The following is a 57,156-nucleotide window of genomic DNA, read 5'->3' on the forward strand; positions in this document are numbered from 1 at the left end:
CCCACTACACCTGAACAGCGGAAACGCACCCGTCACTCTCGGAAAGACAACAGCTTCTGAGAACAAGCGCAACGTCGGGCGCACTGAGCTTCCTCGTCTCCTTGCAACAGGTAGAGCCCACGAATGGGTGTGCCAGAAGGATCACCGTATGCTGGCGATCTCTGGTCGGATTCTGCGTTGTGCGGATTGACTGGCACGGCACACACAGGGCACGGAGCGGTCAGCACCCGGCTCTGCGCGGCACTGAGCCCTAACCGGTTCGGGCACGCAGGAATCGGCTGCGGGCTCGGTGGCGGCCTCTGCGGGGTCGCCCGTATTCGTCCTTTGCAGTGTGAGTCGAGTACGGGCCGGTGCGGTGCGGTGCGTCGCTGAGGTGGACAGATCGCCATACCCGCTCGTGGAGTTCGGCGATGCAGGGGCTGCACGCGAACATTGGGGCCTGCATGCCCGCGACGCTCGCCGGTCCTATCCATAAGACGCGTGTCCAGCGTTGGCCGCAGTACAGCCAGCAGATGCCGTCTACCCACGGGTTCCGGTCATCGGTCTGGGCGGGCGCGGGTAGGCCCCCACGCGCGAACTCAGCGATCCCAGGAATCACCATTCGATCAAGCACCGAGAGTTTCTCCAGTTCGATTCCGACCGGTCGAAGGTGGTCAGGTCGTCGAGGTAGGCCAGCACCTATGTGCACCGCGCTTTGGCCCCGGACGGCGCTCTGCGCTGGATGCGGCCTCGTGGTCGCTAATTACCGGCGGACGTATGTGAGACCGGGGGCCCGGTCGAGGTCGAGGGTGAAGCGGTCCGCTATGCCCGTGGCGCTGGTCAGAGTGAGCGTGTAGCCGCTGCCCGTGTACGCAGTCGGGCCTACTTGGGTGAGCTGGTCCCTGGTACCTCGGCGCCACAGGTGGAGGGTGCCGGCGCTGCGGGTGAGCCGCAGGCTTCCGGGCGCTTGCTCGCAGGTGTAGGTGCCGAGCTCGATGTGCGGGCTCTGGGCGCTGGATGCGTCCTGGGTACGGACGACAGCCTTGGGCTCTCGTCGTATGGCCGCTACACGAGGGACGAGGTCCCTCGGCTCCAAGTCGGGGTCTTCCTGCAGTTCCCGCAGGAGTGCGGCGGTGATCTGGTCGGCAGCGATGTCGGCGTTGTTGGATAGGCAGATCACTCGCAGTCCCGTGGCGTCCAGGTGGGTCGCTGCGGAGAAGCCCTGTTCGTGGCCGAAGTGGAAGACGGCAGTTCGTCCCGGGCGGCTGTCGGCGTAAAGGCCGGGCCCGTAGAGGTAGGGCGGGTGGTCGCTGGGCTGGTAGGCGAGGGTTTTTTGTCCGGGGAGTTGATGTTCGTGCTGCCACTCTTTGTGGAGGTGCAGGAGCCAGCGGTCAAGGTCGTCGGCGGTGGTCCACAGGGTTCCGGGCCCGGGCAGGGTGACCGGCGTTTCGGTGTGCTGCCAGTCGTGAGGGGTGGCTTGGTAGGCGGCTGCGGCGCCGGGGATGACGTGGCGGGGGTCGGCCTTGAAGTGGGTGTTGTTCATGCCGAGCGGGTCGAACAGGTGGCGCCGGGCGAGGTCGGCCAGTGTGGTGGGGTGGACCGTTTCAAGGATCTCCGCGAGGAGGAGGTAGTTGGTGTTGCTGTAGAGGAAGTCGCCCTTGGGAACGGCGCGCTGGTGTTGGCGGTAGGCGAGGGTTCGCAGGTCGTCGGCGGTGTAGTGGTCGAGGTCGCGGAAGCCGGTGAGCGAGAGCAGGGACTCGGCGTCGCGGATGCCCGATTGATGGGTGACGAGGTCCGCGACGGTGACGTCGCTGATCTTCAACCTGGGCAGCAGGTCCGCGGCCTTCTGGCTGAGTTGCAAGAGGTTGGCTCGGGTGGCGAGCAGGACCAGGTGGGCAGTGATCTGTTTGGCGACGGATCCGGTGTTGAAGGCCGTGTCCGGTCCGATGGCTAGGCCGTGTTCGAGGTTAGCCAGGCCGGTGTGCCGGAGGGCGGGGTCTTCTCCGGGCCGGTGCACCAGCAGGGTCCAGCCCGGCGTGTGGTGGCGGTCGGCGTTCACAGGGCGAGCGCCTGCTGGTGCACCGCGGCCAGGCGGAGGCGGAGGCCCTGGTCGCTGATCAGCTCAAGGGCATGGGTGTGGGCGTCGGCGGTTTGGGCGAGGTGGCTCCGCTGCTGGTCGAGGTAGGCGGCGAGGAATCGGTGCAGGTCACCGGTGGCGCCTTTCAGCGCTTGGGCGGCGTACAGCATGGTGAGGGGGAAGGCCCAGCAGGCGTGGAGGAAGCCGAAGGCGGGCCTCATCGTCTTCTTCCACGGGGAGTGGAAGTGCGCCTGGTCGTCGATCTTGCAGCCGGTGGCGGCGAGGGCGTCGTTGAGCCAGTTGTGGCCGGCCTCGTGGATGAGGTCACGGGCCAGGACAACCGGGTCCCCGACGTGGTCCATGAAGACGGTGCCGGGCAGGCGCGTGATGGTCCAGCTGTCGAGGGTGTCGGCGAGGCTCTTGGTGCGCAGCAGACACAGGACAACGGCGTGCGCGGCGAGCAGATCGCCGAAGCCCGCGTCCGTGGCGGCGGTATACGCGACGGCCGCGAGGTCGCGCAGGGCTGGCGGGGCGGGCTCGGTGCTAGGACCGAGCACGTAATAGGGGGTCTCGGAGATCGGAGATCGGGGCAAGGCGGTGAGGTCGGGGCTGATGACGACCCGAGCTCCGACGGCGGTAGGCGTGAAGTTGGTGGCGGCGTCCGCGTCGGGGTGGTCGGTGTACCAGTCGAAGGCGGTGTTGTTGTTGGCGCGGGCGGCGGCTTCGGCTCCTTCGAGGGCGTGATGGGCCAGGCAATAGTGAGCGGCCGGGTTCATGCCGGTGTGAGGCGGCCGTGTGTCGGGGCGGATGACCGCGAGGAGGCGACGAGTGCGGTCGTGGTGGAGGCGGGTGATCGGCGGGAAGTCGAAGAGGGCGCCGAGGGTGTCCATGAAAGGGCTCCTGTTCGCGTTGAGCCTGGGGCCGGGTCGCGGGTGCTCGCGGCCCGGCCCCAGGTGTGTTCACCGGCGGCGATCAGAGCGCCGGGCGGCTGTGGGTGTTCAGGCGACGGTGGTGGTCTCCGCCTCGGCGGCCGGCCAGCCCTCGGCCGAGACGCTGGAGGTGTGGGCGGTGGTACGGACGGACTCGTCCTCGCCGCGCAGGTCCTCGACGTCGGCGAGGAAGTCAGCGATGCGGTCGCTGGTCATAAGTGGTTCCGCCTTTCGGACTCGATGGCTTCGGCTGTTGCTCTGCGCTCTGGTGCTTGGTTCTGAGGTTGGGGCGGTGATCTCGCCCTGGCCATGTATGAACCTCTCTCGGGTCAGTGGGCGCTAACCAGCGCTGGCGGCGGTACGGAGGGCGTCGCGTAGGTCGTCCATACGGGGGCGGTCGGCAGCCTGGCCGGAGAGCGCGCTGGCGACGAGTGTCCGCAACGGATCGGGAATCACAGTGAGGTTCTTGTGACCGCCGAGGCGCGGGATGTCCGCGCACAGATAGCGGTAGATCAGGACGCCGAGGCTGAAGACGTCGGCGGCCGGAGTGGCTTCGTTGTAGCCGGTCAGGTACTCGGGCGGCCAGTGGACCTCAGGCTCACGGTGGTCGGGCCCGCGTGGGGTGGTGAGTCGACGGGCGGCCCCCAGGTCGGTGATCAGGCCCCGGCCCTGGTCGATGAGGATGTTCTCCTGGTAGACGTCGCGGTGGACGATGCCGCGCTGGTGGAGGCTTCCCAAGCCGTCTGCGACGTCGGCGAGGATGTTCAGGCCCTTGCTGGTGTCCTTCGAAGAGGCCATGAAGGAGCGAAAGTTTCCGCCGTCGCAGTGCGGCATGGTGTACCAGTCGAACCGCTCTGAGCTGCCTTGTTCCAGTAAGGGGACGACGTGGTCGGATCCGCCGGCGGCGGCGGTGAGGTCCGCTTCGTGGCGGAAGTCTTCGCGGGTGAGGGCCCGTTCCGCCTCGGTCATCTGCGCGTACCAGTAGAAGCCGTACGCGGCGGACCGCTCGGTGGGATCCAGTTCGCTCAGGACGTGATTGCTGCCGAAGCCGGCCTTCAGGACGACGTCGTCTTGGCCTGGGCGGCTGGCCTTGATGAGGGTGCTGGCGCGGGTGAAGGCGAGGAGGGCACTGACGTGCCAGCCATCCGTGCGGAGCTGGTCGAGGACCCATGCTGCTGGATGCATCGGGTGCAGGCTCATCGGCTCACTTCTGTGGTCGGGTACGCGGGGCCACTGGCCGGGCGGAGGTGGTCCATGCAGGCAGTGGCCAAGGTGTCGAGGTCCTTGCGGGTTGTGCAGGGGTGGTGCAGCACCGGCAGGCCGGTGGTCTTGGTCCAGGCGTCGGCGGCCTGGCGGTAGAGATCGGCCAGTCGGGTGGCGGCCTTGGGGTGCTCGGTGAAGCGTCGGGCGGTCGCCCGTCTGGTGATGCGGGCGTGACAGATGTCGGGCTCGGTGGTCAGCAGGACGGTCAGCTGCGGGCGGGCCCGCTCGTCTTCGGCAAGGCGTTTGACGTACTCGTCGACGGGCTGCTGGTGGAGCAGAGCGAGCAGGCACGCGGTGGAGAGAGTGAGCCGGTCGGCGAGGACGGGTCCTTGAGAGAGGGCGGGCGCGAGGTTGAAGCGGGAGTGGAGGGCCAGGTCCTGGCAGGCGGCCTCTATGGCCTCGTCGGGGTCGCCCGCATGTCCGGCCCGCAGGCGGACCAGGGTGCGGGTGGCGGGGTGGGAGAGCCAGGAGAACTGGCCGATGTGGCTGAGGGGGATGCCTTCGGCCTGGGCATCTGCCAGAAGCCGGTCTCGGAGGGTGCTCTTTCCAGCGCCGGCTATACCTTCCAGAGCCAGCAGCATGGGGGTCACGCCTCTACGGTGGGTTCGGCGACCAACCAGCTGATGAACTTGGCAACCCTCCCGGTCGTGACTGGAAGGGTGCCGTGGGCGAGCTGGGAGCCGTACAGCAGGGCGGTCCCGGGAGCCGGGGCGACGCTCCAGCGGGTGCGGGGCATCTGCTGGAACCAGGGCGCTGAGTTGTCGGCTCCGTCGTGGGCCAGCCACATGCCCTCCGCGTAGCCGTTCACGGCGGGGTTTGGTGTCTGGCCGTTCCACAGGCGGTCGCTGGAGGAGGTCTCGACATAGAAGTCGCCTCCGGTGTTGGCCTGGGTGATGACGACGCTGATGCCGGCGATCTGGCGGGGCCAGGCGAGTGGGTCGGGGGCGATGCCGTCGAGGTGGCTGGTGATGTGCTGGCCCACCCCGTATTCCACGTAGGTCCAGGGGCGGCACAGGGTGATGGAGGGCATGACGCGGGACAGGGCCGGGCGGGCGCGCTCGAAGGCGTCGCCCAGGAGCTTTTCGGCGGCCTCAGGGATGGCGGGAATCTCGATGCGTCCGGCGGGCTCGTAGATGGCCATGGCCTGCTCGCAGGAGTGGCCGGGGACCTCGTGGATGGAGGTGCGGCGATCACCGCCGAAACGGGCGGTGTCCTCGGTAACGAGGAACTCGTTCATGAGGGATGCGAGTTGCGACCGCTCATCGGTGCTGAGGAAATTTTCTATGCTGCCGACGCCGACGGTCTCGGCTATGTGGATCACTTCGTGGTCCCCCTTTGCTGGAGCACGCGGTGGATGTCGTTCAGGTCCGTGCAGTGGTTGAGCCAGCTGACGACCGGCCTGCTGGTCGCGGCCAGCGGGTTCTGCCACAGCGCGAGGAGTTCTCCTGTTAGCGGCAGTTCGTCGCTGGCGGGCAGCGGGCCGGTGTCAGCTGCCTCGGTTTTGGACAGGGCGGGGCAGTAGGTGTCGTACTGCCGGGCGAAGACGCGGGCGAGGCGTGTGGCGGCCGTGGTGCGGCTTGCATGCCTGAGCCGGTCGGTGGGCGGGGGCCGGTGGTAGGCGCGGTGCTCGGTGATCGTCCACGCATGGGAGATGGCTGCGCCCGAGTCGGCGACCCGACAGGTCGCGCAGCAGTGGCGGTCGGACTTGGGGCAGGGCAGCAGGTGTCCGCCGAGCGTGCGGGCGATTTCATCGAGGACTGTCCACGCGGTGCCGTGCAGCATCGTGCCGACGTTCGGCTGCCCGGGCCCTGTGGTGTTCTCGTGGTTGCAGCATGGCTTGCCCGTGCCGGGCGGTTCGGTCGCGGCGAGGGCGGGTTCGATGAATAGCGCATGGAAATAGGCGATGCGTCCCAGTAACTGGTGGACGGTGACCTCGTCGCCGGGCTTCACAGCAGTACCGTTTCTGCCACTGTGGCCGGTGTCGGAAGCGGGCAGGCGCACGTGGTGCCCGTGTCTGGGTGCTCGGCGGTAAGGGCTGCGGTCAGGGTGGCCGTGGCCGTGGCCAGGTTGGTGAAGTAGGTGTCCCATCCCTGGCCCGGGGCAGGATCCAGGGTCAGGTCGAGTACCGGGAACCTGGCGCCGGAGCGCTCGCAGGTGAGTTCCGAGCGGCCGACCCTGACCTCGATACCAACGGGCAGGAAGGGGCTCGCGGCAGTGGCAGCCCGGCACAGAGCTGCGGCCGTGCGGGCGTACTCCTCGCGGTCGCGGGCGAGGAGGCCGACACGCAGGCCAGCAGGGGGCAAGTCCAAGCCGGTGTACTGGTGGCCCTGGCAGCTGTCGTAGGTGATCAGCCCCCAGGCGCGGGTGAGGGTGTCGACCAGCGGCCAGACGCCCGGCTCGATAGCTGACCGCCACATGGGGTGGGCGGGGTCGAGGTCGTCGGCCTCGTGGACGCCGGCGAGGCCGACGGTGTTGATGTTGCCGTGCTCGCTGGTGTGCAGCCGCACCTCCCTGCGCCCGGCGGCCGGGCTGTCCCAGCGGGTGACGAAGGCGTTCAGGTCACGCATGCTGTTGGGGGTCCGCGGGCGCCAGCGCAGACTTTGACACCAGGCACCGGCGGGGTGCGCGGGCTGGGCGAGGAGAGCCGCGATGCCGTCGATCATCCGCATCCGGTAGTCGCAGTAGGCGTCGTGATCGTCGGCTGGGTCCATGCGCCAGCGGGTGGCAATGCAGCCACCGTTGCACGTGTCGCGATAGCCGCAGGTCGTGCACTTGTCCATCAGCGCCTTGCCCTGGTTCAGCAGGAGGGAGCCCTGCTGGGCGGCGATCACCTCGCGCTGGTCGTTGGCTGTTTCGAGCTGGGTCAGGCGGGCCTGGGGCCAGGGCAGTTCGTCGCAACTGCCGAGGCGGCCATCGGGGTAAAGGGTGAAGACGTGGTCGCACTTGAGATCGGAGAAGTGGCAGAAGCTCGTCTGCAGTCCCTGTAACCGCCGGATCGTGGAGACGGCTGGTTCGAGCTTGATGCGGGCGAAGTGTCCGGCGGTGATCCAGTGGGCGGTGGCGGCGAGGACGAACTGTGCGTACTCGTCGGGGTGGACCGCCCAGGCGGGGCCGTCGGTGCCGTTCACGGCGGTCTGCTGGAGTAAGCGGCTGGCTGTCTTGCGTCGTCCTGGCAGGGCGGTGGAGCGGCGGATCGTGGAGTCGAAGCAGGGAACGAAGCTGATCGCGTTGACGGAACCGAAGCCGGCGAGATGGTCCAGGACTTCCTCGGCGCGGCCCAGCACCGCCGGGGTCACCGCGGCGATTACGCCAACGCTGCGGCCCCGTTCGGCCAGGAGACTCAGGGACGCGGCGACGCGCGGGTAGACGGGTTTTCCGTCGTAGCCGACCCGCCAGGCGTTGCCCTGGGCGTCTCCGTCAAGGGAGATGCCAATGTGGAGGTCCGGGCAGAGGTCGTCGAACATGTCGAGCCAGTTCGCGTCGAGCAGGACACCATTGGTCTGCAGGGTGACGCGGATGACCTTGGGCAGGTCGGCCAGCTCCGTGAGGATCTCGGCGATGTGGTCGCGGCCTGCGGTCAGCGGCTCGCCACCATGGAGTTCGACGGCGAGCGGCCGGCCCCTGAAGAGGTTGGCCAGGCGCCTGATCTGGTCGGCGCCCACCCGTGCCCCTCCGGGAGCCTCTTTGCGCTTCTCGTAGCAGTAGAGGCAGTCGATGTCGCACGTCTCGCCGCGTGTCTTGACGATGACCGACACCGCGGTGCCGGTGTCGTCGACGTCCAGGCCCCGGTAGAGCCCCTCAATCGGATGGCGCTGTTCTGTGCTGAGGTACATCGGCTGCCTCTCCTATGCTGCCGTGACCGGACAGGTGGCTAGTCGGACAGGCGCCCCAGCAGGGCGCCCTGTCCAGACTGGAGAATGTGCGCGGCCTCCAGCGGGATCCAGAAGCACTCGAAATGAGTGGGCTCCTGCTCGCCGTCGTGGTCCTCCTGGCTCATCCACCGCTCGGGAGTCGGCTCGGTCAGCTCGAGATGGAAGACGTGCCGGTGCTGGATCTCGAACCGGTACGGGCTGATGTCGTACTCGGTCTCGCCGAGCTTGCGCACGATCTTGAAGTCCGACAGGCCCGTTTCCTCGCGGGCCTCGCGCAGAGCGGCTGCCTCCGGCGTCTCGGCGGGGCGAATGCTGCCCGCCGGCACCTGGATGCCGACCTCCTCGTAGGTGTAGTCGGTATGGCGGAACACCAGCAGCCGCCCGTCGCGTACGACGTAGACGAGCACCTTTTCCTTCGTGACCTTTTCAGGCACAACAACCTCCACTTGGTTGGGAATGGGCAGAGCCGTGGCCCTCGCCCTGTGCGGGCATGTCCGAGGCCGATCGTGCTGGGTGTGGGGCCTCGGGGAAGCGCACGAGTCTAGGCCCCCAACTGCGTGTCAAATCGGCACTATTCAGTCGATGAGTTGGCTTGTTGGCGTTCCTTGTGCCGCCCGGCCCGCCACTCGGTTACTGCCCGATACCCCTCCGTTGCCTGCGTGCGCGGGGAGGGCTGCCGCACCGACGGTGAACGAGACCTCCGTGCCGCCTTGGTCTCCGGTCTCCTCGGCGAGCAGGAGATCAGGTGCAGTCCTCTGCGGCTGTCCCGGTCCGCCCTCTGCTCCACGGCACCGCTCGGCACGTCGAACTCGGCCCAGCAGCGTTTGCCAGTCCGGGTGAGATCGGTTCCATGGCGGTCGGCGAGTGCCGAAACGAGCTGCAGCCCCCGCCCGGACTCGGCATTCACATCCACAGGGCCGGCCTCCGGCTGAGCCTTCGCGGTGTCGTGCACTTCGACGACCAGCGCAGCACCCTTTCGGTGGACGCCGACCGTGATCGGGCCCGACGTGGCATGCAGCACGGCATTGGCGACCAGTTCAGCGGCGACCAGCTCGATTCCGTCCAGTTCGTCCTCGCCGAGCTGTATGTCCCAGGCACGAACGGCGGCCACGACGCGGTGTCGTGCCTCCTGGGCGGCGGCTGCCGTTTGGGCGACGGGGAATGCGAGCTGGTGGTGCGCTGCCATGAGCGGGCCTCCTGAGCTGCCTGGCTTTGCGTGCCCACGGCTGGGGACGTGATCTCGAAGGGTCTGCGTGTTGCCGTGGCGAAGACCCGCAGTGTGCTCCAGCGTTCGCGCCTGAACGAGGCCCTAAGCAATGACTAACGTGGTCCCTTCGTGCCTAACCGATGTCTATTCGCCGTGCGTCCGCGATTTCTTCCCAACGGATCTGCACGGGAGCGCAGTTGCTGTCTAGCGTGGTAGTCAGAGGAAGGCGCCGGCGCGAGGGAGCGGCTGTGGAGCAATCGGGACCGACCCTCTTCCAGACCCTGATCAATCAGCGGGGCTGGCAGGACTACCAAATCTTCAAGACGCGCTACGAACAAGCGGCCAAGCAGTTAGCGGAGTTGGAAGGCCCTCGCTCGATCTCGACCGCGACGATCGAGAAGCGGCAGTTCTTCCGATACGCGCATGGGGAGGTGCGCACCCCGCAGACGGTCGCTCGTCGCGTCCTGGAGTTCATGTTCCCGGGCATCCCGGCCGTCCGTCTCCTCGGGCCTGCGTCGACCGGACCAGGGCCTTCGCCGCTTCATCCAGCGGCTGACGGGGGCCAAGCAGGGGATCCGTCCGAGTACGGCCTTGAAGACGTGGTCATGGCGGCGGCCAACGAGTCGGCGCAGTTCGCGGCCAAGGCAGAGAGCAGCAATGTGGGACCGCACACGCTGGAGCAGCTGGAAGCTGACATCCGCCGCATCGTCGTTTCGTACCCCAACCGGCCCGTCGGGCCCCTCTTCCGCGAAGTACGCACCCTGCGTGACCACGCTTTTGAACTCCTCGAAGGGCGGCAGCCACCGCAGTACACCTGTGACCTCTACGTAGGCGCCGGCGTCCTGTGCGGCGTACTGGCGAACGCCAGCTTCGACCTGGGCCGCTACGGGGCAGCCGAGACGCAGGCCCGCACGGCTTTCCTGTTCGGCGAACTGGCCGGGCATAACGGCCTGCGTTCGTGGGTGCGCGGGCTTCAGGCCCTGATCTCGTACTGGGACGGTCGTCCGGCCGACGCTGTCCGCCTGGCCGAAGCCGGAAGCGTTTTTACACCGGAGTCCGGCACGGCTCAGGTCCGGCTGGAGAGCATCAAGGCACGCGCGTACGGCCAGCTGAACCGGGGCAGCGACGCCCTGGCCGCCCTCAGCGCCGCTGACCGTCTGCGTGAACGTCTTGCCGAAGGTGACGAACTACCCGGCGGGATGATGGCCTTCCCCGTCGAGAAGCAGCTCTTCTACGCCAGCAGTACCCACCTCTGGCTCGCTGGTAGCCAGCATCTCAGCGACGCCGAGTCCCGTGCCGACGAAGCGGTGGAGATGTTCCAGGCGGCACCGCCGGGACAGCAACGGCTGGGGGAGATGTCCCTGGCCCGCATGGACCTGGCCATGGCCCGGCTGGGCCGAGGCGACATTGACGGCGCCGCGGCGCAGATCCACGCCGTCCTCGGCGTCAACGCTCGACGCCGTACCGAAAGCGTGGACCGCCGGATCGGTCACTTCAGTCGTCAGCTCGCGCTGCACCCAGGAGCGGGGTCGCCTTCCGCGATCGGACTCCGTGAGTCGATCATTGCTCATCAGGAACGCATACCCGCCCAGCTCCCTCCCGGAGGCAGCCAGTGACCACCGTTACCCTCTTGCACCCCGGCTCCATGGGAGCCGCCGTCGCGGCCCAGGCGGTCGAGGCAGGCCACGAGGTGCTTTGCGTGTCGGATGGCCGCAGCGAGGCGACGCGGCGCCGGGCGATGGAAGCCGGCGCTACCGCATGCGACTCTCTCGGCGAGGCGCTGGAGAGAAGTGACGTCGTCCTGTCGGTCTGCCCGCCGCAGGCCGCGGAGGACGTGGCGGAGAGCGTCGCCGAGCGTGCCTTCAGCGGGGTGTACGTCGATGCCAACGCGATCAACCCGCAGCGGATGCAGCACATCGCCGAGCAGATTCGGCCCGGGGGCACCATCCTCGACGGAGCGATCTTCGGGCCGCCACCCGGCGGTCAGCGGAGTGCGCGTCTCTACCTCGCCGGCGACAGCCACTCCGCCGACTTGGTGGGCAGCCTGTTCAAGGACACTTGCCTGCACGTCCGCCGTGCGAGCGGCAACATTGGATCCGCCTCCGCCTTGAAAATGGCCTTCGCCAGCTACCAAAAGGCTGCCCGAACGCTCGCCGGAGTCGCTCACGCACTCGCTGACGCGCATGGCGTCGGCGACCAGCTCACCGCGGAGGCCGAGATCATGGCGTCCAACATCCTGTCCGACCCCGCCTACCTGCCCAGCGTGGCGGCACGGGCCTGGCGCTGGGCCCCCGAGATGCAGGACATCGCCGAGACGTTGCGTGCGGCCGGGCTCCCGGCGGACATGGCCGACGCTGCGGTCGCGGTCATGTCCCGCTGGGAGGGGGACAAGGACCAGTCCGACCTGGAGGTCGCTGACGTCCTGGCCCATCTGCGGAGGCAGGGCGCCTGAGCGGCGGGCAGTATCGGTTCTTCTCACCGTTGCTACGGGCAGCCGCTGAAGGATCTGCCTGGTATACGGCTGTGGGTGACCGGTCGGCTCAGGGCCGCCGAGGAGCGCAGAATGCGCTTATGAAACCGGGCATGACTGCGACCGACGGTGTGAGACGGGCGAGTGCTGTCCCAGTTTCGCCGTTGGCAATCGGCCAGGGCTTCGGCGTAGTCAACGGGCGTCCGGTTTATGATCACTTGAGCCCGAGCAGGGCGAGCGGGCGGTCCGCGTTGCGGGCGTTGTGTCGCAGAGCGGCGGCGATGTTGGTCGCGCCGGCCAGCCGCAGGGCGCCGATGGCGAGGTTGCGCCAGGTGGCCATCGCCCGGGGTGCGTTGCCGGTTCGCAGCTGCGAGACGTCTTCGGCGAACGTTGTGTCTCTGACGTGGTGCAGGGCGGTCTTCCAGGCAGGTCACGGGGCGTCGAGAACTCCATGATCTTGGAAGCCGTGCCTGTTCCGCTCTCCCTGGCCGATCAACCTGGCAGACCGTCATGAATCGGATGCCCGGCGACTACGCCGAAGCCCTGTCCCGAGATGCACTTCGTTAACTTCCGACGCACTCTGGTATGGAGCCCTGCCAGGGCGGACGATGTACCTATTTTACCTCCAGTAGGAGTTTGTGCGTCTCGCATCATCCGACGCTCCCCGGTCCCCCTATCTCGTGAACCCTGCGCTAGGGACCAAGAGGTGATCAACCGTGTGCGAACACGAGGATGACGTGCTGTTCGTCCACAAGTGCCCGACCCGCGAGGAGGGGAACCGTGCAGGAATCCATGCCCTGGTGATCGGCGTAAGCAGCTACCCCCCACTTCGGCGCAGCAGATTGCACATTCCGTATCCCGCCAAGTTCAAGAACATCGAAGGGGCCGCTGCAGGCGCCTCTCATTTCGCACAGCTCCTCGACGGTGGATTTCATGAACCCACTGGAATCCCAATACGGACTGTCCGCCTGTTCCTGTCGCCGACACAAGCAGAGTTGGATCGTATCGAGGTACCCAGAGCGCTTTGGCAGGAGGCCACCTACGACAATATCAAAAATGCACTCGATAGCTGGTACTTCGATTGCGACAACAACACCGATAATGTCGCACTAATGTACGTTGCCGGTCACGGTATTGTTACAACTGGTCACGTACCATTCGCATTCCTCGGTGGCGTAAATGAGGAATTTGACCCATGCCGCCAAACGATAAATTTGACGGTGATCTCTGAGGCGATGCTATACAACAAGGCGCACGCTAACATCTACATCTTTGACTGCTGCGCAGGAGATGAGTTCCCTGCAGAGTGCTCGCGAGGTCACGGCTTGACGTTGCCGCTACCTAACGCAGGGGGTGAGGAATTTCGTAAATACACTCTCGAAATCATGGCGGCCAAGGTTGGAACATCTGCCTTCGCGATTGACGCAGTGGATGGAACGCTGCTCTCTTGGGCCCTTCTACCTTTGTTGCGGACGGCAGGAGATCTACTCGACGGATTCTTCACAATCACTCGCGATCGCTTGGATGATCGACTCCTGCCTGCGATGCAATCCCATCCGTTCGCCCCTCCGATGGGTGGACAAGAGCCACGCATACGGGGGGAAAAACCTTCCGGTATCAACCGCCCCAAGCCGCCACCCACATTTCCTGCACTGTTCAAGCTGAAGGAACCCTGCGCAGTAGAGTTCACCATATACGAGGAAAAGACTGGTGTGGCGATACTGGAAGATAGCATGAACACTCAGGGCGAGAAAGAAATTAACCTACCGGCCGGCAGTTACAAGGTGGACGCAAGAATTCACAGCGGCACCACTATAGAGCGATTTAGATTCCCTCTCAGTCTGGACCGCCCGAGCTCGGTCGACGTGTTGGCGGGGGAAGTCCAATGACTACGCTGAGTTTCCAATGGCTCGGGCCAAAAGACCTCCTTGCGCGATTCTCCTGCGCTCCAGTATGGATCATGTCGGACGAGGCCGAGCTACTGCTTGCCCCAGGAGAAAGAATTGAGATAGCCAAGGGCGCCAAGATCGTTGCGGAAGTTCCAGGCTATGAAAGATCCGAGCAGGAAGTGCAAATCCTCGACGAGCGGCCCATGACGGTATCTCTGAATATCGCAGACCTCGCCCCTCGGCCCCAGCGCGCCCAAACTCCAGGAAAGGAAAACGAAGGGGATAGCAGCGTGGCAATCGACGTCCGGCCGTGGAATCCGCTAGCAGCTACGATCCCTCAAGGATCTGCGGATATTCGTTTGGCAAAGGCTGTAGGCTGCGTCTTCACAATTTGCCGCACAGCTGGGGAGATAATACCTCTCAGCCTCAGTGTCGCCAGTAAATCTACCCCTCGCCGTCAGCTCGCAGTTCCTCCGGCCGTCAATTCGGCCAGCTACAGGATCAACTGGTATCAGTCACACGCTTCTGTCGCGCGGCCCCGTCTGGAACCAGAAGACCCAGAAGGCTGGCTACTCATGGAATACCTCCTCTCTGGAAAGTACGCAGCAGCAGCTGCTGCGGCTCGTGCTGTGGAGCTCTCCAGAGGCGCACGCTCGTGTCTTAGTTGGTCTGCAGAGTCCTACACGCAACTACTAATTGGCCACGCCTACGCGCTGGGAGGGGACAGTCGCCGACTAATGGCATGGTGTCGCCGCACTGCGGCTGCTCGGCTTCTGGGTACCGATGGACTCATTTTGGCGGCAGAGGCGGCTTGGAAGATGTCTGATAGGCGGGCATCTTTGAAGTATCTAACGAGGGCCGCAAATCTTCCGCCTGCAACCATCACGTTCAGTGTCGAACTGGGACTTCGGCTGGCATCCATCCAACTTAGTGAAGTACTCGCTGGAGAGGAATGTCGTGATGCTGCAGTACCTGCGCATGACACCCTCATCCGACTTCGAAACGACTGCCTGACCATACTCACTCATGCTGACGCCGATTCCGCGACGATCTCACTACCTCAAACTTCCATCACCAGTCCCGACCTGTCCGGAGTTTCTGTATTCCGCCGAGGGCTCTGGCGCCTCACCTACGGCATTTCACGCTGGAGCTATGACTATGTCCTGAGATCTACACGTACAGGAGCCGACCACCATTTCCAACTGGGAGGAACTATGGCTGCGTCAACGACGACACCGGAACAGGGAGGAAGCGAGAGCGTGTCTACGAGCTCGCTCCAAGGTCCAGCGCTATGGGTAGCCATATCCGCCGTTGTTGCATGGCTCGCTCTGTCCATCTATCTGCTGACACGAGCCGGGTCGGCGGAGCTTGAATGGACTCGCACCGTATGGGTGTTCGCCTCCGTAGAGGCGATCGCGTTCGCGGCTGCAGGCGCTCTATTTGGCACTGCTGTGCAGCGTAGCCATGTAGCGCAGGCAGAGAAGCGAGCGCAATCGGCGGAACAGGTGGCAGACCAGAACCGTGACGAGGCAAATAAGGGGAGGGCCCTAGCGGCAGCCATGCAGGCAGATGCCACTGAGGATCAAACAGTCGGGAGGCTGACGCCTATGGGGCCCCAGGACGAATCATCCGCGGAACATGGCACACGCCGACGTCATGCACAGATGGCTCGCAGCCTCTTTGGTGACCTGGTGCCACCAATCTCATGACGTCGTAAGAAGCGACCGCAGTCCTGGTCGTACCCCGCAGGGCCGGCTGGCCGCCACTGTTCGCATGTGAGAGGCGCGTGTTCCCTCTCCGCCTCCCACTCAATGCGCCGGTTTCTACTGTTCAGAAGCCATCCCCTGGGGGCAAACGCGATGCCCTCCGGAGGCACGTGAGTCTGGCCCACAGGGCCGTGCACGGTTTCACCCTCACCATGGCCAGCTATGAGGGCGAGGAGCCCAGGGCTTCGGCGTAGTCGCCGGGCATCCGATTCATGACGGTCTGCCAGGTTGATCGGCCAGGGAGAGCGGAACAGGCACGGCTTCCAAGATCATGGAGTTCTCGACGCCCCGTGACCTGCCTGGAAGACCGTGCCTGCCGAAGCATCATCGCTGGTCCCGTCTGCCCTTGACCAACTCCGCGAGCATCCAGAGGTCGCGCCGGAAGAAGTGCCCGGGCTGCTGGACCGCCTCGCCCAGGTGCCTGATCCTCGTGATCCCCGTGGAGTGCGCCACGCTCTGGTCGGCGTCCTTGCCCTGGCCGCCTGCGCGGTGCTGGCGGGGCAACGTCGCTGCTGGCGGTCGGCGAATGGATCGCCGACGCTCCGCCCCACGTGCTGGAACACGTCGGCGTGCGGCTCGACCCCCAGTTCCCCAAACGGCCCCTACCTGAGGAAACGACGGTTCGACGACTGCTGGCCCGGATCGACGGCGACGCACTTGGCGGTCGGCCGCTGGCTCGCCGACCGCCGCAACCGAGCCGAGGGCCGACTGCGTGGCTTGGCGGTCGACGGCAAGAGCCTTCGAGGAGCGGCCAGGGCAAACGGCCGCAAGATCCACCTGCTCGCAGCCCTGGACCACACCACCGGCCTGGTCCAGGCCCAGCTGGACGTGCAGGGAAAGACGAACGAAATCACCTGCTTCCAGCCGTTGCTGGAGACCATGGCCGACCTGGCCGGGGTGGTCGTCACCAGCGACGCCATGCACACCCAACGCGAGTACGCCGACTACCTCCTCGGCCGCGAAGCCCACTACATCGTGATCGTGAAAGGCAACCAGAAGAAACTCCGGAAGCAGCTCAAATCCCTTCCGTGGACAGAGATCCCGCTGCAGGGCCGCGTGAGGGGCACCGGCCACGGACGCGCGGAGATCCGACGGATCAAGGTGGCCACGGTCAACAGTCTGCTCTTCCCCGGAGCCCGGCAGGCCGTCCAGATCAAGCGCCGCCGCACCGACCGTAAGACCGGCAAGACCACTATCAAGACCGTCCACGCCGTCACCAGCCTCACCGCTGAGCAAGCCGACCCCACTCAGCTGGCGACCCTGGTCCGTGATCACTGGCAGATCGAGGCCCTGCACCACGTCAGAGACACAACGTTCGCCGAAGACGTCTCGCAGCTGCGAACCGGCAACGCACCCCGGGCGATGGCCACCTGGCGCAACCTCGCCATCGGCGCCCTGCGGCTGGCCGGCGCGACCAACATCGCCGCCGCTCTGCGACACAACGCCCGCAACGCGGACCGCCCGCTCGCCCTGCTCGGTCTCAAGTGATCATAAACCGGACGCCCGTTGACTACGCCGAAGCCCTGGGCAATCGGCCCGGTTTTTGCGACACCTGTCCGTGCCGGGCGGGCTGAGCCGGAATTTCACTGGTGGCTTTTCAGGTGGTTGTTGAGGTCCTGGAGGCGTTGCCAGGCGGTGGGGTCGGTGCCGTTGCCGAGGGTGTAGTGCAGGGCGGAGCGCGTCGCGGGGCCGAGGCGCGTCGGGCGCGGGTGGTGGAAGGTTTCGGCGTGGGTGCGGCCGACGGTGTGTACGGCGTCGGCGCCGAGGGTGAAGGAGAGCGGGACCGGGGGCGGCTCGTGGTGGGGCGGGGTGGTCAGGTCGGCGCGGGCGGGGCGCAGGTGCGTGAGCATTGAGGTGAGGTTGTGCCGGGTGGCGAGGGTCTCGGCCAGCACGGGAAGGGTGTCGAGGGGCGGGGGCCGGTTGGGGGTGTGTCCGACGGCGAGGGTGATGTGTTCCTCAACTCCGGCCGGGGTGTGGATGATGCGGCAGGTGGCGATCGCCGGGTTGTCGGGGGTTCCGACGGCGACCAGCCAGGTGGGGGCGGCCTTCTTGGCACGGGTGCGGGCCAGTTCGGTGAGCTGTCTCGGTGACCAGGGCTGGTTGACGGGCTCGGCGGTCGACCATCCGGCGGGTGGGGTGCCGGTGAGGGTCTGCCAGGCGGCTTCCAGAGCGCCGCCGAGGAGGAGGTGTTCGACGGCGGGGTGGGTGGTGCGGATGGAGAGGTGAAGCTGCTGTTCGTCTTGGCCGCCGGCGCCGGAGTGGAACGTGTCCGCGATCGGAGTGCGGCCGTCCGACGTGAGGGCTGGGGTGAAGCGGCCTTCGTGCCAGTGGAGTACGGCACCGGTGAGACCGTCGTAGTAGCCGCAGTCGGGGCCCCGGACGATCCAGCGGGCCGGGACCTTGGTCAGCAGGGTGCGGACGGGCAGGGTCAGCCGTGTGCCGGGCGGGGTGACGATCTGCACTTCGCGTCCAGACGGGATGCAGGTTTGTATCAAATCGGTGAGCCAGGTGGTTGCGGCGACAACAGGACGGTCCTGGAGGATCACGGCAGCCTGGGGCGTGAGCACGTCGACGGCAAGCGGGCTGTCGACGGGGCTGCCACCGTCCGCGGAGGGCACGGCAATGATGTTGGTGTGCGCGGCGTCGGCGGGCCAGGTGGACCCGCCCAGCAACGCGGTCAGCCGCCCGGCTACCGATCCGGCCAGCCGCTCGGCTTCCGCGACCGCCGTGGTCGCCCTCACCTCGGTCCACCACACCGGCGCCTCGGCTCCCGCCCCCGCACCGAGCAACCGGCATATCTCACCCGGCACTTGCACGAACAACGGAACCTCGACCGTCACGACGGAACGCCCGTCCTGCGTACGCAGATGGACGACAGCCCCCTCGGCGCTGCTGCTCACCCGAAGATCGGGACCACCGGCGTACAGTCCGGCAAGCACGCTGCGGGCATCCGGCATCTCCGGGGTGAGAGCAATGACGTCCTGAGTCACGAAAATCCTTCAGCGGTGGTCGACTGCCGTCAGCGTCAGAGGGAGTCGGCTTTGGTCGAATCAGAGCCTGCTTGTGAGATCGGGCCCCAAGCCGTCGTCGTACGCATCCGGCGTTGCCAGCCCTTCAGGCGTGGCGGTGCCGAAGTAGGTGGCTCGCCCGGTTCGGGGGTACGCCGAGCATCGCGCTCACTGCTTTGGCCATCCGGCGGGTGGTCACTCGCGTCCCGAGAGTTCCTGCAGATCCTCCAGTGAGGAGGCTTCTCGCAGTGAGGCGGACACGATGGTCCCGGCGTGTGAGTCGCCGGGCCACGCTGACAGGTCACGCAACGCCTGGGACGGAGAAAGTCCGCGCTTCTTTGCCTCGCTCAGGCGTGCCAGCCATGAGGGTCCGGTGTCGAGCGCCTCATCGCCAGCAGGGGTACGCGGCTCGTATCCTGCGGCGTCGTCGCTGTCAGCTGCCCACAGGTAACCGACAACGCGACCGCTGACAGCCACTTCAAGAAACTCGACGGGCGAGTCGGTCTCCATTCCGAATGACGCCGCGCTCCGTGGAAGCTTCGCCTGCATCTGCTCAGTTCGGCGAGGGACCTCAAACATGTACCAGGAATCCAGCAGGTCCGGGTCTTCGTCTGGAAGGTCTTCGAAACCGTCCTCGGTTGGGATTCCGTACGACGTGGGGTCCGAGGGAATGGTCTCAGCCTCGGTCAGCTGCTCGATCGCAGCGAGAGCGGACTTAAGGCGTGGGGCATTTTCCTCCTGCACCTCGGGTTGCTTGTGGCCGCGTAGGTCGTGGGACATCCAGGCATCGGAAAACGTGTGAAGTGTCAGAGTTCTCGCACCGCTCGCCCACGCGTCAACAGAGATCGTGAAGAGCTTTTCGACGTGACGCGGCTGGCCCGCTCGGAGGCAGGCGCCAGGCGTTGAGAGGTCGATCGTCACCACGCCAACACGATCCCAGTCGAGAGTCGGCAGGTTGCTGAAGAACTGATCCCCGGAGAGAGCGCTCTGTAGGTCTACGTGCACTCTCTTCAGGCTGAGCAGGACGGTGTCATCATCCTTGGCTCGGACGGTGAGGTCGGCGCGCGCGTTGCCTTCGGCGAGGCCGCGCGCGCGCAGGACCATCCAGACATTGAGAACTCCTTGTGTGCACCGTTTCGCAAGGTCATCGTCGGAGATCTGCGTCTTGGTCTCCCAGGACCAGCTTCCGACAGGGGTCGTCGTAATCACAGAACACCTCCTGGGTCGACCTTGGAGCCCGGCGGGATAATGATCGTACCGTCGTCGAGCCGGAGTACGAACAGGATGCCACGCCCCTTCTCACTCTTGAACGGGTGCTCTCCTCTATGTACTTGCAGGAGTTCTTCCGGAATCCCTCGGGCTTCCCACTCGGCGACTGATCCCTGGCCGTCGATGAGCATGACTTTATGGTCGGCAACGGACTTTGACAATTGCCCGAGGTTGTCCGGCTTGGCGATCGAGTCGAATGGGTTCTTGGGATTGTTGAGCCGCTTCATCTGGTAGCCGAAGCTGCTTCCTGCATCATCTGTCACCCGCACATCGATGTCCGCCTTGATCGCAGGATTCTTGACTTCGAACTCGATGTGGCGCAGGCCGCTTCTATAGAACTGGTCGCCGAGCCGGAGCTGGTCCACGGCCCGAGGAAATTGATCTGGGCGACCGGAACCCAACATGGAGACGGTGTCCCTAAATCCGGGGGACTGGGACAGATGGCCGGAACTAATAATGTCAGCGATTTCACGCCCCGAAGTGGACTCCCCCAGCCTTTCAACGATCTTCTCGATCACTTTGGGCTTCATAGTGTTTTTGGGAATGCTACGGATTCCCTCACGTAGCTGGTGCTCGGCATCGCCCCCTCGCTCCATGGGGCCTGAGGGCGTAGGGCCAGGCTTCTCACCGCCGCCGTGGCCGTCATCGGCATGCCCGGTGCCATCGCCGCCATCCGCAGAGGGTGTGGCGTCTGCATGCGCCGAAGAGCCGGAACTCGGGGTATCGGCCCCGTGCCCGCCACCGGAAGGTGACCCTGCCCCGGTTTCGCGGCGCCCGTGCTGGTCACCTACGCCCGCGTGACCGCTGTGGGTCGAGGGGCTGTCGTGAGAACCAGCCCCGCTGGACACATCATGGCTAGCGTTGGGTGGCAGGTTGTCGCCCGTATGCCCGGTGGCTTCGGGTGCACGCGCGCCCGCGCCGACCAGTTCGTGCCGACGGGGAGCCTCACTCGAAGGCGTGCGGGCAGCGGCGGCCGGTTCGCGGGGAGCCGGCGTGGTGTCGGGCACACCCTTCCTGCCGGGCGTGAACTGGCCGTCTTCGACGCGGAGCTGCGAGCCGTCAGGGAACTCGATGAAACTGTGCGTCCTGCCCGCGGTTGCGGTGGCGGCGCGGACCCCTGCGGTGAGGTCGGCGACCCTGGGCAGGGTGCGAGCGGCGACGCCGACCGTCTTGGCTGCCGCGCCGATCGGGTCCAGGACCTCGCCCACCTTGGCCAAAGTGCCGGCCACGCGGGAAGCCGCGCCCGCCTTGCCGGCCGCCGAGCCGACCTTCGAGGCCGCCCCCAATGGTCCGGCGCCCAGGGTGAGACCGTTGAAGATGATCGTGCCCACTGCCTTGCCGGAGTTGGTGCCCCAGTCGTCCCAGGCGACGAACGACTTGCCGAACTCCTTGGCGTGCGGCTTGCTGTCGTCCATGAGCTTTTTCATGAACGGCGAGAGGTCCTTGCGATCGCCGTGCGGGTCGAGGAGGTAGCCCTCAGCGCCGACGATCACCCGGAACAGTCCCTCGCGGGCGGCGCCTCCCTCCTCGCCGGTACTGAAGAGATCGATCAGTCCCTCGACCGAGCCGGCAGCGTTGTCCCACACGCTGATCCCCACCTGCTCCAGGTGGTAGTCGATCCCGAACGGCAGCATCTCGTGGTGCTCCGGACTGCCCCACGGAAGGGAATCTGCCTGGGCCAGCTGCTCGGCGCTGAAGCCGTAAGGGTTGTTCTGCTTGGGGCTGCCGTCGTTGATGTGCCACTGGGTGCCGTCCACCAACGCGGTGATCTTGTCGGCGCAGGTTACCTCTGCCTGCTGGAACGCTGCGGTTGCCGCGTTCACCCCGTCCCAGATCGCCTGGTGCTCGGCAACCTTGTCCTCGTCCTTCCGCCAGCTCTCGAACGGGCCCTCGTCGTCCTTGACCGACTCCACGAACGCCGCCGCCCGCCAGCGCAGCGTCTCCAGCTGCTTGATGAGCCCGGCGACTTCGACCGCGTACGTCTCCAGCGCCCCGGCCACCGTCTCCAGCCGGCCGGCGAAGGTGCCGGACGTCTCCTGCACCGCCTGCGTGGTGGCAAGCAGCTGTCCCGCCTCAGGAGCCTTGTACGAGGCGTTCAGGTGCTGGAAGCGAGTGTGGACATCGCTGCCGCCCTCGCTGATCGCATTCGCAGCCCGCCGCAGAGCGGTGACCTGCCGCTGCAGCTCGACCAGGTCACCGGTGAAGGTGGGTATCTTCTCCGGACTGATCACCTCTCGCCCGCCCGCCTGCGGGCCGCCTCCAGAAACGCCGTCACGTCAGGCGCCAGCGTCGCCTGCCGCTGGGCGTTCCACGCCTGCTCCAGACTCCCGGCGAGGTACGCATTGGTCGCCTCGATGGCGCCGTTCGCCGAGTTACTGGCACGCAGCGGCAAGAACGCCACGTCCGTCTCCGTCCCCTCGACGAACTGCCCCAACGCCACCCCCACCAGCCCGGTCGCCCGGCCACCGCCTCCGGCGCCCTCTGCACCGAACGCAAGCGTGCCCGCCGACTCCATCGCCCCCTGAACACTTGCCCCGTACAGCCGAATCCCGGCGCTCATACCATCCGCAGCCTCTCTCACCTGAGAGATCACCGACTGCACCCCCGCAGGCGCGATGTCCCACCCCGTCACAGCAACCCCCGTGCATGTCTTGGCAGATACATTCCTGCGGCCGGGCTCAGTATCGCTCAGAGCTCTGACAACAGGATCTTCATGAGTATCAGCCCGCTGGTTGCAGCAGCAATGCTCTTCCGGCCAAAGTACGTGTCGACCTGGCATAACGACGCCTTCGCGCTACGCATGCTCCTGCCGTCGCCCCGTGTGTTCCTCAGCCCCGAGTTCGAGGAGCATGAGGACTTCATCGCGATCGTCACCAGGCCCGAGCCGCAGAGCTCCCGGCCAGCGCCCGATTTCTTTCCAGCCGAGCCGTTCATAGAGGGTCTCCAGTCCAACGCCGGCGCGTGCTGCCAGGTGCAGCTGCTCAAGCTCCATCTGGTCACGAGCGACGGCGTGGGCCTTCTTCATCAGGGCGACGCCGATGCCCTGGCCGCGCCTGTCGGTGCGGGTCTGAACGTGGTGGAGCGTTCCCCAGTGGGCGATGAGCGCGAAGGCGTCTCGGCGTATGTTGAGCCAGCCCACCAGGTCGTCGCCGTCAAGGGCCATGAGGATGCGGCAGGTTTGAGGGGCGAGATTTCCGAGGATGGCGTCGAGGGCGGGGGCGGCGTCCCGTTGGTCGATGGGCGGGAAGGGAAAGCCGGCCGCGCCACCTGCGTTGGAGACGTCGATCCAGCAGTCGATGAGGGCCTGTCGCCGATCCGGGTTGACGTCACGTGTGGTGGTCGCCTGAGCGAAGCGGAGCGAGTCGGAGGGCATACGGCGAGGGTGCCAGCAGGCACTGACAGCGGGCAGTCGCCCGTACGGCGACGGTGCCAGCAGACGGGCGGCCCAGGTGATCACCGCGATGACCACCGAGGCCGTCATTGCCTGGCTCGACGCCGGGCGCCCGGACCTGGCCGCTGAACTGCGAATCTCAGCAGGACGCCATAAATGGCCGCGATATGCGATCAGCTCCAAAAATGTGGCGTTCACCTTGAGAACCGACACCTTTCCCTGGCTGCGCAGTTCGCCGGTGTCCGTTGTCAGCGTAGCCAGCCGCTTTGCCATCCAACCCAGTCGAATAGCGGTGATCCCTCGGTGTCCCTGCAATGGACGCCGAGGCCATGCCGTTACGCGTGAGCTCTCTCGGATGGGACACTGGTTCACATGAAAGAGGTGCGCTGCGAGCGATGCGACAACATCATTGGCATGGGGTGCGCCTGCCCTCCTGATGGCAGCGTGCCCAAGGCACACCCGGAGGAGAGGCGTGTTCGACAGGAGTGGCGGCGGTTCCCCGGCAACGCCATCTTGATCAAACAGAATGGTAAGGCGCACGTTCCAGGCGCCTGCGATCACATGACAGAAGACGAGGTGCGGCCCCCGAAGTGGGGTTGGATTCTCGATCCGTCCCCCGGAGATTGGGGCCGTATCAGCGAAGGCAGCCCAGCCATCGCCACTGGGGGGAACGCGCAGCTGCGGGCGACGAGCCGGTGCATGACGTGCATGGGGACTCTCGGCGGCTGATGATCTGCAAGGCGTGCTGTGCTGTGGGGTAGCTGACCAGAGGGCCGACGGTTTGCCGACGGCCCTCTTTCGTTTCGTGGTTCTGGGCACGCCGGATGCGGCACGACTCGGTTCGATGGCAAAACGACTGCGTTCGATGTCAACGGACAGCAGTTCGCCGGGGGCAGACAGGAAAGCTCGTAGAAGGGCTGGCCACGGTGGGCAGGGCATGTCAACGTAGACGACCTTCCCGGAGATCTCCAGGGCAAGGCAACGCGGTTTCGGAGCACGACGACGATTGCTCCGGTGAGCCCTAAATTCCCACCGGCGGCGACTCTGCCGCCTCGCCCCTGGTACTCCGCTCGCTCCGTCGGCGACTAGCAAAGATACCCCCGCTCTTGGAGGCGCTCCTGAACTCGCACTTCCCGTTCGACCCGTCCCTCCCCATCGGCGCCCCGCCCGCGTACTGGGTCGGTCCCCGGCACCTGGCTGGCGACGACGCCTGTCTCTACGACGCGGTGGCCGACACACTCGCCGGCCTTGGCTGGATGAGCCTGACGATCGCCCGCGGGCGGCGTGAACTCGACGAGCCGCTGGAGGACCGTCAGGTGCTGCGCAGCACCGTCCTCCATATCAGCCCCGACACCCTCCGCTGGGCACAGTGGGTGCTGCCCGACGAGCCGTTTCACCTCGGTGCGCTGCCGGTCGCCTGGCAGGTCTCCGCCCGCTCGGACGCGACCAGCCCGGTCGCGGAATGGTCCGCCTACTTCACCCCCGGTGTCCCGGGTGAGGTCCTCACCGACTTCCTCTTCGCGCTCGACCGATGCGACCGTCCCACGGCCGCGTCGACCGGGCCCGAGGTGGTCTTGGACGCGGTCACCGCGCACGGCTGGCTCCCCGATGCCGACGAGCCCCATACGACGGCGATGCATCCCACCTTCACCGCCCGCCTCAGCCTCAGCGAGGTACCGCCCCTCATCCAGGACGCCAACCCGCGCGCCCTGACCACCGAGCCGGATGAGACAGGGCCGTTCGGGTGGCAGGCGTGGGCTGAGCCCGCGATGGGCGCCCCGTACGTGTGGGCTGCGTCGTTCGCAGCCAGCGTGCCGCATGACCTGGTCGCGGCATTCGCCTCCTCTCTCAGCTCCACCGCACCGGTGCTGCGCCGGGTTCTACCGGAGAGCACGCGGGACCGGCTGATGCGCGCCCCGGCCAGCTGAGACCTGCCCGCACTATGAAGCCGGGCCTCCCAATTGGGAGGCCCGGCTTCAGCGTTGCTGTGCTCTGGCGTCTTCCACGGGTCACCCCTGTCAGTGAGTGACGCGGGCCTTCGTCAGAAGGTGTACGGGGTGAAGGGACGGACCGGTTCGATGATGAGGCCGAGCAGTCGATCGAACTCGGTCCGTTCGTCCTTGCTCATGAGCTGGACGGCGTTGCCGAGGTTCTTCTCGGTGAGCTGGTCCATGAACGGGGCGAGGAAGCGCTGCATAGCCTCCGGCACTTCGTCAATCGTGCGCAGGTACTCCTGGTACCGCGCGAACTGTTCGCTCACCTCTTCCAGTTCGACGCGGGTGGCCCTGAAGGCGAGGGCCTGTTCCTCCTTGCTGAACGGGCGTCCGTCGCGATGGGTCCAGGTGTTGGTGTCAGGCCGGCGCTTGAAGTCCGCGTCGCAGAGCAGGGCGACGATCTCGGGGCGTGCTGTGGTCTTGGGCATACGGGTGCTCCTCACAGGAGTCGGGTGGGTGGAGACATCAATGGTCCGGAGGATCGCCGGTTTGCCCAACCGGCGATCGTCGGCTATGTTCCGCCCGCTTCGGGCCGCTGAGCCTCACCCTCCGCACCAGGTCGAGGCCGAACTGACCCGTCTCATCGCCCCGGAACGGGTGATGCCATCGGCAGCACCGCGGGTCTACGGTGATGGACGGGCCTCGTGAATGGCGAGACCACCCCAGGGAGAGCCGATGGACGACACCAACACCGCACGGCGCGTCATCACCGAGGACGAATACCAGGACGCGGCCAAGTGCGTTCGTGAGGCCGCCGGTCGATCCGGGCCCCGTCTCAGCCGCGCCGCGACGGACGACATCACGGCGACCCTCCTGCTGAGCGCCGGTCTCCTCACTCCGCCCCCGGCTCCGGAGCCCGGCACGTGCACCGCGCTCTTCCCGGACGACGAAGGCATGTGGGTGCAGTGCGAGGAGGAACCCGGCCACGCCGATACGTACCACAGCGACGGCGAAATCGAATGGACCGACGAGGACCCCAACGCCGTGCCGCCGCAGGGCTGACGCACCGATGAGCACACCGGACACCACGGCGCCGCCCCGGACGTCGCCGCCGACGTAGCAAGCGGCCAACAATTCGCCAACAGTGCCTCTCCTGCCGGAGGTCAGAGCCTGCAGTGGGCTGGCAACGTTCGCGTGCAGCGGTCAGCGACGGCCGTGTCCGCGTGTCGTGGCTGGCTGCGGCGCAGGGAGCGGCTGACCCTGGACAGCGAGGTCCGTTCGGGCGCCCGTGACCTTCCGGGATTGGGCGGCTCGTGCTCGGTCGGCGGGGCTGAGGCGCTGGATGCGCCAGGTGAGGGCGCGTGCCGGGGAGCGGGCGTCGTCCAGTGGTCGCTGGTCGACTGCCTGCTTCAGCAGTGCGGCGGGTTCGTGCCCAGCCGCTTCGGCGTCGGCGAGGGCGGTGGCGAGGGCCGGCCAGGCGTGGTCGTCGAGGACCTGCTGGGCGTGCGTGGGTACGGCCTCATAGACGAGGGCGACGAGCCGTTCGACTGCGGGGGCGGGCGGCTTGCGGTGGGCGAGGGTGGCCAGCGGGACCGCGGCGGCTTGGTCGTAGGCGGCCTGCAGGTGCACGAGCGCTTGGCGGGCGGCGATGACCTGCTGGTCGTGCTGGCGGAGCTGGTGCCAGCGTCCGGCGGCAATGACCGCCAGGATGGCCACGTCGAGGAACATGGCCAGCAGGGCTCCGTCGCGCGGCGCCGGCTGGCTACGCATGGCCCGGATGGCACCGCGCAGGGCACGGGCATGCTCGTGCTCGGCACGGATGCGAGAGCGGGTGGCACGTTCGAACGTGGCAGCGGCTTGACGGAGGTGCGGCCGGATTTCGTTGGGGGCGAGGAGGGGCAGGGCGTCGAGGGCTTCGCCGAAGGCGGCGATGTGGGCCTGGGCGGCTGCGTCGTCGCCCCGGTCAAGGCGGTCGGGGATGTGCTCGGCGACAGCGGTCGCTTGGTACCACGGATCGGGTCGGTGCTGCCCCGTCGTCTGGGCGGGCTGGTCGGTGGCATTCAGGCGGTCGCGGATCTGGGGGAAGGACAGGTCGGGGGCGAGCTTGGAGCCGGAGTACCAGACGGGCTCGCCGACGGCGTTGGTGTCCCCTTCAATGGCGATCTTGAATCCGCGGATGCCGCCGGAGGGGAAGCGCTGGATCTCGACCAGCACGCTGTCGGTGGCGGCAAGGATGCCGAGGAACTCCTCGGGGCTGGTGGCCACCGAGACCGCGGTGCGGACGGTGAAGCGCAGGCGCTCGCGGGCGGTCATCTCGTGGCCGGCCCGGCGTGCCTTTTCGGTCTCAGCGCGGGTGGGGCGCTTGGCGGCGGTGCGGTCGCCGCGTACGACTTGCCGCAGGCCGTACTCCTTCTCGATGGCGACCAGTTCCTTGTCGGCGGTCAGGTAGTCGTTCCAGTGGCGGGCTGGCCGGACGTCGCCTCGGACCTTTGTGGCGGCGATGTGGATGTGGTCGTCGGCGTGCCGCACGGCCACCCAGCGGCACCCGTCCGGATCACCGTCGGGGGCGATGCCGGTGGCCGCCACAACCCGGCGGGCGATGTCGGCCCACTCGGCGTCGCTGAGGTGGCGGTCAGTCTCGGCGGCGCGGATGGAGCAGTGCCACACGTGCCGCTCGGGCGCCTGGCCGAGGCGCCGGGCCTGCTTCACGTGCAGGTCGAGGTCCGCCACGAGAAGCTTCTTTGTGGCGGCGGGGTCGTCGGCGCGGCCGGGGTCGGGGGCGAAGCCGTCGAAGGAGGCGACCAGGTGCGGGTCGGTGTGCTCGTTGGCCCGGCCGGGTCCGTAGAGGTAGCGGATGAGGCCGGCGGTGTCCTTGCCGCTGCTGATTTTGGCGATCACCAGGCTGCCTTGGTGGAGACGGCCTGGTTGGCGGCTTCCCTGATGTGGTTGACGGCCGTGCCGACCGCGCTCAGGGTGCGCTCGGCCTGGGCCAGGACGGTGGTATCCACAGGGTGTGGATGGCCGCCGGAGTTCAGCTTCTTGGCGACCTGGTTGACGAGGTGGCCGATCTTGGCGACCTGCTGGCGCAGGGCGGTCAGCTCGTCGATGTAGTCGTCGAGCTGCGTGCGCTGGCCGGGCAGGGTGAGGTCGCCGTGGACGTGGGCCATGACGACAGCGCCGACGTAGTGAGCGCCAGCGATGTTCAGCGACTGGGCCTTGGCGAGGATGTCGGTCTTCTCGTCGACGCTGTAGCGCACGTCGACACGCTCTTTGCGCTGCTCGTCTTTTCGCTTGCGGCGACGGGCGGCACGACGCAGGGCGGCGGCGTCGGCGGCACGCGGCAGCGGCACGGCGTCGTAGGTGGGCTTCTCCTGCTCGGGCACCCCCTGGTGCCCGAGGTCCTCCGCCACCCCCGGGGCGGAGGGCTCTGCGTTGGACCGGCCGTTGGACGGTCCAATGCCATACCTTGCTGCGCTGGTGGCTGGGGTGGTCATCTCCTGCTGGCCGGTGGGGTGTTCGGTGCGCGGGTCGTGCATGGGTCTCCCTATCAGTTCGGGGAAAGAGGGGCTGAGCCGGATGGTCGCGGGGGCGGGGCGACCTTTACAGGCGCTGCGGGGCTCAGCGAGGGGCGGCGGCGTTCAGTTCGGCCTTGACCTCGCGGACGATGGCGCCGGCGTGGTCGCTGGCGACGCTGTAGCCGTCGCCGCGCACGGCTTGTTCCAGGAGGTCGCGGGACAGGCGGCCGGTCTCGCCGTGGATGCGGTGGGCGTAGTCGCGAAGGACCTTGTCGGAGGCGCGGGGTTTGCGGTTCGGCTGCTCCGGCTTCGGCGCAGCGCTCTTGCCCGGTTTGGCGCCTGAGCCGTCGCCCGGCGGCGGCCCGCTGCCCGTGAGCGGCGGAGCCTCGTGCTGCGGGCGGGCTGCCGGTTCCGGGCCGGTTCGGGCGTTGGGATTCGGGCGGGCGGCCCGGTGGGGTTCGTCGTTGCCCGGAGCCGATGGGTGCGGGCGGGGTGCGTCTTCCGCCCGCTTGTCGGCGTCCGCCCGGCTGTGGTCGGGCCGTGCTGCGGGCGGGCTGGCCATCTGTGGGGCGGGTGCGGTCCAGCGCGGGGCCAGGTCGATGGTGGCCAGGGCGGCTGCTTGGCGGCGGGTGGCGAGCTGGCGCAGCAGCCGCTCGTCGAGGCGGGGGTCGGCGTCGACGCCGGAGCGGGCGAGTGCCTTGGACAGGCGGCGCACGGTGCGCTGCCCTGCCCGCCCGGTGCGCTGCTCGGGCGACATCTCGGCGAGGCGGGCAGCCAGAGCCACGGCCCGGTGCATGGCCCGCTCACGGATGATCTGGGCCGCGCCCTGGTCTTGCTCGACGATCCCCAGGCGGGCCAGCAGCCGCTCGCGGGCCTGCCGTGTGAGGACGGCGGCCAGTCCGCGGGAGGCGGCGTCGGGGGTGCGCTGGCGCAGTTCGATGCCCATGGCCAGGTGCCACAGCACCGCCGCCATCACCGGGCCGGTGAAGGCGCGCATGGTGCCGCCGACCGGGCCGGCCTCGGCGTAGGCGGGGATGGCCTGCATGGCGGTGATCACCCAGACCAGGACTCCGGGCAGGCCGGCTGCCCGCCTGGGGCCATGCAGGTTCTGGCGTGCCATCAGGGCCATGGCGAACAGGGCCAGTTCGGCGGCGGCAAACATCGCGGTGCGCTCGGTCGTGTTGCGCATGTCGAGGTAGTGGGCGGCGAACCGCCAGCTGGTGTCCGCGCTGTAGGCGGTGCACACCAGCGCCGCCACGGCCGCTGTGACGACTGCGGCCGAGCCGCGCCGCTTGCGGTCATGGATGCGGGGTTGGCCGCGTCGCCGGGCAAGCAGGCCCACCAGCAGGGCGCAGATCGCGAAGGCCAGGACGGCGAAGGCCAGGGACATGCTGTCGCCGTAGGGGAGGGAGGCGGTGGCGAGCGGATCGGTTATCGCAGGGGGCATGTACGGGGCTACTCCGGGGGGTCGTGGGGACCTTGGCGGGCGGGTGCGGAGGGGGGCGTTCACGGCGTTCACGCAGGGGGCGTACACGCGAGCCCCCTTCTAAAGGGGGGCTCGCGCGTGAACGCTCGGGCGCGTGTACGGCGTGTACGGTCGCGTGAACGTCTGACCTGCGGTTTTGCGGCGAGCGTGTACGCGTGAGGGGCGGCGTGGGCCCGTGTGCGCGGAGGGGGTGCGTGTACGCCCCCGTGTACGGTCCCGGCGTCCGGCGGGAGGGCCTAGGAGACGGCGCCGATGTGGCGGACCGAGGCGCGGTAGCGGGCCTGCTGGCCGCCGCCGGTGCCGCCTGCGGCGCCTTCGGCTTTGACGGCGAGTCCGGCCTTGACGAGGCGGTCCAGGATGCGCCTGGCCTTCTCGGTGGCGGCTCGGTCAGGGCTGGTCTCACCGCTCTGGAGGACGGCGAGTTCGCGGACGGTCAGACCGTCGGGGCGCTGGCGCAGGATCTGCGCCGGGTCGCATTTGGGGTCGACCGTGGTGATGCCGCGCTCGTGGTCGTGAATGAGCTGGAGGGGGCCGATCTCGCCGGTGGGGTTCTTGAGGTGGTGCAAGGTGACTGCGAGGTCGCCGGCCTCGCCGGAGACGAACAGGACACTGCCCGCACCGGAGGTGAGCCACGTGGAGCCGTACACACGGTCCAGGGTGGGCTTCTGGGCGCGCGGGGCGCCCTCGGTGGCCTTGCGCTGGTGGTGCAGCTCGATGATCTCGACCTCGGCGCGTATGGCTCTCTGACGAGCGTTGTTGTAGGCGTTGGCCAGGGCATCGTCGACCAGGGTGCTCATCGCGTCCTTGAGGCTGTCGATCACGATCGTGTCGGCCTGGTGGGCTGCGGCGAGGTCGGCGAGGAGGTCGGGCTCCTTGTCCAAAGTCGCGGGCAGCGGTCCCTGCCAGACGCTGAGCCCGTCGCGCAGGCGCTGCTCGTGCTCGGGCTGGACGCGGCGGGCCATGGCGCGGGCGATCTGCTTGTACCGGTCTAGCGCCAGGTACAGCACCCGCTTGCCCGGCGCGACCGGCATATCCAGGACGCTGTCACCGATGCCCAGGCGAGCGAAGACCACCTGGTGGGCGAGTGTCGTCTTGCCGACGCCCGGAGCCCCGACGATCATCAGGCTCTCCCCCGATGACCACGCCGTCTGCTCGCGGGTCCCCCACAGCGGCTCGGTGTCAGCGCCGGTCTCGGTGACGAACCGCCACCCGTCGGTGATGAACCGGGAGAGCCGCCCCTGTCCCGATGCCAGGGCGCGTTCACGTTCGGCACGGACCTCAGATTCGACCTCGCTGCGGATGGCATCAGGGTCAGCGCCCGGCCCCATCGTGCGCTGCACGGTGCGTATACCGGAGGTGCGCAGGCGGCGCAGGTCGGCCATCTTGCGCACGATGTCGGCGTAGTGGACGGCGCCGCTGACCGAGGGCATGGCGTCGGCGAGCTGATGGACGTACCCTACGCCGCCGACCCGCTCCAGATCGTCCTGCGCGCGCAATCGGTCGCACAGGACAACGGGGTCGGTCGGCTTGTCCTCACTGCGTAGGGCGAGAATCGCACGCCAGACCGTCTCGTGGGCCGGACGGTAGAACTCATCCCCATCGAGCAGCTGACGTACTTCGTCAATCATCGCCGCGTCGTGCATGCAGGCGCCCAGCACAGCGGCTTCGGCATCGAGGTCGTGCGGCGGTACGGCGGTGATGTCGGAGGGCGCAAGAGGGTGGCCGTTTGCGGCGAGGTGTGGCGCGTCCGGCCGAGGGTCGGTCATACTGGGCATCAGCTCCTCTGCTCGCGGGCCATATGGGACGGCAATCCCGGCCTCACAGGTTGATCGCTAGGGATGGCGGTTGAGAGGTTTGCGCTTAGGCCCCCCGGCTGTGCCGGGGGGCTTTTCTCATGCGGCGGTCGGTCGTGCGGCTCCTCGGGTCTCTGCGGTTGGCAGTACCACTATGCCACACGAATTGCCGATCGCAGAAGTGTTTTGCATCTCGCAGAGTGGATGCTACTGTTTACCAGTCGCTGCATCGCGCAGAGGCTTGCTACGAACGGAAGGAGGTGCCCGTGGTCGATGACGACTCCCCGCAGGGGATCCTGCTCAGCGGCGAGGAGAACGTCGCGGTCCGGATCAGGCTGGAGCGCGAGGCGCGTGGCTGGAGCACCACAGCCCTGTCCGACCGGCTCAACGAGGCTGGCTTCGAGATGAACCCGTCCGCGGTCTGGCGCATCGAGAACCGCAAGCGCCGCATCAACCTCGACGAGGCCATCGGCTTCGCCGAGGTCTTCGGCCTTGACCTGCGCAACCTCGTGGGCCCCCCGCAGCTCGCCGCCCAGGCCCGCGCCATGGAGCTCATCGACGCTGTCGTCGACACGTTCCGCGGAACCCAGCGCGCCAGCGCCGCCTACACCCAGGCGCGCGACGAACTCGACGCCTACCTCGCCGAGCACCCCGACCTCCGCGAGGAAGCCGACGTCATGGTCTCCAACGCCATCGCCGAGGCGTCCACCAAGCACCTGCTGGAGACGTACGGGCCGCCACCCGGCGAGAGCCGCGACGCCAGTTCCGCCAACGAGACGTAGCTCGGCTCTCCCTCCCGTCCTGGGCCCGCGAACCCCCAGCACGGGACACCTTTCACCCTCATCCCTAGCGATCGACCGGCGGGCCGGTGTTGCCGCACCCACGCCCGCAAAAGGAGGGCTTACCCCTTGAACCGACCCGCAATACCCCCTGCCTCCACGCCGACTCCGCGCCCCGACGCCGCCCTGCCACGCCTCTACCTTCCCGAGGAGGTCGCGGCCGTCCTCGGCTGCTCCGCCTGGTGGGTCAAAGACCGCGCCCGCCGACGGCTCATCCCGTTCACCCGCGTCGGCCGCGCGTACCGCTTCTCGGACGATCACCTTGCCGAGATCGTTCGCATGCACGAAGAGCGCCCGGCCCGGAATCCGCAGCGCCCCAGCGGCATTGCTGTGCCCGCTCGGAAGCCTGCGACGCGACAGCGCACCGAGACAGCCCTGCCCACGGTCCGTCTCAAGGCCCGGCCCCCTCGCCGCTTGGTCAAGTCCCAGTACGGGACCGCTGCTTAACGCACCCCACACGACAGAAGGGAGGGAACTCGGTGGGGTACGCAGAGAAGCGCGGCGGCTACTGGCGCGGCCGGTACAAGATCGAGGACGGCAAGTACGGCACAGTCGCCGATTCCACGGGTGCTGTGGTCAAGTTCGCCACCAAGCGCGAGGCCAAGCAGGCCGCAGACGCAGAAGAGGTGACCGTTCGGCGTGGCCAGTGGCGCGACCCGGGGCTTGGCCAGGAAACCTTCGGCGAGTACGCAAGCCGCTGGTACGAGGCCCAGGACCTGGCCGCCTCGACCATGCAGAACTACAAGCGCCACATCGAGGAGCATCTGCTCCCCGACTTCGAGGACAAGGCGCTCGCCGGCATCCTGCGCACGGACGTCGACTCCTGGGAGAAGAAGGAGAAGGCCGTGTACGCGGCCTCCAGCGTCAAGACCTGGCGCTCGACGCTCCACCTGATCTTCGAGGACGCGATCGACGAGGGCCTGATCACGTCCAACCCGGCCGCCCGGCGGCGCGGGCGCGGCAAACGAGCCGGCCGCTCCCGCAACCGCGGGCCTGAGAAGGTCGTCACCGACGCGCTCGGCATCCTGCTGACCGCCGAGCGGGCCGCTCTGCTCTCCGGCCGTGACGACGAGTTCGTCGCCGTGGTCCTCAAGGGCTACACGGGCAAGCGCTGGGGCGAAATCGTCGGCCTGGAGTCAGAGTTCGTCCGGCCTGGCGCGTTCCGCGTCGAGTGGCAGCTGTACGAGCTGGACACCGGCGAGCTGGTGCGCTGCCCGCCCAAGGACGACAGCTACCGGACCATCGACGCGATGGACTGGCTGTCGGCCCTGGTCTTCGACCACATTGCCCGCACGAAGCCGACCCCCTGCCCTTGCCACAGGCGGACATACGTCTTCCGAGGCCAGGGGGCAGCGCGGACCGGGGGCCACCAGGGCGCCAAGCTCGTCGACGTCGCTCGGCTGGCCGGGCTCTCCACGGGGACGGTGTCCAACGTCCTCAACCACCCCGACCGCGTCGCGGAAGCCACGCGGATGCGGGTTGAGAAGGCGATCGCCGATCTCGGGTTCGTGCGGGGCGGTGCGGTGTCGGGGCACGCGGCCCACTGGCGCAGGAACGGTTTTGCGACCTGGCTGTTCACCCCAGCAGCCTCCGGCTGGTACCCGAAGAAGGCCCCGCAGGAGGCGCGACCCGTGCCCATCCTCGGCGAGCCATGGCCCGGCGTCCCGGCCCGAGGGCGGGGCGCTACCGATCGCGCCGATGCCTGCTGGCTCCCGATCGCCAAGGGCCTCACACCCCACGGCCTCCGTCACACCCACCGGACGATGATGGAGGACCTGGGTACGGAGAAGGTGCTCATGGACGAGCGCATGGGCCACCTCGACGCTTCGGTCTCCGCGCGCTACGCCCACGTCACCCCCGGCATGCGCCGGCGCCTCTTGCTCGGTCTCACCGAGCAGTGGGAGGAGGCCCTCGACGCCCGCCTGGCGATGCATCCGAGGTCACCAGTCGCTGTGCTCGACCGGTTGCTGTTGGCCTTGGCCGCCTGACTGCGGTACGGGGTCCGGTCAGCGCGACGTGGCCCGGCAACCACCACAGGTTGCCGGGCCACGTCGCGTTCGTCAGTCGACGAGGTAGTGGGCTTCGATGTAGGCGACGGTGGAGTCATACGGCTCTCCCACCGGCTTCAACTGGTACCGACGGAAGACCGCGGCGGTGGCGCGACGGGCGCCTCGGTTGCGAGCGTCGGCGTTGTCCCATGACCGGGCGAGGGTGCGGGTAACCACGTGGTCGATCTCCTCGGCCAGGTTCCTCTCCGTGACTGTGAGGCCGGAGGGTGCGTGGTCGTGGATTATGCGTGACAGGACACCCACGTGGTCGTCGTCCAGCACGACGACGGCTTCGTCGGGGTGCTTCTCGGCGTTCACGATGGCGCGGGCGACCCGGAGTGCTTCGGAAAGGAACTCCAGGGCGTCCTGGGCGTTCTGGATAATCCGGTCCCGTAGTTGCTTGATCCGCTCCGCGAGGGCGGTGTACTTCGCGGAGCCGGGTTCGACGCCCTTATCGAGGGCGGCCTTGATGCGGTCGAGGATCTCCGCTGCGGACGGCGGTGTCGTGTCCTCACCGTCGCCCTTGCCGGCCTTGGGCCGGACGAGGGCCAAGAGCTCTTTGAGGACGGCGATGCCCTGGGCGTCCAGGACGAGGGCTTCCTCCTGGGAGGCGACAGCGGAGAAGGAGTGGACGTGGGAGTTAATGATCTCCAAGACCATCGGCCCGAGCTCGGCCAGTCGTTCCTTCCTCTCCTCGTCGGAGGACTTCTTGAATAGCGTCGTGTAGACGGACCCGAACAGCCCGAAGCCGTCACGGTACTTGGCGACCCGCTTGTCGGTGTTGATGAGCGGGTAGAGGCGGGCCAGCAGCCGGTAGTCCTTGGAGAACACCTCGGCGGCGCCGGGGCTGGCATCCAGGAAGACGTTGATGGCTCGCACGGACTCGTATCCGTGGACCGTGAGGTCCAAGCCGTCCACGTCCACGAAGAGGTCTTCGATACGGGCGAAGGCGGTGCGGAACTCGGCGACCAGCTCGGACAGGTCGGTAACGAACCCGCCACCCTTGCCGGCCCCCTCCGATGTGGGGTCGACGACGGCCCGCTGCACTTCTTCACCCAGGCTGATGTAGTCCACGACCACGCCGGAGGTCTTCACGAACCCGCTCGGGGACACCCACGTGCGGTTCGGGCGGGTAATCGTCTGAAACAAGGTGTGGGCCTTCAGCGGCTTGTCCAGGTAGAGGACGCCCTCGTTGGGGGCATCGAACCCCGTCATCAGTTTCGCGGTCACCACCAGGAAGCACAGCGGATCGTCCGGGGTGAGGAACCGCCGCTTCTGGTCCTCCTCATCGGTCTCCGAGAGCTGGTAGGGCCGCATGGCGGGGTCTTCGTCCTTGGAGTCCGAGACGGAGATGTTCACCTCGGCGGTGATCCGGTCATGCTTCCCGACCTCGGCGAGCACCTGTGACGCCTCGAAGCCGGTTAGCAGCTCGTTGATCTTGTCTGTGTACGCCACGGCCAGCTCACGGTTGAAGGCGACGACCTGGGCCTTGAGACCGTTGCGGTAGGCGCTGGCCAGGTAGTGGTCCACGATGTCCTGGCAGACCGTGTGGATGCGTTCCGGGTTGGCGAACACCGAAGTGAGGCGCCCAAACTTGCGGGACAGGGCCTCACGGTCGGGATCGTCGAGGTCGAAGTCGTCGGCGAACTGGTCGAACTCGGCCTGCAACGCCTGGTCGTCTATCTCGAAGGTGATCGGGTGCGGGTCCAGCATGACGGGGACGGTCGCCTCGTCCAGCAGAGACCGGGACACTGAGTACCGGTGCAGCACCTTGCCCGGGTCGGTCTCCTCGCCGAAGAGGGCGAAGGTATCGGTGGCGAGGCTCCTGACAGGGGTGCCGGTCATGCCGAAGAACTTCGCATGCGGCAGCGCTGCGCGCATCTGCCCGGCCAGCGACTTCGTCTTGGCGGACTGGGTGCGGTGTGCTTCGTCGACCAGCACGATGATGTTGTCCCGGGTCGACAGGTTCTTGCCGGCGTCGGCGAACTTGTGGACGGTCGTGGAGATGACGCCGCGCACGTCATCGGCCAGCAGGGAACGCAACTTCTGGCTCGTGGCTGGCTGGTGGAAGTAGGCGTCCCCCATCGCGGAGGTGAACACCCCAGAGGTGTGCCGGACGAGATGGGTCCGGTCCGAGAGGAGGATGATCGTGGGCGACTCGGTACGGGTGTCGGTCAGCAGCAGCGAGGCGGCGAACACCATCAGCAGTGTCTTCCCGGACCCCTGGTGGTGCCAGACCAGGCCCTTCCTCCCGCCCTCCAGGACCCGCTCATGGATGAGGTGTGCGGCCTCCATCTGCGGGTAGCGGGGGAGGTACTTCCTGTCCGCGCCGCCTCCGGCGGTGTCGAAGAGGACGAAGTTGGCGAGCATGTCTAGGACGGTCGCCGGGTTCATCAGCAGCTCGACGGAGCGCTGCACGTCGGCCTGTCCGGACAGGTTTTCGTCATCGGCGGTGGACCGGAACGGCTGCCACAGGTTCGTGGGGGCGCCAACGGCACCGAATCGCAGCTTGAGCCCGTCGGAGGCGATGGCGAAGACGTTGGGGGTGAAGAACCACGGGTACTCGGTGGCGTACACGTCGTTGATCTCGCGGGCGGCGTCGGCCCACCCGGACTTCGAGGTCGGTGACTTCACCTCGACTACTACCAGCGGCAAGCCGTTGACCCAATACACAAGGTCGAACCGGCGGGAGGTCTTGCCGGGGACGGTTATGGTCACCTCGTCCGACACGATCAGCGTGTTGGCAGTCGGGTGCTCGAAGTCAATGATCTTCAGGGCATGCCACGCGCCGTCGGAGTCCCGGAATTCCTTACGCCCTCGCAGCAGGTGTAGCACCTGCTCGTTGGCCCGCACCAGCCCGCCTTCGACGGCGTTGACCGTGGCGACGATCTCCTCGACCACCGCGTGCACGTCGAACCCGTCGATCACTCCAGGGTTGAGCCGGACGATGGCGTCCCGCAGATGCCCGGCGACCACCGTCTGCGTCGTCTCACGCGGCAGCGACCGGCCCGCTGTGAAGCCCCAGCCCATCGGGAGGGACCACCGGATCACCAGGTTCTGGAACTCACGCTCCCGGACGCCTTTAGCCACCTGTCAGACCTCCAGTCTGGCGGACTCAATCTCGATGGTGCGGTCCAGCAATCCCGCCAACAGCCCGGTTCGGACGCTTCGGAGTCGATCAGCCTCGGCGCGGATCGCCGCGATCTTGGCGTCGATGGCCCGCGCGGATTCGACCTGGACCTCGCGCACCTCAGCGTCGGGCCAGGGGATCTCAAGCGTGCTCAGCCGCCGGACTGCGAGATTTCCAAGCCCAGTGCTGCCGCTAGCTGATTCGCTCATCTGGTGCTGGATTCTCGGGCTGCGGAGCGCGAGGTAGACGTAGTCCCTCGTCTCTACATCGGTAGCCTCCAGGGTGAACTGAAAGGCGGAAACCGCCGCACCGTGAACTTCCTCCGGCGGGAGGTAGACGTTGCCGATCCGCTTCCGGTTTCCGTTCGTGCGGATCATGACCAGACTCGTTGGGCCGATGACCTTTGTGCGCACCGGTAGCCCCACCACATAAGCCAGTTCGCTCAGGTCGATGGACCCGTCGGGCTTTGTGTTGGTGATCTTCAGGACCGTCCACGCTTCTTCAGACGGGACCGAAGACTCATCCTTGGCCGCCCAAGAGGGCCCCGAGCCGATCACCGGGCAGAGTTCCCCGAGCGGCTTCGTGTCGCTGGCAGCGGCACCTGTGAACGCATCCAGCAGCCCATCCCGGACCCGCGTCGCGGTCTCAGCCTCACCACCGAGTGCGGTGATCTGGTCGTCGATGGCGCCGATGACCTCGACAATCCGCTTCTGCACCGGCAATGGCGGAATGTCCATGCTGATGTTGAGAAAGTCAACGGGCTTCACCCGCTCACGCCTGCCACCCATTCCCTTCGAGGCTCCCTGAAGGGCATTCCACATGCGCTGCGTCGTGGTGAGGATGCGAAAGAAGTCGGCGTCCATGCCGGACGTGAAGGCGAAGGTGGGGAACTCTTGTGAAGCGAACGATTCCGGGAGGTCGTCGGGCGTGACTGTGATCGCACCCTCAAACGCCTTGAGCCGACTGTAGACGAGCACTCTCGGGCTGATCCGGTTGAGCTTCTTGTAGGAGGTCGAGCTCCCGGCGACGGGATCGCGATAGAGCAACCCTCGCCCCCTGTTCAACACCCCCACGGTTGGGTACGTCTGTTCCGGATCCACGTCCACGGTATCCACATTCGGCGTGAGGAACCGCGCCAGTGGCGCCCGTACCCAACTCTCCTGCTGCTGGGTGGCGTTGCTCCTCGGTTCACTCATCGAAACCCTCAATCCCGGCGGCGGTGAGCGCCGCGTGCATGCGGGCCTCGGTCTTCTGCCGTTCGACACGGGCAATGTTGTAGGCGTCGATGAGGGTGCCGAGGTCTTCCTGCTCGGCGGCGGCCTGCTTGATGTACCTGCCGATATTCAGGTCGTACCCGTTCGCCACGATCTCCGTGGTGGGCACGAAGCGTGCTGCCAGCCCGCCATCACCGTCGGGGTCCACCGGGTTGCCGTCGGCATCGAACTTGGAGTGGTAGGCGGTCACCGTGTCTGCGATGTCGGAGTCGGTGAGGATGTTTCGATTCTTGGCCTTGGTGAACCGCTTGGAGGCGTCTACGAACACCACCCCATCCTGGCGTTCCGGGGACTTGGTGCCGGGCGCTCGGAACACCAGGATCGCCGTGGGGATGGTGGTGTTGTAGAAGAGGTTCGCCGGCAGCCCGATGACGGCTTCCAGGAGGTCGTTGTCCAGGACGCGCTGGCGGATCGCTGCTTCCTGGCCGCCGCGGAAGAGGACGCCGTGGGGCAGGACGACGCCGGCGCGGCCCTTCTTCGGGTCCATACTGGCGATCATGTGCTGGACGAACGCCCAGTCCGCCGAAGACTGCGGGGCGACCCCACCGATGGCACGCGGGTCGTTCTTCCAGGGCTTCCACTTCAGGCTGTAGGGCGGGTTAGCGAGGATCACATCGAACTGCACGACGGACCCGTCCGGCTTCTTGAAGCGCGGGTCCTTCAGGGTGTCGCCGACCTCGACCTGGAACTGGGTGAGGTTGTGCATGAAGAGGTTCATGCGGGCCACACCCGCGGTGTCCGGTACGGCCTCCTGCCCGTGCAGCTTGAGTGTGTAGCCACGGCCACCATGGGTCTTCAGGAGGTTCGCGGAGGCGATGAGCATGCCGCCTGACCCGCAGGTGGGGTCGTACACCGACTCGTATCCCTTGGGGTCCAGGACCTCGACGATCAGCTCGACGACCTCTCGCGGGGTGAAGAACTGGCCTGCGCGGGTGCCGGACCCGTCGGAGAACCGCTTCAGCAGGTACTCGTACGCCCCACCGAGCACGTCGTGGGACATGTTGCCCTCGTGCATCTTCGGGGTGCGGTCCATCGCCTGCATGACCGCCGCCAGTACCTCCCCTGACAGCACCTCTTCGGAGGTCCAGGTCATCGAGCCGAACAGGCGGGAGAACTTGTCAGGGTTTGCCGTCTCGATGGCTTGCAGGGAAGCGCGGACCCGCTGGCCGAGGCCGGGCTGGGTGATGGTGGCGAGGATGGACGTCCAGGAGGCCCGACGCTCCTGGACGGTGCCGGGGTGGATGAACGGAATCTCGAACGACTGGTAGTCGCGGTACTCGATCTCGCGGGCTTCCTCCGGGGAGAGGTCGTCCAAGTCGTTCTCATCCAGGAACTCCTGGTGGTGGTGCTCCCAGGTATCCGACAGGTACTTCCAGAACATCAGCGGGAAGACGACCGAGGAGTATTGCGCTTCGGGCATCGCCACGCGCAGCTCGTCGGCGGCGTCCCACAACCGGCTCTCGATCTCCTGCTGCGTCACTGCCATCAGTCGGGGGTGTCCTTGCTCGTCAAAGGGCGGCGACCCGAAGGCCGTTGTCTTCCTGCTGGTCGCCCAATTTCGGGCGCGCCCGACATGTGCACGCCGAGTCTGTTCTACCGGGTCAACGCGCGCGCGGCGTCATTTCCCTGTGCGGGCGACTCGCCAACGATATCCCTCCCCAGGGCCACGAAATGCGGCAAACGGCCGAACAAGCGACGCGGCCAGCAGTGGCCAGGCGCCCCCTCTTGTTGATCCCCGGGTCCAGGATGACTGCCCGCCTGAATCACGCCGTCGAACTCCTCGGCCAGGCATGCGTCACGGTGGCTATCCCGCCCGAGGGCTGAAGTACTCGTTCGCTACGTCGTGGTTGGCGCGCTGCAAGCTGAGGAGGAAGGCTGCTTCCTGCGCCATGGAACTACGCGCAGTCACTGCACTGGAAAGGTGTGCGCGGCCGCCTGAAGGTGCCGCATGGTTGCCGCCAGCCCGCATCGGCCGCCCGGCCAAGCGCTCCAGCGGGCCGGAGGCTTCATTTCTAGCGGGGCGTCGGGAGAATGGGATACGTTCGGCTCGTATCCGAGGGGTGGAAGGAGGCGCTGTGTCGTACGAACCGAAGCTCGCCGCCGCGCTCTCCGGGGCGACCATGCGCCAGCTCTCTCACTGGCGCCGAGCGGGCAAAAGTGGTGCGGTGCTCGTGCCTGAAGTCTCCGACAGGCGCCCCATACTGTACTCGTTTCGCGACGTCGTGGCCTTGCGTGCCTGTGTGCGGCTGAGGCAGGAGACATCGCTTCAGAAGATCCGGCGGGCTCTGAACACGCTCCGGGAGGACCTCGGCGAGAGGGAGCATCTGTCCTCCTACGCGCTCGTCACGGACGGGGGCAGTATCTATCTCGCCGAGCCCGACCAGGCCGTTGACCTCATCAGGGGCGGCAACGTCGTCATCCATCAACTGGTCGACGTGCTGGCGCCCTTCTATCAGGATGGTCGGCGCATCCCGGCCCTGCTGTCCCCTCGCGAGCATCTGACCGTGGAACCTGCCGTGCGCGGGGGCGAGCCGGTGATTCACGGGACCCGGATTCCCGCTACCGAGGTGGCGGCCCTGGTTCGCGACGGCATTCAGCCCGAGCGGATCGTGGACTTCTATCCCGGCGTGAGTGCTGAGGCGGCCCGAGACGCGGTCGACTTCAGCGACTACGTCGACAGCTATGGCGACAGTGCACCGCGGCAGGTCGCCGCTTGAAGCTGCTGCTTGACGAGAATGTGCCGCGTCCCATGGCAGGGATCGTGCGGACTCTCCTGGCAGCGCACGAAGTGGTACACGTCCATGACCTGGACGGTTGGGCCGGCACCAAAGACGTCGAGCTGTACGCCAAGGCCAAGGTCGAGGGTTTCCAGGCCATCATCACGAACGACGGCAAGCAGCTCAGCCGACCACTGGAAGTGCGGGCGATAGCTGAGTCCCGTCTGCACCGTATCGAGTACCGGACGAACCACAAGCACGGGGGCCTTGTCGCTCTGGGCACCGCGATCGCTACGGTGTGCGCGGCGCTGCCGCATGCACTGGACGATCTGGCCGAGGCGGACGGTCAGAGGTTGGTCTTTCTCACCTCGGTCGACCCGTCGCGCAACAGCAGGCTTCGGATCACGGATCCAGCCTCGACGCCGCCCAGGCACTGGCCTATCTCTCCCTGAGCCTGTGTGGCCCCCGTCGCCATGGGCGCTTTTTGCGAACGCGCACGCAGCGATGGCTGCGAGGGGCGGCCGGGATGCGTAGGCCGGGCAGGCCCCTCGGGAGAAGCCGACCAAGATCTTCTCCCAGATTTCTCCCAAACGATCTTCGGGAACGAATCAGGGGCCTGATCCGTGTGTGGATCAGGCCCCTGACCTGGTACTTCTCTGTCGGGGTGGCGGGATTTGAACCCACGACCTCTTCGTCCCGAACGAAGCGCGCTGCCAAGCTGCGCTACACCCCGATTGTCGCGCGCGTCGCGGCGACATCGATTACTTTAGCGGACTCACGGCCGGAGGCGAAATCCGGTTTGAGCGGTGCCGCAGGTCGGGGCCGAGGCTCGGGCGGATCCGGTCAAGGCCGACGATCGCCAGGCCCAGGGCGTAGAAGGCCGCGCCGAAGAAGACGGCGTCGCCGACCACCCCCGCGTACCCGTGTGCCTCGACGTCGACGAAGGGGTACGGGTAGCGCGCCTCCGAGCCCGGGGAGAGCAGCGCCCCGCAGGCCAGGGCGAACAGGAGGTAGACCGGTGGGCAGAGCATCCACTGGGCCGCGTGGCGTACGAGGAGGCCGCCGGGGGCGGTGAGGACGAGCCAGTCCAGGGCGGCGGCCAGCGGGGTGACGGTGTGCAGGAACTGGTTCGAGACGGAGCGCCGGCCGGTGAGCGCGTGGGTGGCGTCGCCCGTCATCGAGAAGCCGCTGGAGCTGTTGGCCAGCACCAGGTGGTAGACGAGCCCGGTGATCGAGACGAGCAGCAGTACGCCGCCGGCGCGGCGGGACGACTGCGGACGCGGGGACACCCGTGGGTACTGACGCGATCACCAGCCCACGGTAGGTCCGGCGCCTCAGCGGCGCTCGACGAGGGTCAGCAGCGTCGCTTCCGGCGGGCACGCGAAGCGGACCGGGGTGTAGCGGTTGGTGCCGCAGCCCGCCGAGACGTGGAGGTACGCGCGCCGGCCGTCGGCGGTGTGCGCCGACAGGCCCTTCGCCCGGTCCTTGTCGATGTCGCAGTTGGTGACCAGCGCCCCGTAGAAGGGAACGCAGAGCTGCCCGCCGTGCGTGTGGCCCGCCAGGATCAGCGGGTAGCCGTCGCTGGTGAACGCGTCGAGCGAGCGCAGGTACGGGGCGTGCACCACGCCGATCGAGAAGTCGGCCGAGGGCTCCGGGCCGCCCGCGACCTCGGCGTACCGGTCCCGCTTGATGTGCGGGTCGTCGACGCCGGTGAAGGCGATCTCCATGCCGTCCAGCCCGCCCAGCTTGATCCGGCCCCGGGTGTTGGTGAGGTTGACCCAGCCCGCCGCGTCGAAACCGTCGCGCAGCCGCTCCCACGGGTTGTGCACGGCGCCGACGGCCGGCGGGTTGCCGTTCAGGCCGTATCTGCCCTGCGCCTTCTCCAGGAGGTAGCGGGCGGGGTTGCGCAGCTTGGGGCCGTAGTAGTCGTTCGAGCCGAAGACGTAGACGCCCGGGAACTCCATCAGCGGACCGAGCGCGTCCAGCACCTCGGGCACGGCCTCCGGGTCGGAGAGGTTGTCGCCCGTGTTGACCACGAAGTCGGGCCGCAGTCCGGCGAGCGACCGCAGCCAGCGCTGCTTCTTGCGCTGACCGCCGACCATGTGGATGTCCGAGACCTGGAGTACGCGCAGGGGGCCCGCCCCCGGTGGCAGCACGGGCACGGTCACCCGGCGCAGCCGGAACGACCGGGCCTCGAAGCCGGCGGCATAGGCGATGCCGGCCGCGCCAACAGCCGTGATTCCCGCGGTGACTTTCAGGGGTACCCCGTAACGTGCGCGCATGCGCCCATCGTCGCAGACAGCGACCGCGCACGAAATCCGTGGGCGTCAGTGGGTGCGTACCTGCCACACTTGCCCCATGACCACGCTCAAGTCCAGGCTCCAGGAAGACCTCACCACCGCCATCCGGGCGCGTGACGAGCTCACCTCGTCCACGCTCCGGCTGACCCTCACCGCGATCACCAAGGAGGAGGTCGGCGGCAAGACGGCGCGCGAGCTCTCCGACGACGAGGTGCAGAAGGTGATCGCCAAGGAGGCGAAGAAGCGCCGTGAGGCGGCCGAGGCCTTCGCCCAGGGCGGCCGGACCGAGTCGGCCGAGCGCGAGAAGGCGGAGGGCGCGATTCTCGACGCGTACCTGCCCCAGCAGCTGAGCGACGGCGAGCTGAACGCCGTCGTCGGGCAGGCCGTCGAAGAGGCGAAGGCCGCCGGCGCCGAGGGGCCGCGCGCGATGGGCGCCGTCATGAAGATCGTGAACCCGAAGGTGGCGGGCCGCGCCGAGGGCGGCCGCGTCGCCGCGACGGTGAAGCGGCTCCTGGCGGGCTGAGCCCGAAGGGCCGCGGCTGCCGGTCGGTGCCGGGGCGCGTACTACCCGGTACGGGGCCGGTCCGGTCCGGCAGACGGAGCAGCCAGTACGCCGAAGGGGCGCCCGGTGGGAGATCCACCCGGCGCCCCTTCGGCGTTCCGGCCGGCCGTACCGGCCCGTCGCACCGGGCCGGCCGTACCGGGGACGTCGTCTACCAACCCGTCGTGCCCGGCGGGCCGCCTCGCCTACGGCCCGTTCCTGCCGCGCCCGCCGCCGTTGCCGTTGCCGTTGCCGCCGCCGATGAGGTCCGGCGGGAGGGAGATGTCCGGCCAGGGGTTGCCGTCGCCGCCGCCGTCGCCGGGCTTGCCGTCCTCGTGGTCGCCGTCCCCGTCACCGCCGTCCCCGTCCTCGCCCCGGTCGCGGTCGCCCTTGTCCCTGTCCTTGTCCTTGTCGTGCTCCGGGATGTGGACGGTGTTGAAGCCGGGCGCCGGCTTGCCGTCCAGCGCGCCGCTCATCGCGTCCTTCCAGATCGGACCCGGGACCTGACCACCGAAGACCTTGTCGTGGTAGACCCCGCCGATGGTGATGTTCTCCATCGGGACCTGCTTGGCGCCCGCCGCGCCGACCCACACCGCGCCCGCCATGTTCGGGGTGTAGCCGACGAACCAGGCGTTGTGCCGCCCGTCCGTCGTACCCGTCTTTCCGGCGTTGTCCCGGCTGGTGAGCCCCGCCTGCTGGCCCGTACCCGAGTCGACCACGCCCTTGAGCAGCGTGTTGATCGTGTCGGCGGTCCTCTCGGACATGGCCCGCGAGCAGGTCGACTTCGGCACCGGCAGGCTCCTGCCCTGCGCCGTCCTGACCGACTCGATGAAGACCGGCGTGCAGTACGTGCCGCGGTTGGCGAAGGTCGCGTACGCGTTCGCCATCGTCAGCGGCGACATGCCCTCCGTGCCCAGCGAGATCGCGGGCACTTCCTTCAGCTTCTGCCCGTCGGCCTGGATGACGCCGAGCTTGCTCGCCATCTGCGTCACCGGGCAGATGCCGATCTCGGAGATCATCTGGACGAAGTAGGTGTTGACCGACTTCGCCATGGCCTCCTTCATGGCGTACGGCCCGACCTCGGCCTCGTTCTCGTTCTCCACCGTGTCCCCGGTGTTGACCCACGGCTTGTCGCAGGTCTGCACGGGGCTCGGGTACGGCATGTCGTACGGCGCCGAGTAGGTCTTCGTCGCCGGAATGCCCTGCTCTATGGCCGCGGCGGCCACGAACGGCTTGAAGGTCGAGCCGGTCGGGAAGCCGTACGCCGATCCGCCCATGCTCTTGTTGGCGGAGAAGTTGATCGTCGTCTCGTTGCTCTTGAAGCCGTACGGCCGTGACTGGCCCATCGCGACGACCTTGCCGGTACCCGGCTCGACCAGCGTGACCGCCGTGGCGATCTTGTCCGACTGGTAGACGTGGTCCTTGATCGACGCCTGCACCGACTCCTGTGCCTGCGGGTCCAGCGTCGTACGGATCTTCAGGCCGCCCTGGTTCCAGACCTTGGCCCGGTCCTCCTTCGTCTTTCCGAAGACCGGGTCGGACAGGAAGACCTCGCGCACGTAGTCGCAGAAGAAGCCCGCGCCGGTGACGGCGGTGATGCAGCCGTTCTTCGGCCGGCTGACGTTCAGCTTGATCGGGGTGGCCTTCGCGCGGTCGGCCTCCGCCTGCGAGACGTCGCGGACGTCGGCCATGCGCTGGAGCACGATGTTGCGCCGCTTGGTCGCCTCTTCGGCGTCGTTGACCGGGTCGTAGCGGCTCGGCGACTGCACGATGCCGGCCAGCAGCGCGGCCTCCTCCAGCTTGAGGTCCTTGGCGGACTTGCTGAAGTAGCGCTTGGACGCGGACTCGATGCCGTACGCCTGCTGCCCGAAGAAGGTGATGTTGAGGTAGTTCTCGAGGATCTTCTTCTTGCCCAGCTCCTCCTCGACCTGGATGGCGTACTTGAGTTCGCGCACCTTGCGGCCGAGCGTCTGCTGGGTGGCCTGGGCGACCTTGGTGGGGTCGTCGCCGGCCTCTTCCACGAAGACGTTCTTGACGTACTGCTGCGTGAGGGTCGACGCGCCCTGGGACACGCCGCCCGACTGGGCGTTGCGGTTCGCCGCGCGCAGGACACCCTTCAGGTCGATCGCCCCGTGCTCGTAGAAGCGCGCGTCCTCGATCGCGACGATCGCCTTCTGCATGTACGGGGAGATGTCCTTCAGGTCCACGACGGTGCGGTCACGCGAGTAGACCGTGGCGATCGGTTCGCTGCGCGCGTCGAGGATGGTGGTGCGCTGACTCAGCGGCGGTGTCTTGAGGTTCGCGGGGATCTCGTCGAATCCCTCGACCGTTCCCTTGGCCGCGAGCCCCAGCGCTCCTGCTGCCGGCAGTGCGATGCCCGCCAGCACAGCTCCGGAGAGCGCGGCGACACCGAGGAATTTGGCGGCCTGCTGGGCCTTGGTGAGACCCCCGCCCGAGCGCTTCTTTGGCATGGGGGCAGCCTACGTTCTCATTCGCCGGACACGCGTATATGCCTTGGCCTAAGCTGCTCTCACCTGTCACAGCGGTGCGGTTTCGCATCAAGCCCCCTGAAACCGCCGGCGTCACATCCTCCCGTTCCAAGAAAATCTGGCAGAGGCATGTCCGATTGCGCCTCATGCGTCACCGGGTTTCCGTTGTGACCTTGCCGAACTGCCCCGCATCGCCGGGTTGGTCACGTATGCCCCCGCATCACTCCGTCGGGTGATCTGTCGCTTACGCATAGTCCGTTCGGGCCATTCAAGATTGGGCCCGAAGGGGGTGTTGCGCTGTGTCCACCTTCCGTAACGTCCTCAACTGGCAGCGGTGAATATGCCGCTGCCGCCGTGGGGGAGCCTCGATTCGGGAGAGGACGGCGCCGGTATGGGCTGGGTAACCGACTGGAGTGCGCAGGCAGCCTGCCGCACTACCGATCCGGATGAACTGTTCGTACAAGGAGCAGCGCAGAACAGGGCCAAGGCGGTGTGCACCGGATGTCCGGTGCGGACCGAGTGCCTGGCCGACGCGCTGGACAACCGCGTCGAGTTCGGCGTGTGGGGCGGCATGACAGAGCGGGAGAGGCGCGCGCTGCTGCGCAGGCGCCCCACCGTGACCTCTTGGCGCCGGCTCCTCGAGACCGCCCGTACTGAGTACGAGCGGAGCACGGGCATTCTGCCCGAGGACGACGAGAGCGGGGCGTTCATCGAGTACGCCGCTGTCGGCTAGCCCACGGGCCGGTCCGGGGGCCGGTCAGCCCATGGGATGGTCCGACCGGGCGGACTCGACAGGCTCGACGGCCTCACGGGCGGCGAGCCGGTCAGCGATGGCCCGGAGCCCCGCGAGGTCGTGCACGTCGCCCGGCAGGGCGGCGACTTCGGTCACCGCCACCTCGGGGTGGAGCGCGGTGAAACGGTCGCGCGTTCGCTGTTCACGCGCGAGTACGTGCATGCGTTCGGCGTGCAGGCGCAGCAGACCCGCGGTCAGCTGCTCGACGGAGCGGGTGCCGCTCCGGCCCTCCGAGCCGCCTCGGCTCTCGGGGGTCTCGTCCGGTGTGGGTTCGGCTGGGGGAGAGGGCGCCGAGGAGTCACGAACTCCAGCATTCCCGGCCCCCTGATCCACAATGCCGCCCTCGTCAAGATTTTCCGCGGCGGCAAGCGCACGCTCGGCCGAGAGCTGAGGGGCGCCGCTGCCGTGGACCCGGTTGAGTACGAGCCCGGCGAACGGCATCTCCTCCGCCGCCAGCCGCTCGACGAAGTACGCGGCCTCGCGCAGGGCGTCCCGCTCCGGTGCGGCGACCACCAGGAACGCCGTACCGGGCGCCTGAAGCAGCCGGTACGTCGCGTCCGCGCGCGTCCGGAAGCCGCCGAACATGGTGTCCATGGCCGCCACGAACGTCTGCACGTCGCGCAGCAGCTGGCCCCCCATCAGCTTGCTGAGGGTGCCCGTCATCATCGACATGCCGACGTTCAGGAACTTCATCCCCGCCCGGCCGCCCACCTTCGCGGGTGCCATGAGCACCCGGATGAACTTGCCGTCCAGGAACGATCCGAGCCGCTTCGGCGCGTCGAGGAAGTCGAGCGCGGACCGGCTCGGCGGGGTGTCGACGACGATCAGGTCCCATTCGTCGCGGGCCCGCAGCTGGCCCAGCTTCTCCATCGCCATGTACTCCTGCGTGCCCGCGAAGCCGGCCGACAGGGACTGGTAGAAGGGGTTCTCCAGGATCGCGCGGGACCGCTCGGCGTCGGCGTGCGCCTCGACGATCTCGTCGAAGGTCCGCTTCATGTCGAGCATCATGGCGGACAGCTCGCCGCCGGCCGTCTCGTCTATGCCCTTCACGCGCCGCGGGGTGTTGTCGAGTTCGTCGATGCCCATGGACTGGGCCAGCCTGCGGGCCGGGTCGATGGTGAGGACGACGACCTTGCGGCCGCGCTCGGCCGCCCGTACACCCAGCGCCGCGGCGGTCGTCGTCTTGCCGACACCGCCCGCGCCGCAGCACACGATGATGCGGGTGGCCGGGTCGTCCAGGAGCGGGTCGATGTCCAGGGCGGGTGTGGCGCCCATGGCGTCGTCGCTGGTGGTGGTGGTGGTGCCGGTGCCGGTGGTGCTGATGTCCGTGTTGGTGTCCGTGCCACTCACGGTCATGAAGTTCCCCCAGGGGCGAGACGGGTCCGCAGTTCCTTCGCCAGCCGGTAGAGCCCGGCGAGGTCCATGCCCTCGCCGAGCAGCGGCAGTTCGTACGTCGCCAGGTCCAGCCGGGCGAGTACGGCGCGCTGCTCGCGCTCCAGCTCGACGCGCTGCGCGTGCTCGGCGGCCTGTTCGAGGAGCGGGTCCACGAGGCGCTCGGCCAGACCGCCGCGGCGGGCGCCGCCCAGTCCGGCCTGGGAGAGCGCCTTGGCGACGGCGGTGCGCCGCCCACCGGCGGCGGTGCGCAGGGCGTCCTCGTCGAGGAGGTGCGGGCGGACCATGTTCACGATGACGTTGCCGACGGGCAGTTCGGCGGCGCGCAGTTCGGCGATGCCGTCGGCGGTCTCCTGGACCGGCATCTCTTCCAGCAGCGTCACCAGGTGGACCGCCGTCTCGGGTGACTTGAGCACCCGCATGACGGCCTGGGCCTGATTGTGTATCGGCCCGAACTTGGCCAGCCCGGCCACCTCGTCGTTCACGTTCAAGAAGCGCGTGATGCGGCCGGTGGGCGGTGCGTCCATCACGACGTAGTCGTACGCGTAACGGTTCTGCTTGTCCCGGCGGCGCACCGCCTCGCACGCCTTGCCGGTCAGCAGCACGTCTCTGAGACCCGGCGCGATGGTGGTCGCGAAGTCGATCGCGCCCAGCTTCTTGAGCGCCCTGCCGGCCCCTCCGAGCTTGTAGAACATCTGGAGGTAGTCGAGAAGGGCGCGTTCGGCGTCTATCGCGAGGGCGTACACCTCCCCGCCGCCCGGTGCGACAGCGATCTTGCGCTCTTCGTACGGAAGCGCTTCCGTCTCGAAGAGCTGCGCGATGCCCTGCCTGCCCTCGACCTCCACGAGAAGGGCGCGCTTGCCCTCCGTCGCGAGGGCGAGCGCGAGTGCCGCGGCCACCGTGGTCTTGCCGGTACCGCCCTTGCCACTGACGACCTGGAGCCTGCTCACGTCCTGAGCCTAACCAGTCGGCGCCCGGGCTACGCAGGAGGTGTCTGTGGCAGGCACTACAGTCGCCGTATGACCAAGTGGGAATACTCGACCGTGCCCCTTCTCGTGCACGCGACCAAGCAGATCCTGGACACCTGGGGCGAGGACGGCTGGGAGCTCGTCCAGGTCGTGCCCGGGCCGAACAACCCCGAGCAGCTGGTGGCCTACCTGAAGCGGGAGAAGCAGGCATGACCGGTGTGGTCGAGGCGAAGCTCGCCGAGCTCGGCCTGACGCTTCCGGAGGTTGTTCCTCCGCTCGCCGCGTACCAGCCGGCCGTGCAGTCCGGCGTGTACGTCTTCACCTCGGGCCAGCTCCCGATGGTGGAGGGCAAGCTGCCGTGCACCGGCAAGGTCGGTGCCGAGGTCACGCCGGAAGAGGCGAAGAACCTGGCGCGCACGTGCGCGCTGAACGCGCTGGCCGCCGTCAAGTCGGTCACCGGAGACCTGGACCGCATCGCGCGTGTCGTGAAGGTCGTCGGCTTCGTCGCCTCCGCCGCGGACTTCACCGGCCAGCCGGCCGTGATCAACGGCGCGAGCGAGCTGCTGGGCGCGGTCCTCGGCGACAAGGGCGTGCACGCGCGCAGCGCGGTCGGCGTGACCGTGCTGCCGCTGGACGCGCCGGTCGAGGTCGAGATCCAGGTCGAGCTCACCTCCGCCTGACGCCGTCGAGCCGGCCTCGCCGGCCTGTCCTGTGCGCCCGGCTCGTCCGCCCGGCTCGTCGGCCGCCTCGTCCGCCGGGCTCGTCGGCCCGGAGTCGGGCCCCGGGCTCTGGACCTGGTGCTCTCGAACATCCGACCGGGAGCGGATAGCCTCCGGCCATGTCCAATGGTCAGTGGTACCCGCCCGAGTGGCCGGACCGGATCCGTGCTCTCGCCCGTGGCGAGCTCACGGTCGCGCCCCCCAAGCGGGCCGCCACCGTCATGCTCCTGCGGGACACGGCCGGCGGTCCCGCCGTGCACATGCTGCGCAGACGCGCCTCCATGGCCTTCGCCGGGGGCGCGTACGCGTATCCGGGCGGCGGAGTCGATCCGCGCGACGACGACCACCAGGTGGGCTGGGCGGGCCCGTCCCTCGGCGACTGGGCTCTGCGGCTGGGCGTGGACCCGGCGTCGGCGCAGGCCATCGTGTGCGCGGCGGTGCGCGAGACGTACGAGGAGGCCGGTGTGCTGCTCGCCGGCCCGACGGCCGGCACGGTGGTCGGGGACACCACCGGGGACGACTGGGAGGCGGACCGGCGGGCCCTGGTCGCCCGCGAACTGTCCTTCGCGGACTTCCTCCAGCGGCGTTCGCTGGTGCTGCGCTCCGACCTGCTGGGCGCGTGGGCGCGCTGGATCACCCCCGAGTTCGAGCCGAAGCGGTACGACACGTGGTTCTTCGTCGCCGCGCTGCCGGCCGGCCAGCGGACTCGCAACGCCTCGACGGAGGCGGACCGCACGGTGTGGATCAGCCCCTCGGAGGCCGCCGCCGGCTACGACAAGGGCGAGCTGCTGATGATGCCGCCGACGATCGCCACGCTGCGTACGCTCCAGCCGTACGCCACGGCCGCCGAGGCGCTCGCGGGCGCGGCGGAGCAGGACATGGACCCTGTCCTGGCGCAGGCGCGCCTGGAGGGCGACGAGGTGGTCCTGAGCTGGCCGGGCCACGACGAGTTCACGAAGCGCGTGGGGGGTACGGCGAGTACCGAGCACCCAGGAGGCACCCGATGACCGACGCCGCAGCGCTTCCCGGGCAGCCCCGCGGCGGGGTGCTCTCCGGGCCGGCCACCGACCGCGCCGTGAACGTGCTCGCCCCGAACGCCTCCGCGATGACCCTGGACGGCACCAACACCTGGATCGTCGGTGAGCCGGACTCGGACCTGGCGGTCGTCATCGATCCCGGGCCGCTCGACGACGTACATCTGCGGGCGGTGATCGACACGGCGGAGAAGGCGGGCAAGCGCGTCGCGCTGACCCTCCTGACGCACGGGCACCCCGACCACGCGGAGGGCGCGGGGCGCTTCGCCGAGCTGACGCGTACGCCCGTACGGGCCCTCGACCCGGCGCTGCGGCTCGGGGACGAGGGACTCGCGGCGGGGGACGTCATCACCACCGGGGGCCTGGAGCTGCGCGTGGTGCCGACGCCCGGGCACACCGCCGACTCGCTCTGCTTCCACCTGCCCGCCGACCGGGCCGTACTGACGGGGGACACCGTACTGGGGCGGGGTACGACGGTCGTGGCGCACCCGGACGGACGGCTCGGCGACTACCTCGACTCACTGCGGCGGCTGCGTTCGTTGACGGTCGACGACGGAGTGCACACCGTGCTGCCCGGTCACGGGCCCGTCCTGGAGGACGCGCAGGGTGTGGTCGAGTACTACCTGGCGCACCGGGCGAACCGCCTCGCGCAGGTCGAGACGGCCGTCGAGAACGGGTACGCGCGCGCGTCGGAGGTCGTCGCCCACGTGTACGTGGACGTGGACCGCTCCCTGTGGCCGGCGGCCGAGCTGTCGGTGCGGGCGCAGCTGGAGTACCTGCGGGACCACGGCCTGATCTAGTACGGAGCCTCGGGCGCGGCCGTCAGGCGTCCTTGCGCTTGAACTCATCCGTGGGGATGGGGACGGTGGACCCGTCTTCGAGGTGGAGGGTGACGGTCTCGCCGTACGTGTAGGCCTCGCGCGTCGCGTAGTCGTTTCCCCGGGGGCGGGTGAGCAGGGTGCACTCGCCCCGGAACGGGTCGATGATCAGGTAGATCGGCACGTTGTAGCGGGCGTACTGATGGACCTTGAAGTCGTAGTCGTTCGGATCGTCCTTGGTCGACACGATTTCGACGGCGGCCAGTATGTCCCCGTACGAGTAGGGCTCCGTCGCGCCCTCGGTCAGGATCGTCACGTCCGGCACGCGGTCGGGGTCGCCGGGAAACTGGATCAGCACGTCGGAGACGATCCGGGATGGTGCGATACCGGCTGTGCGCGCTGCTGCCTGCACATCGAAGATCGTCCAGCTCTGCACATTGCTCTGCGGTGTCATCACGACGCGCCCCCCCACGACCTCGACCTTGAAGCCCTCGTACTCCTTGGCGGCCCGCTCGGCCACGTGCCGCAGCACATCGTCCATGACGCTCATCGCTGCCTCCTCGCTCGTCACCGACCGTATGCGCAGAATAGCCCCGGCCTCTGACACCCGGCCGGGGGAACGCGGAAGGGCCGCCCCCAAGCGAGGGGCGGCCCTTCCGGCGTCGTAGCAGGCTCGTACTAGCGGGAGCGCTTCGCGAGGCGCTCCACGTCCAGCAGGATCACGGCCCGCGCCTCCAGGCGCAGCCAGCCGCGGCCCGCGAAGTCCGCGAGGGCCTTGTTGACCGTCTCGCGGGACGCGCCGACCAGCTGGGCCAGTTCTTCCTGCGTCAGGTCGTGCACGACGTGGATGCCCTCCTCGGACTGCACGCCGAACCGGCGCGACAGGTCGAGGAGCGCGCGGGCGACACGGCCCGGCACGTCGGAGAAGACCAGGTCGGACATCTGGTCGTTGGTCTTGCGCAGCCGGCGGGCGACCGCGCGGAGGAGGGCCGTGGCCACCTCCGGGCGGGCGTTCAGCCAGGGCTGGAGGTCGCCGTGGCCGAGGCCGAGCAGCTTGACCTCCGTCAGGGCGGTCGCGGTGGCGGTGCGCGGGCCCGGGTCGAAGAGCGACAGCTCACCGATCAGCTCGCCGGGTCCGAGGACGGCCAGCATGTTCTCGCGGCCGTCGGGGGAGGTGCGGTGCAGCTTCACCTTGCCCTCGGTGACCACGTACAGGCGGTCGCCGGGGTCGCCCTCGTGGAAGAGGGCGTCGCCGCGAGCGAGCGTCACCTCACTCATCGAGGCGCGGAGCTCCGCGGCCTGCTCGTCATCGAGCGCCGCGAAGAGCGGGGCGCGCCGCAGAACGTCGTCCACGAGTTCTCTCCTTGTCGACCTGCTCATCACGGGAACCGTGGTCTCCATGATGCCGGACGGTAAAACAGTGCGATCAATCACAAGTTTGACGTACCGGCGTGCCCGACCGTGCGGCAGGGGGCCGATTGGGGTGGCAATTGCCTGTGACCGGGGCGGATGTCAGTGCCGGGCTTTAGGCTGGCCGGGTGTCCAAAACGCCGGTGAGAGTGGAGCCCGAGGGGGCCGGACAGGTGACTGAAGGCCGTAATTCCGCTGTGGGCGAACAGCTCCCGTCTCAAGTCAAGAATGCCGCAAATGGGGTGAAAAGGTCCAAGTCCGGGGCGGGGGCGAAGCCGGGCAAGCCCGAGTCGAGACTGGCCATGGTCCGCCGTGCACGGCGGATGAACCGTGAGCTGGCCGAGGTCTATCCGTACGCCCATCCGGAGCTCGACTTCGAGAACCCCTTCGAGCTGCTGGTGGCCACGGTCCTCTCGGCCCAGACCACGGACCTGCGGGTCAACCAGACCACCCCGGCCCTCTTCGCCGCGTACCCGACGCCCGAGGACATGGCCGCCGCCGACCCCGAGGAGCTGGAGCAGCTGATCCGGCCGACCGGGTTCTTCCGCGCCAAGGCGCGGTCCCTGCTCGGCCTCTCCGCCGTGCTCAGGGACGATTTCGGCGGCGAGGTGCCCGGCCGTCTCAAGGACCTCGTCTCGCTGCCCGGCGTCGGCCGCAAGACGGCCAACGTGGTCCTCGGCAATGCCTTCGGCGTCCCCGGTCTGACCGTCGACACGCACTTCGGCAGGCTCGTACGGCGCTGGAAGTGGACCGCGCACGAGGACCCGGAGAAGGTCGAGGCGGACATCGCCGCGATCTTCCCCAAGAGCGAGTGGACGATGCTCTCGCACCGGATCATCTTCCACGGCCGCCGCGTCTGCCACTCCCGCAAGCCGGCCTGCGGCGCCTGCCCGATCGCGGATCTGTGTCCGTCGTACGGCGAGGGCGAGACGGATCCGGAGAAGGCGAAGAAGCTGCTGAGGTACGAGATGGGCGGCCACCCGGGGCAGCGCCTGAAGCCCCCGCCGGACTATCCCGGCAAGCCCGCGCCGCCGCTGGGAGCCGCCGAGTGACGGGCCGGGTGACGGGCTGGGCGGCGGATCGGGTGACGGGCCGGGCGGCGACAGGAGTGGCGGGCCGCACGGCGGGTGCGCGCGACCGCGCGGAACGAACGGGCCCGGTTCGGGCGTTGTGACGACGGGGGTGCCTATGACGCGTGGGAGCGAGACATATGACGGCGGCCGGGCGGCCGCGCCGTCCGGGGCGGCCCGCACGACCGAGGCGGCCGGTCCGGCCGAAGTCGCCGTGACGAGCCGGGGGCTGCCCGCCTGGCTCGAACCGGTGGCCGAAGTCGCCCGGTCCGTACGCCCCGAGCAGCTCAGCCGCTTCCTGCCGCCGGAGAGCGGCGCCGGGCGCCAGTCGGCCGTACTGATCCTCTTCGGCGAGGGGGAGAAGGGTCCCGAACTGCTGCTCATGGAGCGGGCCGGGAGCCTGCGTTCGCACGCGGGCCAGCTCAGCTTCCCCGGCGGCGCCCTCGACCCCGCCGACGGTGATCCGCAGACGACGGGCCCCCTGCGCGCCGCGCTGCGCGAGGCCGAGGAGGAGACCGGGCTCGATCCCTCCGGTGTCCAGATCTTCGGCGTACTGCCCCGCCTCTACATCCCCGTCAGCAACTTCGTCGTGACGCCGGTCCTCGGCTGGTGGCGCGAGCCGAGCCCCGTCGGCGTCGTCGACTCCGCCGAGACGGCGCGCGTCTTCACCGTTCCCGTGGCGGATCTCACGGATCCGGCCAACCGCGTGACGAGCGTGCACCCGCGCGGCCACAGCGGCCCCGCGTTCCTGGTCGGACCCGCTCTGGTCTGGGGTTTCACGGCCGGCGTGATCGACAAGATTCTTCATTACGCGGGATGGGAGCGGCCTTGGGACCGCTCACGGCAGGTCCCGCTCGACTGGCACGCGTGACAGGGTGGCCATGTGAACGTCCTGGACATCTTGTTGCTGGTCGCGGCGGTGTGGTTCGCGATCGTCGGGTACCGACAGGGATTCGTCGTCGGCATTCTGTCGGTGATCGGCTTTCTGGGCGGCGGCCTCGTCGCGGTCTACCTGCTGCCGCTCCTGTGGGACCAGCTGACCGACGGCTCGGAAGTCAGCTCGACGGCCGCCGTCGTCGCGGTCATCGTCGTGATCGTGTGCGCCTCGGTGGGGCAGGCCTTCACCACCCACCTCGGGAACAAGCTCCGCAGATACATCACCTGGTCGCCCGCCCGCGTCCTGGACGCCTCGGGCGGCGCGCTGGTCAACGTCGTCGCGATGCTGCTCGTCGCCTGGCTGGTCGGCTCCATGCTCGCGCAGACCTCGCTGCCCACGCTGGGCAAGGAGGTCCGTAGCTCCAAGGTGCTCCTCGGAGTCTCGCGGGTGCTGCCCGAGCAGGCGGACATGTGGTTCACGGACTTCAGGTCGGTCCTCACCCAGAACGGCTTCCCGCAGGTCTTCAGTCCCTTCTCCAACGAGCCGATCACCGAGGTCAAGGCCCCCGACCCGGCGCTCGCCGGCAGCCCCGTCGCCGCCCGCGCCAAGAAGTCGATCGTGAAGGTCGTCGGCACGGCGCAGAGCTGCGGCAAGGTCCTCGAAGGCACCGGCTTCGTCTTCGACGAGCGCCGGGTCATGACCAACGCGCACGTCGTCGGCGGCGTGGACGAGCCGACCGTGCAGATAGGCGGTGAGGGCCGCCGGTACGACGCCACCGTGGTGCTCTACGACTGGGAGCGCGACATCGCCGTGCTGGACGTCCCCGACCTGGACGCCCCGGCGCTGGAGTTCACGGACACCGACGCCCGCACCGGCGACGGCGCCATCG

At 68.0% G+C, this 57,156-nt stretch carries 51 protein-coding genes, 1 tRNA gene and 1 pseudogene (1 of these 53 only partly in view); 20 read left to right on the forward strand and 33 right to left on the reverse strand.

The window, feature by feature from the left end:
- Positions 1–742: 742 nt before the first annotated feature.
- The 10 genes from IE185_RS17965 to IE185_RS18010 all read right to left on the reverse strand — a co-directional run bounded on the left by IE185_RS17965 (position 743) and on the right by IE185_RS18010 (position 9,306).
- Positions 743–2,038, reverse strand: a complete 1,296-nt coding sequence (locus IE185_RS17965) for a serine hydrolase domain-containing protein (RefSeq protein WP_138895278.1) — start codon at positions 2,036–2,038, stop codon at positions 743–745.
- Positions 2,035–2,946, reverse strand: a complete 912-nt coding sequence (locus IE185_RS17970; protein ID WP_138895279.1) for an aKG-HExxH-type peptide beta-hydroxylase — start codon at positions 2,944–2,946, stop codon at positions 2,035–2,037. The genes IE185_RS17965 and IE185_RS17970 overlap by 4 nt, the downstream gene beginning before the upstream one ends.
- 108 nt (positions 2,947–3,054) lie before the next feature.
- Positions 3,055–3,201, reverse strand: a complete 147-nt coding sequence (locus tag IE185_RS17975; protein WP_170198296.1) for a hypothetical protein — start codon at positions 3,199–3,201, stop codon at positions 3,055–3,057.
- Positions 3,202–3,324: 123 nt separating this feature from the next.
- Positions 3,325–4,185, reverse strand: coding sequence for a protein kinase domain-containing protein (locus IE185_RS17980; protein ID WP_229843572.1), 861 nt, complete (start codon positions 4,183–4,185; stop codon positions 3,325–3,327).
- On the reverse strand, positions 4,182–4,829 hold the full coding sequence (locus tag IE185_RS17985; protein WP_229843586.1) for a nucleoside/nucleotide kinase family protein: 648 nt from the start codon (positions 4,827–4,829) through the stop codon (positions 4,182–4,184). Before IE185_RS17985 ends, IE185_RS17980 begins: the two co-directional genes overlap by 4 nt.
- A gap of 5 nt (positions 4,830–4,834) precedes the next feature.
- Positions 4,835–5,485, reverse strand: coding sequence for a hypothetical protein (locus IE185_RS17990; RefSeq protein ID WP_229843573.1), 651 nt, complete (start codon positions 5,483–5,485; stop codon positions 4,835–4,837).
- 80 nt (positions 5,486–5,565) lie between these two features.
- A complete protein-coding gene (locus tag IE185_RS17995; RefSeq protein ID WP_138895282.1) occupies positions 5,566–6,198 on the reverse strand; it encodes a hypothetical protein in 633 nt (210 codons plus the stop codon).
- Entirely contained in the window at positions 6,195–8,081 is a 1,887-nt protein-coding gene (locus IE185_RS18000; protein ID WP_138895283.1) for a radical SAM/SPASM domain-containing protein, read from the reverse strand. Before IE185_RS18000 ends, IE185_RS17995 begins: the two co-directional genes overlap by 4 nt.
- A 38-nt stretch (positions 8,082–8,119) precedes the next feature.
- A complete protein-coding gene (locus tag IE185_RS18005) occupies positions 8,120–8,554 on the reverse strand; it encodes an NUDIX hydrolase (RefSeq protein ID WP_138895284.1) in 435 nt (144 codons plus the stop codon).
- Positions 8,555–8,691: 137 nt separating this feature from the next.
- A complete protein-coding gene (locus tag IE185_RS18010; RefSeq protein ID WP_138895285.1) occupies positions 8,692–9,306 on the reverse strand; it encodes an ATP-binding protein in 615 nt (204 codons plus the stop codon).
- A 269-nt stretch (positions 9,307–9,575) separates the two neighbouring features.
- On the opposite strand from IE185_RS18010, the gene IE185_RS18015 reads away from it, so the two are divergent.
- Both IE185_RS18015 and IE185_RS18020 read left to right on the forward strand, forming a co-directional pair.
- Entirely contained in the window at positions 9,576–10,943 is a 1,368-nt protein-coding gene (locus IE185_RS18015) for an NsdA family TPR-like regulatory protein (protein ID WP_138895286.1), read from the forward strand.
- A complete protein-coding gene (locus IE185_RS18020) occupies positions 10,940–11,779 on the forward strand; it encodes an NAD(P)-dependent oxidoreductase (protein WP_138895287.1) in 840 nt (279 codons plus the stop codon). The genes IE185_RS18015 and IE185_RS18020 overlap by 4 nt, the downstream gene beginning before the upstream one ends.
- A gap of 232 nt (positions 11,780–12,011) precedes the next feature.
- On the opposite strand, the gene IE185_RS34005 is transcribed toward IE185_RS18020, so the two are convergent.
- Complete coding sequence (locus IE185_RS34005; protein ID WP_373303735.1) at positions 12,012–12,137, reverse strand: hypothetical protein; 126 nt, start codon at positions 12,135–12,137, stop codon at positions 12,012–12,014.
- Positions 12,138–12,513: 376 nt separating this feature from the next.
- On the opposite strand from IE185_RS34005, the gene IE185_RS18030 reads away from it, so the two are divergent.
- Positions 12,514–13,686 (forward strand): caspase family protein, encoded by a 1,173-nt coding sequence (locus tag IE185_RS18030; protein WP_138895288.1) that lies wholly within the window; start codon positions 12,514–12,516, stop codon positions 13,684–13,686.
- Positions 13,687–15,776: 2,090 nt separating this feature from the next.
- On the opposite strand, the gene IE185_RS33185 is transcribed toward IE185_RS18030, so the two are convergent.
- Entirely contained in the window at positions 15,777–15,956 is a 180-nt protein-coding gene (locus IE185_RS33185; RefSeq protein WP_229843592.1) for a hypothetical protein, read from the reverse strand.
- Between IE185_RS33185 and IE185_RS18035 the strand changes: the two are divergent.
- Positions 15,897–16,781, forward strand: a pseudogene (locus tag IE185_RS18035) (ISAs1 family transposase); the annotation flags it as partial. The gene IE185_RS33185 and the pseudogene IE185_RS18035 sit on opposite strands and share 60 nt — an antisense overlap.
- A gap of 254 nt (positions 16,782–17,035) precedes the next feature.
- Here IE185_RS18035 and IE185_RS18040 read toward each other — a convergent pair.
- The 5 genes from IE185_RS18040 to IE185_RS18060 all read right to left on the reverse strand — a co-directional run bounded on the left by IE185_RS18040 (position 17,036) and on the right by IE185_RS18060 (position 23,393).
- Positions 17,036–18,442 carry a DUF6177 family protein gene (locus IE185_RS18040; protein ID WP_189715514.1) on the reverse strand — a complete coding sequence of 469 codons (1,407 nt, stop codon included), beginning with the start codon at positions 18,440–18,442 and terminating at the stop codon, positions 17,036–17,038.
- A 213-nt stretch (positions 18,443–18,655) separates the two neighbouring features.
- Positions 18,656–19,669 (reverse strand): hypothetical protein, encoded by a 1,014-nt coding sequence (locus tag IE185_RS18045; RefSeq protein WP_138898389.1) that lies wholly within the window; start codon positions 19,667–19,669, stop codon positions 18,656–18,658.
- Positions 19,666–21,960: a hypothetical protein gene (locus IE185_RS18050; RefSeq protein WP_138898388.1), complete on the reverse strand. Its 2,295-nt coding sequence runs from the start codon at positions 21,958–21,960 to the stop codon at positions 19,666–19,668. The genes IE185_RS18045 and IE185_RS18050 overlap by 4 nt, the downstream gene beginning before the upstream one ends.
- A complete protein-coding gene (locus IE185_RS18055) occupies positions 21,957–22,508 on the reverse strand; it encodes a DUF6507 family protein (protein WP_268246669.1) in 552 nt (183 codons plus the stop codon). The genes IE185_RS18050 and IE185_RS18055 overlap by 4 nt, the downstream gene beginning before the upstream one ends.
- A 15-nt stretch (positions 22,509–22,523) precedes the next feature.
- The gene (locus tag IE185_RS18060) at positions 22,524–23,393 is read right to left on the reverse strand and encodes a GNAT family N-acetyltransferase (protein WP_308432778.1); all 870 of its coding nucleotides are present in this window, start codon (positions 23,391–23,393) and stop codon (positions 22,524–22,526) included.
- An 833-nt stretch (positions 23,394–24,226) separates the two neighbouring features.
- On the opposite strand from IE185_RS18060, the gene IE185_RS18065 reads away from it, so the two are divergent.
- The gene (locus IE185_RS18065) at positions 24,227–25,048 is read left to right on the forward strand and encodes an SPDY domain-containing protein (protein WP_189715516.1); all 822 of its coding nucleotides are present in this window, start codon (positions 24,227–24,229) and stop codon (positions 25,046–25,048) included.
- Between the two features lie 113 nt (positions 25,049–25,161).
- On the opposite strand, the gene IE185_RS18070 is transcribed toward IE185_RS18065, so the two are convergent.
- Positions 25,162–25,542 carry a hypothetical protein gene (locus IE185_RS18070; protein WP_138898861.1) on the reverse strand — a complete coding sequence of 127 codons (381 nt, stop codon included), beginning with the start codon at positions 25,540–25,542 and terminating at the stop codon, positions 25,162–25,164.
- A 247-nt stretch (positions 25,543–25,789) separates the two neighbouring features.
- Between IE185_RS18070 and IE185_RS18075 the strand changes: the two genes are divergently transcribed.
- Positions 25,790–26,116 (forward strand): hypothetical protein, encoded by a 327-nt coding sequence (locus IE185_RS18075; RefSeq protein WP_138898862.1) that lies wholly within the window; start codon positions 25,790–25,792, stop codon positions 26,114–26,116.
- A gap of 141 nt (positions 26,117–26,257) precedes the next feature.
- Here IE185_RS18075 and IE185_RS18080 read toward each other — a convergent pair whose 3' ends face one another.
- From IE185_RS18080 to IE185_RS18095, 4 genes are all read right to left on the reverse strand, one after another.
- The gene (locus IE185_RS18080; RefSeq protein WP_229843574.1) at positions 26,258–27,952 is read right to left on the reverse strand and encodes a relaxase/mobilization nuclease domain-containing protein; all 1,695 of its coding nucleotides are present in this window, start codon (positions 27,950–27,952) and stop codon (positions 26,258–26,260) included.
- Positions 27,949–28,590: a MobC domain-containing protein gene (locus IE185_RS18085; protein WP_189715518.1), complete on the reverse strand. Its 642-nt coding sequence runs from the start codon at positions 28,588–28,590 to the stop codon at positions 27,949–27,951. The genes IE185_RS18080 and IE185_RS18085 overlap by 4 nt, the downstream gene beginning before the upstream one ends.
- Before the next feature lie 82 nt (positions 28,591–28,672).
- Positions 28,673–30,016, reverse strand: coding sequence for a hypothetical protein (locus IE185_RS18090; protein WP_189715520.1), 1,344 nt, complete (start codon positions 30,014–30,016; stop codon positions 28,673–28,675).
- 275 nt (positions 30,017–30,291) lie between these two features.
- Positions 30,292–31,830 (reverse strand): DnaB-like helicase N-terminal domain-containing protein, encoded by a 1,539-nt coding sequence (locus IE185_RS18095; RefSeq protein ID WP_373303736.1) that lies wholly within the window; start codon positions 31,828–31,830, stop codon positions 30,292–30,294.
- A gap of 284 nt (positions 31,831–32,114) precedes the next feature.
- Here IE185_RS18095 and IE185_RS18100 point away from each other — a divergent pair, with 284 nt between their 5' ends.
- The 3 genes from IE185_RS18100 to IE185_RS18105 all read left to right on the forward strand — a co-directional run bounded on the left by IE185_RS18100 (position 32,115) and on the right by IE185_RS18105 (position 34,675).
- Complete coding sequence (locus IE185_RS18100; protein WP_373303737.1) at positions 32,115–32,630, forward strand: helix-turn-helix domain-containing protein; 516 nt, start codon at positions 32,115–32,117, stop codon at positions 32,628–32,630.
- A gap of 126 nt (positions 32,631–32,756) precedes the next feature.
- Positions 32,757–33,134: a helix-turn-helix domain-containing protein gene (locus tag IE185_RS33190; RefSeq protein WP_373303738.1), complete on the forward strand. Its 378-nt coding sequence runs from the start codon at positions 32,757–32,759 to the stop codon at positions 33,132–33,134.
- A gap of 32 nt (positions 33,135–33,166) precedes the next feature.
- The gene (locus IE185_RS18105) at positions 33,167–34,675 is read left to right on the forward strand and encodes a LacI family DNA-binding transcriptional regulator (RefSeq protein WP_138894020.1); all 1,509 of its coding nucleotides are present in this window, start codon (positions 33,167–33,169) and stop codon (positions 34,673–34,675) included.
- A 72-nt stretch (positions 34,676–34,747) separates the two neighbouring features.
- Here the strand turns inward: IE185_RS18105 and IE185_RS18110 are convergent, their stop codons facing one another.
- From IE185_RS18110 to IE185_RS18120, 3 genes are read right to left on the reverse strand one after another with little or no spacing between them, the layout of a single operon-like run.
- Complete coding sequence (locus tag IE185_RS18110) at positions 34,748–37,825, reverse strand: type I restriction endonuclease subunit R (protein WP_138894021.1); 3,078 nt, start codon at positions 37,823–37,825, stop codon at positions 34,748–34,750.
- Positions 37,826–37,828: 3 nt separating this feature from the next.
- Positions 37,829–39,061 carry a restriction endonuclease subunit S gene (locus IE185_RS18115; RefSeq protein ID WP_138894022.1) on the reverse strand — a complete coding sequence of 411 codons (1,233 nt, stop codon included), beginning with the start codon at positions 39,059–39,061 and terminating at the stop codon, positions 37,829–37,831.
- The gene (locus tag IE185_RS18120; RefSeq protein ID WP_138894023.1) at positions 39,054–40,625 is read right to left on the reverse strand and encodes a type I restriction-modification system subunit M; all 1,572 of its coding nucleotides are present in this window, start codon (positions 40,623–40,625) and stop codon (positions 39,054–39,056) included. The genes IE185_RS18115 and IE185_RS18120 overlap by 8 nt, the downstream gene beginning before the upstream one ends.
- A gap of 589 nt (positions 40,626–41,214) precedes the next feature.
- Between IE185_RS18120 and IE185_RS18125 the strand changes: the two genes are divergently transcribed.
- Together IE185_RS18125 and IE185_RS18130 are read left to right on the forward strand one after the other, a co-directional pair.
- The gene (locus IE185_RS18125) at positions 41,215–41,856 is read left to right on the forward strand and encodes a DUF433 domain-containing protein (protein WP_138894024.1); all 642 of its coding nucleotides are present in this window, start codon (positions 41,215–41,217) and stop codon (positions 41,854–41,856) included.
- Entirely contained in the window at positions 41,853–42,308 is a 456-nt protein-coding gene (locus tag IE185_RS18130; protein WP_138894025.1) for a DUF5615 family PIN-like protein, read from the forward strand. Before IE185_RS18125 ends, IE185_RS18130 begins: the two co-directional genes overlap by 4 nt.
- A 207-nt stretch (positions 42,309–42,515) precedes the next feature.
- On the opposite strand, the gene IE185_RS18135 is transcribed toward IE185_RS18130, so the two are convergent.
- From IE185_RS18135 to IE185_RS18145, 3 genes are all read right to left on the reverse strand, one after another.
- A tRNA-Pro gene (locus tag IE185_RS18135) sits at positions 42,516–42,589 on the reverse strand.
- Positions 42,590–42,617: 28 nt separating this feature from the next.
- On the reverse strand, positions 42,618–43,145 hold the full coding sequence (locus IE185_RS18140; protein ID WP_138894026.1) for a Pr6Pr family membrane protein: 528 nt from the start codon (positions 43,143–43,145) through the stop codon (positions 42,618–42,620).
- A gap of 45 nt (positions 43,146–43,190) precedes the next feature.
- Entirely contained in the window at positions 43,191–44,138 is a 948-nt protein-coding gene (locus IE185_RS18145; RefSeq protein WP_138894027.1) for a metallophosphoesterase, read from the reverse strand.
- A gap of 76 nt (positions 44,139–44,214) precedes the next feature.
- Here IE185_RS18145 and IE185_RS18150 point away from each other — a divergent pair, with 76 nt between their 5' ends.
- Complete coding sequence (locus tag IE185_RS18150; protein ID WP_138894028.1) at positions 44,215–44,679, forward strand: GatB/YqeY domain-containing protein; 465 nt, start codon at positions 44,215–44,217, stop codon at positions 44,677–44,679.
- Positions 44,680–44,903: 224 nt separating this feature from the next.
- Here the strand turns inward: IE185_RS18150 and IE185_RS18155 are convergent, their stop codons facing one another.
- A complete protein-coding gene (locus tag IE185_RS18155) occupies positions 44,904–47,168 on the reverse strand; it encodes a transglycosylase domain-containing protein (RefSeq protein ID WP_138894029.1) in 2,265 nt (754 codons plus the stop codon).
- Positions 47,169–47,577: 409 nt separating this feature from the next.
- Between IE185_RS18155 and IE185_RS18160 the strand changes: the two genes are divergently transcribed.
- The gene (locus IE185_RS18160) at positions 47,578–47,919 is read left to right on the forward strand and encodes a WhiB family transcriptional regulator (protein ID WP_189715524.1); all 342 of its coding nucleotides are present in this window, start codon (positions 47,578–47,580) and stop codon (positions 47,917–47,919) included.
- Between the two features lie 24 nt (positions 47,920–47,943).
- On the opposite strand, the gene bagB is transcribed toward IE185_RS18160, so the two are convergent.
- Positions 47,944–49,254, reverse strand: a complete 1,311-nt coding sequence (bagB, locus tag IE185_RS18165; RefSeq protein WP_138894045.1) for an ATPase BagB — start codon at positions 49,252–49,254, stop codon at positions 47,944–47,946.
- A gap of 77 nt (positions 49,255–49,331) precedes the next feature.
- Positions 49,332–50,321 carry an ATPase BagA gene (gene bagA, locus IE185_RS18170; protein ID WP_138894030.1) on the reverse strand — a complete coding sequence of 330 codons (990 nt, stop codon included), beginning with the start codon at positions 50,319–50,321 and terminating at the stop codon, positions 49,332–49,334.
- A 69-nt stretch (positions 50,322–50,390) separates the two neighbouring features.
- Here bagA and sp36 point away from each other — a divergent pair, with 69 nt between their 5' ends.
- The 4 genes from sp36 (at position 50,391) to IE185_RS18190 (ending at position 52,892) form a co-directional block, all read left to right on the forward strand.
- A complete protein-coding gene (gene sp36 / locus IE185_RS18175) occupies positions 50,391–50,552 on the forward strand; it encodes a Sp36 family protein (RefSeq protein WP_019355547.1) in 162 nt (53 codons plus the stop codon).
- On the forward strand, positions 50,549–51,019 hold the full coding sequence (locus IE185_RS18180; protein WP_138894031.1) for a RidA family protein: 471 nt from the start codon (positions 50,549–50,551) through the stop codon (positions 51,017–51,019). Before sp36 ends, IE185_RS18180 begins: the two co-directional genes overlap by 4 nt.
- A 158-nt stretch (positions 51,020–51,177) precedes the next feature.
- Positions 51,178–52,065: an NUDIX hydrolase gene (locus tag IE185_RS18185; protein ID WP_138894032.1), complete on the forward strand. Its 888-nt coding sequence runs from the start codon at positions 51,178–51,180 to the stop codon at positions 52,063–52,065.
- On the forward strand, positions 52,062–52,892 hold the full coding sequence (locus tag IE185_RS18190) for an MBL fold metallo-hydrolase (RefSeq protein WP_138894033.1): 831 nt from the start codon (positions 52,062–52,064) through the stop codon (positions 52,890–52,892). Before IE185_RS18185 ends, IE185_RS18190 begins: the two co-directional genes overlap by 4 nt.
- Positions 52,893–52,914: 22 nt before the next feature.
- Here IE185_RS18190 and IE185_RS18195 read toward each other — a convergent pair whose 3' ends face one another.
- Complete coding sequence (locus IE185_RS18195) at positions 52,915–53,460, reverse strand: Uma2 family endonuclease (RefSeq protein WP_138894034.1); 546 nt, start codon at positions 53,458–53,460, stop codon at positions 52,915–52,917.
- Between the two features lie 128 nt (positions 53,461–53,588).
- Entirely contained in the window at positions 53,589–54,263 is a 675-nt protein-coding gene (locus IE185_RS18200; RefSeq protein WP_014046869.1) for a Crp/Fnr family transcriptional regulator, read from the reverse strand.
- Between the two features lie 254 nt (positions 54,264–54,517).
- Here IE185_RS18200 and nth point away from each other — a divergent pair, with 254 nt between their 5' ends.
- The 3 genes from nth to IE185_RS18215 form a co-directional block, all read left to right on the forward strand.
- On the forward strand, positions 54,518–55,372 hold the full coding sequence (nth, locus tag IE185_RS18205; protein WP_138894035.1) for an endonuclease III: 855 nt from the start codon (positions 54,518–54,520) through the stop codon (positions 55,370–55,372).
- A gap of 136 nt (positions 55,373–55,508) precedes the next feature.
- Positions 55,509–56,261, forward strand: a complete 753-nt coding sequence (locus IE185_RS18210; RefSeq protein WP_138894036.1) for an NUDIX hydrolase — start codon at positions 55,509–55,511, stop codon at positions 56,259–56,261.
- Between the two features lie 12 nt (positions 56,262–56,273).
- Positions 56,274–57,156, forward strand: partial view of a MarP family serine protease gene (locus IE185_RS18215; RefSeq protein WP_138894037.1) — the 5' portion only. 317 nt of this gene lie beyond the right edge of the window; 883 of the gene's 1,200 nt are visible here — the first part of the coding sequence; its start codon is at positions 56,274–56,276; its stop codon lies beyond the right edge, outside the window.

This window comes from Streptomyces chryseus (assembly GCF_014650755.1).
Classification (GTDB): Bacteria; Actinomycetota; Actinomycetes; order Streptomycetales; family Streptomycetaceae; genus Streptomyces; species Streptomyces chryseus.

What these genes read in the sequence shown, in the direction of transcription:
- IE185_RS18190 (WP_138894033.1), top strand. Translation starts at nt 52,062, where the DNA reads ATGACCGACGCCGCAGCGCTTCCCGGGCAGCCCCGCGGCGGGGTGCTC.
- IE185_RS17990 (WP_229843573.1), bottom strand. Translation starts at nt 5,485, where the DNA reads ATGAACGAGTTCCTCGTTACCGAGGACACCGCCCGTTTCGGCGGTGAT.
- IE185_RS18145 (WP_138894027.1), bottom strand. Translation starts at nt 44,138, where the DNA reads ATGCGCGCACGTTACGGGGTACCCCTGAAAGTCACCGCGGGAATCACG.
- IE185_RS17970 (WP_138895279.1), bottom strand. Translation starts at nt 2,946, where the DNA reads ATGGACACCCTCGGCGCCCTCTTCGACTTCCCGCCGATCACCCGCCTC.
- IE185_RS17980 (WP_229843572.1), bottom strand. Translation starts at nt 4,185, where the DNA reads ATGAGCCTGCACCCGATGCATCCAGCAGCATGGGTCCTCGACCAGCTC.
- IE185_RS34005 (WP_373303735.1), bottom strand. Translation starts at nt 12,137, where the DNA reads ATGGCCACCTGGCGCAACCTCGCCATCGGCGCCCTGCGGCTGGCCGGC.
- IE185_RS18185 (WP_138894032.1), top strand. Translation starts at nt 51,178, where the DNA reads ATGTCCAATGGTCAGTGGTACCCGCCCGAGTGGCCGGACCGGATCCGT.
- IE185_RS18115 (WP_138894022.1), bottom strand. Translation starts at nt 39,061, where the DNA reads ATGAGTGAACCGAGGAGCAACGCCACCCAGCAGCAGGAGAGTTGGGTA.
- bagB (WP_138894045.1), bottom strand. Translation starts at nt 49,254, where the DNA reads ATGGGCGCCACACCCGCCCTGGACATCGACCCGCTCCTGGACGACCCG.
- IE185_RS18195 (WP_138894034.1), bottom strand. Translation starts at nt 53,460, where the DNA reads ATGAGCGTCATGGACGATGTGCTGCGGCACGTGGCCGAGCGGGCCGCC.
- IE185_RS17985 (WP_229843586.1), bottom strand. Translation starts at nt 4,829, where the DNA reads ATGCTGCTGGCTCTGGAAGGTATAGCCGGCGCTGGAAAGAGCACCCTC.
- IE185_RS18095 (WP_373303736.1), bottom strand. Translation starts at nt 31,830, where the DNA reads ATGCCCAGTATGACCGACCCTCGGCCGGACGCGCCACACCTCGCCGCA.
- IE185_RS18010 (WP_138895285.1), bottom strand. Translation starts at nt 9,306, where the DNA reads ATGGCAGCGCACCACCAGCTCGCATTCCCCGTCGCCCAAACGGCAGCC.
- IE185_RS18055 (WP_268246669.1), bottom strand. Translation starts at nt 22,508, where the DNA reads ATGCCAGGTCGACACGTACTTTGGCCGGAAGAGCATTGCTGCTGCAAC.
- IE185_RS18150 (WP_138894028.1), top strand. Translation starts at nt 44,215, where the DNA reads ATGACCACGCTCAAGTCCAGGCTCCAGGAAGACCTCACCACCGCCATC.
- IE185_RS18075 (WP_138898862.1), top strand. Translation starts at nt 25,790, where the DNA reads ATGGACGACACCAACACCGCACGGCGCGTCATCACCGAGGACGAATAC.
- IE185_RS18180 (WP_138894031.1), top strand. Translation starts at nt 50,549, where the DNA reads ATGACCGGTGTGGTCGAGGCGAAGCTCGCCGAGCTCGGCCTGACGCTT.
- IE185_RS18155 (WP_138894029.1), bottom strand. Translation starts at nt 47,168, where the DNA reads ATGCCAAAGAAGCGCTCGGGCGGGGGTCTCACCAAGGCCCAGCAGGCC.
- IE185_RS18085 (WP_189715518.1), bottom strand. Translation starts at nt 28,590, where the DNA reads ATGCACGACCCGCGCACCGAACACCCCACCGGCCAGCAGGAGATGACC.
- IE185_RS18210 (WP_138894036.1), top strand. Translation starts at nt 55,509, where the DNA reads ATGACGCGTGGGAGCGAGACATATGACGGCGGCCGGGCGGCCGCGCCG.
- IE185_RS17975 (WP_170198296.1), bottom strand. Translation starts at nt 3,201, where the DNA reads ATGACCAGCGACCGCATCGCTGACTTCCTCGCCGACGTCGAGGACCTG.
- IE185_RS18060 (WP_308432778.1), bottom strand. Translation starts at nt 23,393, where the DNA reads ATGGCAAAGCGGCTGGCTACGCTGACAACGGACACCGGCGAACTGCGC.
- IE185_RS18090 (WP_189715520.1), bottom strand. Translation starts at nt 30,016, where the DNA reads ATGCCCCCTGCGATAACCGATCCGCTCGCCACCGCCTCCCTCCCCTAC.
- IE185_RS18160 (WP_189715524.1), top strand. Translation starts at nt 47,578, where the DNA reads ATGGGCTGGGTAACCGACTGGAGTGCGCAGGCAGCCTGCCGCACTACC.
- sp36 (WP_019355547.1), top strand. Translation starts at nt 50,391, where the DNA reads ATGACCAAGTGGGAATACTCGACCGTGCCCCTTCTCGTGCACGCGACC.
- IE185_RS18070 (WP_138898861.1), bottom strand. Translation starts at nt 25,542, where the DNA reads ATGCCCAAGACCACAGCACGCCCCGAGATCGTCGCCCTGCTCTGCGAC.
- IE185_RS18120 (WP_138894023.1), bottom strand. Translation starts at nt 40,625, where the DNA reads ATGGCAGTGACGCAGCAGGAGATCGAGAGCCGGTTGTGGGACGCCGCC.
- IE185_RS18000 (WP_138895283.1), bottom strand. Translation starts at nt 8,081, where the DNA reads ATGTACCTCAGCACAGAACAGCGCCATCCGATTGAGGGGCTCTACCGG.